Genomic DNA, 45,641 nt, shown 5'->3' with positions numbered 1-45,641 from the left:
AGCTGAGGTCCATGTCTTCGGTGAGCGTGTCGTGCTGCCAGCCGCCGGCGTCGTCGATGCAGGCCTTCCGCCAGACGCCGGCCGTGCCGTTGAAGTGCATCCACGCGCCGCTGCGGTTGCGGGCGGTGTGCTCGATGACGAAGTGGCCGTCGAGGAAGATGGCCTGCGACTTGGTCAGCATCGACGCGTCGCGATTGAGGTGATCCCAGCGGACCTGCACCATGCCGATCTTGTCGTCGCTGAAATGGTCGACGACGTTGCGGAGCAGATCGGGCTTGGGGACGAAGTCGGCATCGAAGATCGCGATGAACTCGCCGGTGGCGGTCTTCATGCCCTCGGCGAGCGCGCCGGCTTTGTAGCCAGTCCGGTCGGTGCGATGCAGGAGACTGATGTCAACGCCCTGGGCTTTCCAACGGTCCACGGCGGCCTGGCTGATCTGTTCGGAACCGTCGGTGCTGTCGTCGAGCACCTGGACCTCGAGTAACTCACGCGGGTAGTCGAGGTTGCACGCGGCGTCGATGACCCGCTCGCTGACCAGCCCCTCATTGAACATCGGCAGTTGCACGGTCATCCGCGGCAACTGCGTAAACGGCTCGGCCGGGGTGTGGCGAACGTCGCGGTGCTTCCAGTAGAGCCAGGTCAGCGCGTACCGGTGTGCCCCATAAGCGGCAATGACGCACAAGGTGACGACGTAAATCGCCAACAGCAGCGCGCTGCCGACGGTGAGATCATTGGTGAGTTCGTACCAGAGAACAGACATGGGGTTCGCTCAACTATTGCGCGGCGTGAGCAGCTGGGAAGCAAGGTTTACGCCAACAGTGACGCGGAGGCAATTATTATCCGACCAACAGGTCGGCTGCATGTGCTATTAGCGGTAGGTCTCGCTGGCCCCGAAGTTGCACAACTCGCTCAGAGATTAAACGCAGCATAGCACGTAAATCCGGCTCAAACATTGAAAAACGGCGATGAAGCCCGCTTCCGGGCCTCATCGCCGCTCACTTTTGGGGGCTATGTCGCCGGACTTACGCCTCTTCGGTTGCGGCTTCTTCTTCGGCGGCTTCCGGCCCGGCGGGCACGGTCTGGCGTTGCGGGGCTTTGCCGCCGCGGGTCTTGGCGAACTGGAAGCGACGCTCGTTGCGGGCCTTGCGATGGCCCGCGGACTTCCTGACGGTGCCGGTCGGCTTCTCGGTGCCGCCCAGCTCGTCGTCGACCAGCGAGATCATCACCCAGTCGCCGGCATCGCCGATGCGGTAGGTTCCCAAGCGGACGATGCGGGTGTAACCGCCGTTGCGGTCGGAAAACTTCGGAGCAACGTCGTTGAACAGCTTCTGCACGACGGTCTGGCCGGTGAATTCCTGGTTCTCGTCGACGAGCCGACGATCCTGCATGAGCGAGATCACCCGGCGGCGACTGTGCAGATCACCCTTCTTGGCCAGGGAAATGAGCTTATCGACGAAGCCTCGCAGTTCCTTGGCCTTGGGGAGCGTGGTCTTGATGCTGCCGTGCTCGAACAGGGACTGGGCCTGGTTACGACGCATTGCGACGCGGTGCTCGGTGTCGCGGCTGAGTTGACGGCCTTTGCGGTTGTGGCGCATGGTGCTTTCCTAACTGAATCTGTCGGGCCCACACAGTAGGCACCGAAATCGTTACTCGGTCGCGTCCTCGGACATCTCGGCCGATGCTTCGGCCGAGTCGTTGTCATCGTCGGGCATGACGAAAGAGTCCATCACCGCCGGGGCTTCGCCGACCTTCGGCAGGTTGTTCAGGTCCATGCCCAAGGACAGACCCATGTCGGCCAGCTTCTTCTTCACTTCCTTGAGGCTGGTTTTGCCGAAGGAGCGGACCTTGAGCAAGTCCGACTCGTTCTGCTGGACCATCTCGCGGACGGTGCTGATGCGGGCGGACTCGAGGCAGTTGTTGGCACGGACCGAGAGGTCGAGTTCCTGCACGGTCATGTTCAGCTTCTGCTCGAGCTCGGGATCGACGTTCGGCGTGGCGGACTCGGCCATGCCGCTCACCGCCTCGGCGCTGGCGACTTCCTCGCCCAGCTCGAAGTAGCTCACGAACGGGTTGAGGTGCTTACGCAGGATCTTCGCGGCTTCGACCACGGCCATCTCCGGCGAGACGGTGCCGTCGGTCCAGACTTCAAGGATGAGCTTGTCGTAGTCGGTCCGCTGACCGACGCGGGCGTTCTCGGTGTTGTAGCGGACGCGGGTGACCGGGGAGAAGATCGAGTCGACGGCAATGATGCCCAGTTCGACCTCTTCGCCGCTGTCACGATTCTCGTTGGCACTGCGGAAGCCGCGGCCCCTGCTGACGGTCAGCGTCAACTCGAAATCGACATCCTCGGACAGCGTCGCGATGACGTGATCGGGATCGACGATCTGCACGTCGGGGTGAAGCTCGAACTCGCCGGCGGTCACAACGCCCGCGGTGTTACGGCTCACGGTGATCTCGCGCGGCTCGTCGCCTTCGAGGCTCACGATCAGCGACTTGATGTTCAGGATGATGTCGGTGACATCCTCGAGCACGCCGGGCAGCGACGTGAACTCGTGATCCGCCCCCTTGATCCGCATCTGCGTCACGGCCGCCCCTTCGAGCGACGACAACAGAATGCGGCGGAGCGAGTTGCCGACCGTGGTGCCAAAGCCACGCTCGAACGGCTCGGCGGCGAAGCGGCCGAACGTTTCACTGGACACGTTTTCGTCGAGTTCGACTCGGGCCGGCAGTTCCAGGCCACGCCATTGCATACGCATGTGTTTGCTCCGTTGAGGGGTTGCGGGTTAACCGAAAATGCCGGGCAGATTGCGGGGCGTTACCGCTCTCAACGTCGAGAGCCATCTATGCCCTGCCTCGCTGCGTCAGCGGGAGACGGGAAGGTCGGCGATGTTGTCAGCGACCTTCGTCATCCTCTGTGATTCGTGATCCCAGTGCCAAACGGCGGGATCGTAGTGTGATTCGTCCAACGGTAGAAGAAACAGGAAATCTCCACACCCATTTTCAGCGATCTTCAACAAACCCGCCGGCAACTCACATCCGAGGTCATATTCTTGCTGTGTTAAGCACTCAATGTCGTAACCATCTGTGAGCTTCTTGGTTTCCGGGGTGGTCGTATTGAGGATGCAGAACACTGGCCAACTTCCCCCTGAGACTTCGATCGTGCAAAAATTCCTAGGCTTGAGCTTCGCGATAAGCCCCGAGGGTAACTTTCGACCGAGGCGCCGCTCGGCCGCAGCCACCATCTCGTCTGGCAGGGGGAACCCCATAGCTCAAACGCGGCGCTTCTTCGGTGGGCGGCAGCCGTTGTGCGGCATCGGGGTCGTGTCCTCGATGCTGATCACACGGAGGCCGGCGTTCTGCAAGTTCAGGATCGCCTGCTCACGGCCGGCACCTGGGCCCTTGACCTTGACCTCGACCTCGATCATGCCGTGACGCTTGGCTTCCTGGCCGGCACGCTCGGCGGCGCGACCCGCAGCAAACGGGGTGTTCTTGCGGCTGCCCTTGAAACCAACGGCACCGGCGCTGCTCGCGCTGATGGTCTCGCCGGCGGGATCGGTGATGGTGACGATCGTGTTGTTGAACGTCGACTTGATGAACGCGACGCCGCGGGCTACGCCGCGACGGGCCTTCTTCTTGGTTTTTCCTTCTTTTTTGGCCATGGGGTGTTTCTCGGTTCAGCGGGTGACAGCGTGGTCGCCCTCGCCGGGGGGATGTTTATGTTGATGACAGTCGCCGCACATGGGCGGCCGCGCCGCTCCCGTTGCGCAGGAAGGACAAGAAAAGCTTTAGCCCTTGACGCCCTTCTTGCCCGCGACGGTCTTCTTCTTGCCTTTGCGGGTGCGGGCGTTGGATTGGGTGGACTGGCCGCGGACGGGCAGGCCGCGCCGGTGACGACCGCCGCGATAGCACTGGATCTCACGCAGCCGGGTGATGTCGTTGGCGACCTTGCGACGCAGGGCACCTTCGGTCAGGTAGCTGTTGTCGAGCACGGTCGAGATACGGCCCAACTCGTCCTCGGTAAGGTCGCTGGCCTTTTTCTCGGGCTCGATGTTCGCTTCCTTGAGCACGTCGTCGGCGAACTTGGGGCCGATGCCGTAGAGGTAGCGCAGCGAGATGCTGATCTTCTTGTTATTCGGGATGTCGACGCCGGCGAGACGGGGCATGGCTTTGTCCTAAATCGGGTGAATGCGCGATGCGAGCTTCTTAGCCCTGACGCTGCTTGTGCTTCGGGTTGATGCAGATCACGCGCACGACGCCCTTGCGGCGAACAATCTTGCAGTTTTCGCAAATGCGTTTGACGCTGGAACGGACTTTCATCGGTCGTGTCCTTATCAAGGCCGACGGGATCGTCCGTCGACAGGTCGTGCAGAAAAGAAACATGCCGCAATTCGCGGCGGTTCGGAGTATTGGCACGGTGTCAGTCACGGTCAACCGAAACCGGGCGTGGGCGGCATTTCCTCAGATCCCCCAAGCTTCTCGGCCGTCGGTGAGAACATCGACGCCATCGGCGGTGACCGCGACGGTGTGCTCGAAGTGACAGGCTTTGCCGCCGTTCTTGGCCACGATGGTCCACTCGTCATCGAGTTGTTCGACATACCGCGGACCAACGATGAGCATCGGCTCGACCGCAACGGTCAGCCCGGGACGGAGGGTAAAATCGCTCTTGAGCTGTTCGGGCGTCACGAAGTTGGGAACCTTGGGGTCCTCATGCATGGATTTGCCGATGCCGTGGCCGACGAACTCCTGCACGACGCCGTAGCCGGCCTCCTCGGCGTGGTGCTGCATCAGACGGGCGATGTCGCTCCACTTCCGCCCCGGCTCCATCGTTTCGAGCGCGAGCCGCAGGGTCGACTTGCCGTGCTCGATCAGCCGGGCGGACTCCTCGTCGACATCACCGATGCCCACCGTCCACGCGTGATCGGCGCAGTGATTCTGGAACTTCATGCCCAAGTCGAACGTGACCACATCGCCATTCTCGAGCTTCCGTTTGGACGGGATGCCGTGGACGACTTCGTCGTTGACGGAGATGCAGATGGTCGCCGGGTAGCCCTCGCCGGGCTTGTAGGTCGGGTACCAACGGTTCATCGAGATCGCGCCGTGCTCGTCGAGCACCTGAGCCCCGAGCCGATCGAGCTCATCGGTGGTCATGCCCGGCTCGGCCGCGTCGCAGAGGGTCTTGATGACCGTGTGTGCGATGAAGCCGGACTTCCGCATGAGCTCCATCTCACGCCTAGATTTGAGAATGATCTTCATTTCCGGGACAAGGTCGTCCCGAAAAAGGGGTCAGGGTCCTTTTTCGAGCGGTACGGCTTGATGGGTCGAGTACGCATGCGGCGAAAAAGGACCCTGACCCCTTTTTCTTTCCCCTTTTTCTTTCCCGCATGCGCTTCACTAGTGATTGCGTCCCTTGATCCGCTTGCCCTTGGCGCCGGGGGAGTCGGCGAGGAAGCCGGAGTAGTTCCGCATGACCAGGTTCGCTTCGATCCGCTGGACCATGTCCAGCGCGACCGAGACGACGATCAGCAAGCCGGTACCACCGAGGAAGGCCGAAACCTCCCACGGAATGCCCATGTACGCCGCGACGACCATGGGGATGATCGCGATGATCGAAAGGAACGCCGCACCGACGAACGTGATCCGCATCATCACACGCTCGAGGTAGTCGGCCGTCCGCTTGCCCGGACGCAGCCCGGGAATGAACGAGCCGTAGTCACGCAACTGGTTGGCCATCTCCTTCGGTTGGAACTGGACGGTGGTCCAGAAGTACGCGAAGAAGTAGATCAGGATGACCTCGGTGATGATGTAGATGAAGCCGGTCTGCGCGAACTGGATGTTGAGCCAGGCAAAGGTGTTGCCGAAGAAGCCGTCCCAGTTGTTGGCTTGTCCGATACCGTCGAGGTAGCCCAGGAGCATGCCCGGGAAGAGCATGAGCGACTGCGCGAAGATGATCGGCATGACGCCACCATGGTTGACCCGCAGCGGAAGGAACTGCTTCTGGCCTCCGTAGACCTTGCGACCGCGGGTGTGCTTGGCCTGTTGAATCGGAATACGTCGCTGGGCCTGCGTGATCAGGATCGAGCCCATGACCACGAAGATGAACGACGCGATCAGGAAGATGATCTGACCAACGCCAATACCCGTGCCCGACGCATCGGCATCGAACCCGGTGATCAACTGCCCGATCGCCGCAGGCATGCGGGCGACGATGCCCGCGAGGATGATCAGCGAAACACCGTTGCCAAGCCCGTACTCGTCGACCTGTTCACCGAGCCACATCAGGAAGATACATCCGGTGGTGAGCGCGAGCGTGCCAAGGATCCAGAAGGTCATGGTGCCTTCCAGCGCGGTCTGAACCAACCCCTGATTGGTCATGTACGACAGCAAGAAGATCGACTGCAGCGCCGCGATCGGCACCGTCGCATAACGCGTCCATTCCTGAATCTTTCGCTGGCCGGTCTGGCCTTCCTTCTTGAGCTTCTCCAGCGCCGGGATCGTGGTGCCGAGCAACTGGAAGATAATCGACGCCGAGATGTACGGCATCACGCCCAAACCGAAGATCGTCGACTGGCTCAGATCGCCTCCGGAAAACAGCGACACATACGCCGCGAGTCGGGAGGCGGCATCGCCCTGCTCGAGAGCGCTGAACGCATCCTGGTCAATGCCGGGCAGCGGGATGTGATAGCCAACCCGGTAGATCATCAGCATGAACAGGGTGAATAGCACCTTGTTCCGCAACTCCGGGACACGAAATATGTTGGCGAAGGATTTGAGCATAACAAGCACCGACGCGGGTTGCGTGGGTCGGATGATAGTCGGGCTAGCACGCCCGAACCGATGTCGCCCCGAATGAAGCGAGGGACTCGGCTTCGAACACCAATCGGCCCAAAAGCCGGCGGGTTGTCGTGGCCAAGTCCCTCACTGCGTTGGGGGATGACGGGTGTTACTCGGAAGCCGGTGTCTCGTCGGTGGACGTTTCCGCCGCGGGCGCTTCTTCGACCGCGGCGGCGTATGCCTCGCCGGCCGGATTTTGGCAGGTGCCGCCGGCGGCTTCGATCTTCTTCTGGGCGCTGCCGCTGAACTTGTGGGCGAGGATCGTGAGCGCCTTGGTCAACTCGCCGTTGCCGAGAATCTTCACGCCGAGCTTGCCGTCCGGAACAAGACCGGCTTCCTGCAACGCGGCGGCGTCGACGATCTTGCCGGCGTCGAACTTCTTCTCGAGCGACGAGAGGTTGACGATGTGGTAGCGGGTTTCGAACTTGAAGTTCGAGAACCCGCGCTGACCAAAGCGCTTCGCGTGCTCGGTCTGACCACCCTCGTGGCCGACGCGGATGTGGGAACCGGTGCGGGAGCGGGCACCCTTGTGGCCGCGACCGCTGGTCTTGCCCTTGGAACCTTCGCCGCGTCCGAGACGCTGGCGACGTTTGTGCTTGAGTCCCTTAGTGATTTCGTGTCCGACGGACATGGTGTTTCGCCTTTCTTTGACTAGTCGGCCCGGCGAAGGGCCTCGCGTTGATGAGTGATTTAGCTGGCCACGGTCAGCGTGCCGGCCGAGTCGGGCAGATCGACACCGCGCATCTGCTTGACCTGGTCGGCGCTGCGGAGTTGACGCAGGGCGTCGATGGTGGCCTTGAGCAGGTTCTTCGGGCTGGTCGAGCCGTAGGCCTTGGTGAGAACGTCGGTGACGCCGGCGAGCTCGAGGAGCGGGCGGACAGTCTTGCCGGCGGTGACGCCGGTGCCGGGGTTGGCCGGGATGAGCTGCACGCGGCTGGTGCCGGAAGCGCCCAGTGCCGGGTGCGGAATGGTGGTGCCGACCATGGGGATTTTCTTCATGGTGCGGCGGGCCTCCTTGGTGGCCTTCTCGACGGCTGATGGAACCTCGTTGGCCTTGCCGTAACCGATGCCGACGGAACCGGCGCGATCACCGGCAACGACGAGTGCGGCGAAGCTGAACGTGCGGCCGCCCTTGACCACCTTCGAGCAGCGGTAGATACGGATGACGTTCGATTCGATGCCGTCGTCAGCGCCTTCATCACGACCGCGACCACGACCACGGCCGCGACCACGATCGCCGCCACGCTGACCGCCTTGCTGGCCACCACGCGGGGGACGTCCGCCGACGCGGGCCTCGGGAGCCTTGCCTTCGCCGCCACCGGTGAAGGTGCCGCCGGCAGCCGCGGGCGAAGGTGCCGCGTCGGTCTTGGCCGTCTCGGCGGGTGCCTCGGCGGCGGGACCGTCGGCCTGCGGCGAGATCTGGGCCGGCTCGGTCGGCGTGACTTCCGGGGCGTTGTCTGTCGTTTTCGTCTCGTCTGACATGCTGATTTTCCGCTTTAGAACTCGAGTCCGCCCTCACGGGCCGCGTCGGCCAACGCCTTCACGCGGCCATGGTAGCGTCGACCGTTTCGGTCGAACACGATCTTGGTGATGCCGGCCGACTTGGCCTTTTCGGCAATGGCGACGCCGACCTTCTTGGCCGACTCCAGGTCCCCACCGTGCTTGGCTTCGCCAAGAATGGCGGCCTGCTTGCTGCTTGCCGCGGCGAGGGTCTTGCCTTCGATGTCGTCGATGATCTGGGCTTCGATGTGCTTGTTGGAGCGGAACACCGAGAGGCGCGGCCGTTGGGGCGAGCCGGAGACACTGTTGCGGATGCTGAACTTCCGCCGGGTGTGCCGCTTGTTTTTGGCGATGACTTTGTTGCTCATGATGCGTTCCCTTCGTGCGACGGTGCCAACCGTCACCGGTGTGTGGGTGAATCCTTACTTCGCGCCGAAGCCCTTGCCCTGCTTGATGGTGACTTGCTCGTCGGCGTAGCGGATGCCCTTGCCCTTGTAAGGCTCGGGCTTGCGGACGTCGCGGACCTTGGCGGCGAACTGGCCGACCTTCTGCTTTTCGGGGCCGCTGACGGTGACGATACCGGGCGTGCCGGCTTCGCTCTTGACTTCGACACCGTCGGGGATGTCGACGGAGATTGTGTTGGCGTAACCGACGGTGAGGGCGAGCTTCTTGCCGCGAAGCTCGGCCTTGTAGCCGACGCCGTGGACTTCGAGCTTCTTTTCGTAGCCCTTGCTCACGCCCTCGATCATGTTGGCGATGATCGCGCGGGTGGTGCCGTGCAACGCTTTGGCCGGGCCCTGATCGTTGTCGCGGGTGACGACGACCTGATTCTCTTCCTGGGCGACGGAGATACGCGGATGGACGTCGAACTCGAGGGTGCCCTTGGGGCCCTTGGTCATGACGTGCTGGCCGCTGATCTTGACTTCGACGCCGGAGGTGATGTCGACGGGTTTCTTGCCGAGGCGGGACATGGGAATGTTTCCTTAGATGGTTTCAGGAAGCGGGGATTACGACACGGTGCAGAGCAGCTCGCCGCCGATGTTGGACTCGCGGGCGATGCGGTCAGAGACGACGCCGCGGCTGGTGGAGACCACGGCGATTCCGAGGCCGTTGAGCACGCGGGGCATGTCGGCGACGCCCTTGTAGACGCGACGGCCGGGCTTGGAGACGCGGTCGATGGTGTGGATCGCCTTCTCGCCGGCGAGGTTGTACTTGAGCTTGATGCGGATCAGGCCCTGACCGGACTTGTCGTCGACGGTCTCGAAGTCTTCGATGAAGCCCTCGTCCTTGAGAACGTTGGCGATGCCGGTGCAGATCTTGCTGCGCTTGACCTGCACATTGCGACGGCCAACACGGTTGGCGTTGCGGATGCGGGTCAGCATATCGGCGATGGGGTCTTGCATGCTCATGGGGGAATTCCAGATTGCAGATGTGAGATGGCCGAAGCCGATTACCAGCTGGCCTTTTTCATGCCGGGGATTTGGCCTTTGAGCGACAGCTCGCGGAGCATGATGCGAGAGATCTTGAACTTCCGCAGGTAGCCGCGGCTACGCCCGGTGATCTGGCAGCGGTTCTTGCTGCGGGTCGGGCTGGAGTCACGCGGGAGCTTTGCGAGAGCGGCGTAATCGCCTTCCTTCTTGAGCTGCTGACGCTTCTCGTAGAGGCGGTCGATGAGCTCTTGGCGACGCTTCTGTTTGCTGATCCAAGCTTTGGTGGCCATGGTTCTTGTCCTTCTTGCTGAAGCGGCTTAAGCGGCTTTGGCGTCTTTCTCGGGCTTGCGGAACGGGAAGTCGAAACCGTCAAGCAGGGCGCGACCTTCTTCAACGTTGCTGCCGGTGTTGACCAGGGTGATGTGCATGCCCTGGGTGAACTGGATGGCGGCCGAATCGATCTCAGGGAACACCGTCTGCTCGGTCAGGCCGAACGTGTAGTTGCCCTGCTTGTCGAAGCCCTTGGTGGGCAGGCCGCGGAAGTCCTTCACCCGCGGGATGGCCAGGTTGATTAGGCGGTCGAGGAACTCGTACATGCGGGCACCGCGGAGGGTGACTTTCAGGTGCGTTTCCTGACCTTCGCGGATCTTGAAGGCGGCGACCGATTTCTTGGCCTTGATGCGGACGCACTTCTGTCCGGCGATGCGGGTCAGTTCCTTCTCGGCCTGGTCGAGCTTGGCTTTCTCGCCGGCGCTGACGGCCTTGCCCAAGCCCATGCTGATGACGATCTTGTCGAGCTTGGGCACGGCGTAGGCGTTGGTGATCGAGAACTTCTCTTTGAGCATCGGTACGACTTTCTCGTCGTAGTGCTGCTTGAGTCGGGGTTGGGTGGCCATCGGATATGCCTTTCGATGACGCCGGGAACAACCGGTGTCGGGTGGCGTGGTGGTTCGTTACTTGCTGGCGGACTTCTTGACGGGACCCAGACTCGCGCCGGACTTCACGGCAACGCGATGCTTGACGCCGTCGCGCTCCTCGAAGCGAACGCGGGTCGGCTTGTCGGTCTCGGGGCAAACGGGCATCACGTTGGACGCATGGATCGGGGCGGAGATGGTGACCTTGCCGCCCTGCTGGTTCTGCTGGCTCGGTTTGACCATTTTGGTCTTGCGGTTCATGCCCTCGACGACGACCTTTTCGAGCGTGCCGTTGGCGTCGAACATGACTTTCTGGACACGGCCGGTCTTGCCCTTGTCCTTGCCGGTGATGATGGCGACGTTGTCGCCGGTCTTGATGCGCTGTGCCATGACTAGATGACCTCCGAAGCGAGGGACACGATCTTCATGTAGTTCTTTTCACGCAGCTCACGTGCAACGGCACCGAAGATGCGGGTGCCTTTGGGATTGCCCTTCTCGTCGATGATGACGGCGGCGTTCTTGTCGAAGCGGACGCGGGACCCGTCGCGGCGGCGGGTGACGTAGCGGGTCCGAACGATCACGCAACGGACAACATCGCCGGACTTGGTGTCGGAGCCGGGCAGAGCCTTCTTGACCGAGCAGATAATGACGTCACCAATGCCGGCGGTCTTGCGGGTCAGGGCACCCTTGCCGCGGGAGGTGGAACCGCCCAGCACGCGGATGCACATCACCTGCTTGGCGCCGGTGTTGTCGGCCACGTCGAGATAGGATTCTTGTTGGATCATGGGGTGGTCCTTTACGAAGCGGGTCGGAACCCGCATGACTCAACGATTGTCCGGGGCCTTATCAAGCACTTCGAGCAAACGGTGGTGCTTGGTCTTGGAATAAGGACGACACTCGGCGATCTTGACCACGTCACCCTCGCCGGCGAGACCCTGCTCGTCGTGGCACTGGAGCACGGTACGGCGGTTGATGTACTTGCCGTACTTGGGGTGCTTGGTCTGGTAGGTGATCTGCACCTTGATCGTCTTGTTCGCCTTGGCGGAGGTGACGACACCCTCGCGGGTGCGAAGCTCGTTACGCTCGGCGGTGTTGGTTTCGGAGGCCATGGACAATGCTTTCTAGTCGGGCTTTCGTGTTCAGGAGGCCGAGTTGCTGAGCTTGCGCTCGTGCAGGAGGGTCTTGATGCGGGCGATCTGGCGCTTGCCCTTCTTGAACTGGCTGGTGTCCTCGACCTTCTCGGTCACGGACTGCTGACGCAGGTCGAAGAGCTTGCGTTGGGTTTCGACCAGCAACTGATTCAACGCCTGATCATCTTTCTCGCGGAGGTCTTTGTTCTTCATGGTCAAACTCCTCAGGCGACGGCGGTGCGACGGTGGATGAACCGGGTGCGGACCGGCATCTTGTGGGCCACGCGGGCTAGGGCTTGCTTGGCGAGGGTCTCGCTGACGCCGGCGATTTCGTAGAGCACGGTGCCCGGCTTCACGACGGCACACCAGTAGTCGATGTCGCCCTTGCCTTTACCCATCCGGGTTTCCAGGGGCTTGCCGGAAACGGACTTGTTCGGGAACACGCGGATGTACAGCTTGCCTTCACGGCGTAGAAAGTGACTGACCGCGATACGACCGGCTTCCAGTTGGCGGGCGGTGACCCAACCGGGGTCGGTCGACTGGAGGCCGTACTCGCCGAAGCTCACGACGTTGCCGCGGGTCGCATTGCCGCGGATCTTGCCGCGCATGCTTTTGCGGTACTTCACTCGACGGGGCATCATTTGCATGGTGTGTCTCCTGACTTTCGTGAGCTAACTGATCAACCGCGGCGACCGCGACGGAACGGACCACCCGGACGCACGTCCGTGTCCTGCACTTCTTCACCGAAGCGGCCCTTGTAGATCCAAATCTTCACGCCGATGACGCCGGCGGCGGTCTTGCTGATCGCGTAGCCGTAGTCGACGTTCGCCTGCAACGTGGTTAGCGGAACGCTGCCCATGGTTTGCTTCTGGCTGCGAGCGATCTCGGCACCGTTCAATCGGCCGCCGACCTGAATGCGAATGCCCTTGGCCCCGGCGTTGATCGTGCCTTCCATGCGCATCTTCAGCACGCGGCGGAAGCTGGCGCGGCGCTTGAGCTGTTCGGCGATGCCCTCGGCGACCAACTGGGCGTTGAGGTCGGGGTTCTTGATCTCGATGACCTTGATCGGGGCGACCTTGCGGTGAATCAGGTCTTCGATCGCCTCGCGGAGCTTGTCGACCTCGGCACCCTTGGGGCCGATGACCAGGCCGGGGCGCGCGGTCTTGATCTCGATCTCCACTTCCTCACGCGTCCGCTTGATCAGCACATCAGCGACGGCTGCGAACGGCGGGCGGCGGTTGAGCCGCTCGTCGAGGAGTTGGCGGATCTTGTAGTCCTCGACGAGGAACTCGCCGAAGGCTTTCTTCGGTGCGTACCACTTGGATTTGTGATCCTCGGTGATACCGACGCGGAAGCCGAGGGGGTGAACTTTCTGGCCCATGGTGTTTGTTCCTTGGAGTGGTCTGGGTTCTCGGCTTAATCGTCGTCGCCGTCGGACACGCTCACGACGACATGGCTGGTGCGCTTCATGATCGGATGGGCCTTGCCGCGGTCCTTGGGTTGGAACCGCTTGATGGTCGGCCCTTCGTCGGCGCGGGCTTCACTGATGATCAGCGTGTCCTGCCCCGGGGTGGTCTGCTGGTCGTAGTAGTTCGCGACGGCGGACTTCACGGCCCGCTCGACAAAGACGCTGCCTCGCTGCTTGCTGAAGCGCAGAATGTTGAGGGCGTCGTCGACTTCGCGGCCCCGGACCATGTCCAGAACGAGCCGAATCTTCCGAGGGCTGATACGTGCGAAGCGGTGAGTTGCGGTGTATTCGGGCATGGGGATTACCTCACTTCTTCTTGTTCCCGCCGTGGCCGCGGAAGGTGCGGGTCGGGGCGAACTCGCCGAGCTTGTGCCCGACCATGTCTTCGGTGACGAACACCTTGATGTGCTTGCGACCGTCGTGAACTTCGAAGGTGTGTCCGACGAACTCGGGAACGATCGTGCAGGCGCGCTTCCACGTCTTGATCGCCCGCTTGGAACCGCTCTCGTTGAGCGCGTCCACCTTGAGGTAGAGCTTTTCGTCGACGTAGGGGCCTTTTTTGCTGCTGCGTGACATAATTCAACCTCAGTTGTTGACGGTAACCTTGCGCTGTTGGAACTTGCCCATCTTGCGGCGACGGAGGATGAGTTTTTCGGAGTGCTTCTTGCGATCGCGGGTGACGCCGCCCTTGGCGGGGACGCCGGTGCGGCTGACCGGGTGACGGCCGCCGTTGGAGCGACCTTCGCCACCGCCGAGCGGGTGGTCGATCGGGTTCTTGGCTTTCGCACGGGTGAGGGGACGGATACCGCGGTGACGGGTCCGGCCGGCCTTGCCCAGATCGACGTTCTGCCAATCGGAATTACCGACGCTGCCGATGGTCGCCCGGCATGCACTGAGCACACGACGCTGTTCACCGGAGGGAAGCGTGATGACGCAGTAGCGCCCTTCCTTCGCGGCCAACCGAGCCCGGTTGCCGGCGGAGCGGACGAGCTTGCCGCCCTGCCCGGGATTGAGCTCGATGTTGTGAATTTCCAGGCCCGGCGGGATGTCGCCGAGGGCCATGCAGTTGCCGACTTCGGGAGCCGCGCCCGGACCGGTGACGACGGTCATGCCGACGCCCAGACCTTCAGGAGCGAGGATGTAGGCCTTTTCACCGTCCTCGTACTGAATCAGGGCGATGAAGCAAGTGCGGTTCGGGTCGTACTCGATCGCGAGGACGGTCGCGTTGACGCCGTCCTTGCTGTTGCGGCGGAAGTCGATCTTGCGATAGAGCTGCTTGTTGCCGCCACCGCGACCGTGGGCGGTGATCTTGCCGTGGTGATTACGACCACCGGTTTTGACCTTGCGCTCGCAGAGCGACTTTTCCGGCTTGGTCTTGGTGACGGTCGCCTTGTAGTCGATGACCGATGCGTTGCGACGGCCCGGCGTGGTCGGCTTGTACTTTTTGACTGGCATGGTGGATGTCCTCCGGGTCGTTAGAACAGGTCGATACGGTCATCGCCGGCAAGAACGACGATGGCGCGTTTAACGTCGGGCTTCTTGGCGACACCAAACCGGTTCCGCTTGACCTTGCCCTTGCGGATGGCCATGCGAACGTCGGCGACGGTGACCTTGTACAGCTCTTCGATCGCCTTCTTGACCGTGTGCTTGTTTGCCGAGGGGTGGACGTGGAAGGAGTAGGCGTTGTGACGCCCGGCCTGCCAGGTGGACTTCTCGGTGACGATCGGCTTGAGGATGAGGCTGGTGGCTTCCATTAGTTGTCACCTTCCACGAACTGAGTCAGGCCGGCCTTGCTGATGAGCAGGTAGCGGTTGTTGAGCAGATCGCCGGCATTGAGCTGGCGAACGGTCGTGAGCCGGGCGTCGGCGAGGTTGCGGGTCGCGCGGCTGAAGTTGGGGTCCTTGAACTCGTCCTCGGTCCGGGCGACGAGCGTCCGGCGATTCAGTTCGAGGGCCTTGAACGCACCGGCCATGACCTTGGTCTTGGGCTCGCTGATCGAAACGTCGGCGACGACTTTCACGTCACCGGCTTCGAGCTTGGCGAGCAGCGCGTTGCGGCTGGCCAGGCGACGCTGCTTCTTGGGCATGTCGTGGCTGAAGTCGCGCGGCTTCTTGTTCATCGCGTGACCACCGCCGCGGCGGATCGGGTTGCGCTTGGGGCCCATACGGGCGTTGCCGGTGCCCTTCTGGCGGAAGAGCTTCTTTGTCGAGCCGGAGACCTGGCCGCGAGCCTTGGTCTGGACGGTGCCCTGCCGCTTGTTGGCGTGGTACATGACCAACGCCTGCTTGAGCAGGGGCTTATTGACCTCGCTGCCGAGCTTGGCCGGGTCGATGTCGATTTTCTCGACTTCCTCACCGGTGGTGAGATTGTAGACGGGTACGGAGATCATGGTTTATGCCTCCTCCTTCACGCGGGCGGTCTTGGACTTCTTGACGAAGAGCACGGCGTTCTTGCCGCCTGGCAGTGGGCCCTTGATGTAGAGCAGGTTGTGCTCGGCATTCACGCCGACCAGCGGGTGGTTGCGGGTGGTGACCCGCTCGTTGCCCATGCGGCCTGCCATGCGGATGCCCTTTTTCGGCTTACCCGTGCCCAGGTTCGACGAACGACCGCCGACCGAGCCGGGCGAGCGGTGCTTGCGTTCGGTACCGTGCGAGGCGGGCTGACCACCGAAGTTGTGCCGCTTCATGACGCCGGCGGTGCCTTTGCCCTTGGAGGTGCCGGTCACGTCGACGTACTGGATGCCCTCGAAGAGCGAGACGTCGATGACCTCGCCAACCTCTTTGTCGGTGGCCTCGGCGAGGCGGACTTCACGGTAGAACCGCTTGGGGGTCGTGCCGGCCTTGGCCGCGTGGCCGATCATCGGGAAGTTCGAGTGTTTAGCCTTCTGCTCCTCGAAACCGAGCTGGACGGCGTGGTAGCCGTCGGCGGTTTCGTCAGACTTGACCTGGGTAACGACGCAGGGGCCGGCCTCGACGACGGTCACGGGGATGTTCTTCCCGTCGGCGTCGAAGATGCGGGTCATGCCCACTTTGCGTCCAAGTAGTGCCGGAATCATTCGCGTTTCGGTCCAGAGCAACGCGGTCTCGCGCTGGTGGCCGCTCCTTGGGTGTAACTGCGACGAAAAACAAACTCGCCGCGGCGAGGCTTTCCCTTTCGGCAGGGAACGCAGGGGGTCTTGGCTGACCCTCTCGACCGGGCTTCATGCTTATGTGCCGGCGATCCCAATGACCGCTGGCGGATCCATCCACGAAAAAGGCCTCGCCACTTTCGGGACGAGGCCGGTCTTGAACTATGCGTTGGCCTTAATCTTCACGAACACACCGGCCGGGACCACGAGGCGATTGAGCGCTTCGATGGTGCGCGCGGTCGGCTCGGAGATGTCGATCATGCGCTTGTGCGTGCGCATCTCGAACTGCTCGCGAGACTTCTTGTCCACGTGTGGACCACGCAGGACGGTGTAGCGCTCGACGCGGGTCGGCAACGGCACGGGGCCGCAGACCTTCGCGTTGGTGCGCTTGGCCTGATCGACGATCTCCTTCGCGCTCGTGTCGAGGGCGCGGTGGTCGTAAGCTTCCATGCGGATGCGGATATGGTCGCTGCTCATCGGTCAGATTCCCGCGAGAACGATGCCGATCGTCGGCGTCGTTCCTGCCTGCAAGTTCAAATCAAGTTCCAAAAACAAGCCGCCCAACTTCCGCCGGGCGGCGTCCTTCACGCTACCAACCTGCCCGAAACCTTCAAAGTTTCGCTTAGGCGGTCGAGCACTGTAGGAACCACCCACAGGGGGTCAAACCGCTGCGACGATTTTTCAGCACTGTCGCGGCAGGCATTTGGGCTATCGGACCGACTCATCCTCCGCCCCGCCTTGCCCCCCGAACACGAACCGCCGGTAAAAGGCGAAGTATCCCAAAAACGCCAGCGCCGAAACAACGAACTGGGCCACGAAGTACGGCAGCTCGAAACCCTTGTGCAGAATCAGGAACAGCCCGTATTCGAGCAACCGGAAAGCGACGGTCGTCCCGGCAAAATGTGCTGCCTGACGATACCACCGGCGATCCTTGCCGCCGAAGACCACGTGCCGCGCCAGCAGAAAGTTCACGCACCACGTCACCACGTACGCAATCGCCACCGCCCAGGTTGTTCGAACGTCAAACCCCTCGTGCAACAACACCGCCGTCCCGATGTTGGTCGAGAAGCCGATCGCACTGCTTCCGCACCACTTGGCGAATTGCCAAACACCCCGCTTCACCCGGCATCCCGCAACCGCGTCAGCGCCATCACCGCGTACGCGGTTCCGTAAGGTTTGTGGTAGTCCCACATCGCGTAGTCCCAGAAACTGCCGTCCGCTTCCTGGTACGGGAGGACCATCTCGGCGACGGCTTCGGTGTGCTTGCCGTCGAGTTGCTCGACGAGCAGGCCGGCGTGGTACATGGCGTAGTAGTAGTAATAACCGCTGGTCTGGTACCACGCTTCGTGGGGAAACGGGCGCTTGCGGCCCATGTTCAGCCAGGCGTGTTCCTTCTGGAGCATCGTCAACGCCTGGTCGGCGTCGGCCGGGTCGCCGTGTTCATGGTCGTAGAGGCCCAGGGCCCAGACACAGGCCTGGGTTCGACCGACGGCGCCGCGCTCACGGTTGGCCCCCATCTGGGGCCGGTACTTCAGGCTGCCGCTGTAGAGGTAGGTGCCCAGCGGCGTGCGCATTTCGGCAAGGCGGCGGACGGCACGGTCGACCAACTCCCGCGGAACGTCGAGGCCGGCGGCCTTGGCTTCGTGGAGCGCGCCCAGCGCGGACGCGGTGCCGAAGGACGTCGGGGCCATGCTCGGCTGTTGCGTGCCGGCCTCGAAGTCGTAGTAGTTCCAGCCGCCGACATAGACTTCGTAAGACTTGAGTTTCTCGAGTTGCCAGTTGGCCGCGGCACGCATCTCTGCGTCGTCGGGCGTGCGTTGTAGCTCCCGGCTGAGTGCCTGTAACGCATAGGTGTGCGCCCAGGTGTTGTACATGATTCGGCTGTTGTCGCGTCGGGCATCGCCCTCTTCGACCAGGTAACGCACGGCCTTTCGGTACGCATCAGTGTCGCGGTGGCCGGCTTCGTCGAGGGCCATGGTGGCCAGCGCGGTGGTGGCGACGCGGAAGGCGTCGTGGCTGCCGGGAACCATGGAGTAGATCTCGGTACCGCGCGTCTCGGTGCCGGTGCCCCAGGAGCCGTCGTCGTTCTGATCCGCGATGAGGAATGCGACGGCGTCGCTAATCGCCTCGTCGATCGAATCTCGTCGGCGGACGGGTTGGAGGTACGGGTCATCGGCATCGGCGGGCCGGGTGGCCGGCTCCGCCGCCGGGTCAAAAGGGCGCGTGGCCGGACCGCCTTTCGTTTGGGCGGCGATCAGTTCCGCGGCCGCTGGCGGGCAGCAGTTGAGCTGACCCGCTGCTGAAGCCGTGGCCTTCGTGAGAGACACCGTGACGTTGGCGGTGCTGGCGGGGGCGATGTTGCTCGGGGCATCGACTTCGATGACGACCTTGAAGAAACGCTTTTGCCCCTTCTGCATCGGGGTCGGCGCGATGGAGACGATCGTTCCGACGACGGACTCGTCGATGGACGGGGTGGTGACTTCGACGCTGGTGCCGGGCTCGACATCGAAGCGGTTGGCTTCGGGCACGGACGCCTCGACCTGCATACTGCCGGGTCGGAGGAGCGTCATCAACACGCCCTGCGGTTTGAACTGGGTGCCGGTGTCGAACCGCGTCGGGTCACCGGCTGCCCACTGCTCGCCCTGCATCTGCCCGTACAAGAGCACGCCGTCAGCCGGTGCCTTGACCTCCAACAGCGCGGCATCGGCTTCAAGTTCCCCAAGGGCCTCGCGAGCCTTGTCGTCGGCGATCCGCTTGGTCTCGAGATTGGTCGCACGCTGCACCTGCGCAAGCTCCTGGGCAATGCGCGTCCGTTGCAGATTCTGCTCGGCCCTGGCGATGCGGTCGGCGATCGCGTCGCGCTGGACTTTGTAGTCGTACTCGAGGGTTTTCTTGCTACGAGCTTCGACCACGGCTTGGCGAGCCTTGATGCGTTCGAGTTGGCGGATGGCACGCTTGACGACGATGTCGGCCGTCGCGTTGGTCAGCTCCTCGCTCTTGTACATCTTGCGGAGTTGTTCGAGTTCCTCCTCGTTGTCGGCGATCGAGTCGAGGTTGCTCTGGATGGCGAGCTCGGCCCCGTATTGCAGGTTCTTCCCGTCGGCCTCATCGAACCAACGCAACGCCTCATGAGACTCGGCGACTTTCCGCTCGGCGGTCGCGAGTTCAAAAGTCTCGATCTCGGCGTCGAGCTTGGCCTGTGCCTGGGCGTTGCGGAGTTGGGCTTCGGCAAGAGTCAGGGCGCGTCGGGCGGCGTCACGTTGCTCGGCGAGATCGTCGGCCTTGAGCTCGAGAATCGTCTGGCCTTTGGTGACGGTCGCGCCGTGCGTCACGGCTTCGATGACTTCGACACTCCCGCCATAGGCCGCGAGATCGAGCTGGATCGCAACCGCATCCGCCGGGATGAACACCCCGGCGAAAGTCAGTTGCTCGGCCGCTTCTTCGGCCGGCGGCGCCTCGGCCGGCCCGGTGGCAGGCGTGACACCTTTGGGCGTAGGCGGCGGCGGGTCGGCAAGAACGATCGACGCGGCGATCAGCAACACAACAGCGGCGAGGCTTTGCTTCATACGAGGGTTGTAACACCTGCGCGGCCCACAGCGAAGTCCTTATCCAGACTATCAAGACAATCGTCACGCTGGACCCAAGTGACGGAAGGATTCCTTGACTGGCCGGCAGCCGCCCAGTTAGGTTCGAGCCCGCAGACCGACCAAACGAGGGGTCGATCTGTGTCTTTCGTACCCAGGAAACGAGGAAATGAGAATGAACCTAGTGCCCCGCCCGTCCAAGACGGGCATTGCTGTTGCGTTGGCGTCGATCGCCACGCTTTCGACCGTTCCGGCACTCGCCCAAACAACTAACTGGACACAGGCGACCTTAGGTGACATGTGGCAAAATCCGGGTAACTGGTCGGCCGGTGTGCCGACTGCCGACACGACCGCCGAGTTCGATAACGACGCGAATCCGATCATCAATCGAGTGACGGTATCCGCGGACGCGTTCGCTTCCCGACTGGTGTTCCTGGATGACGTTGCCGGGATTACGAACGATCTCAACGTCAGTTTTCAGGACACCAGCGGCGGCATCGCCACGCTCAACACCCAACTGCTTGAGTTCAGACCCGGTGTTGCCGGTTTCGGTGTGGTCGAGATGCAAGTCAACTTCTTCGACATGAACGTCGTGAGCGACGACGGGTTCCAGTTCGGGCCCAACAACACCGCGACCGTGCTCGGCGACACATTCGTATTCGTCAACCGTTCGACCATCCGCTCCAACGACGACAACAGCACAGCAATCAACGGGTTCAACGCAACGTTCGAACTGGTCAACGGCTCACACGTCGTTAATGACGGCACACGCGCGATCGCCTTCCGAGGCGATGGCGAGTTGGTCGTCAGTGGCGGAAGCGACTTCGGCTGGAACTTCAACACCACCGCGAACAACCAAGTCTTCATCGGCAGCGGCGGCGGGCGGCTCAGCAAAAGCGCGAACCTTGACGGGTCGGTCAACATGGCCTCCGGCGGTCCGTTGACCTTCGGCAGGAACGGCGACACGACGTTCCGCAGTGCTGTCTTGAACGGCGTCGTCGCTGGGCCCAGCGGGATCACCATCGACGGCGACAACTACGACGTGCAGCTCAACGCTTCGAACACGTTTACCGGCGACATCCTACTGGCCGGTGGCCGGCTGCTGGTCAACGGCGGGCCCAACCTCGGCGCATTAGGTAAAGACATCGTCTTCAACGGCGGCACCTACGCGCCCGGTGGCAGCTTCGCAACGGCGATTGAAACGCGCTTCGACGGCGACGGCACCATCGACACGAGCCGCACCGGGGGACTTCACGCGCTTGCCGCTGCAACCAAGGGCACCGGCACGCTCACCAAGACCGGTGCCGGCGAACTCCGCCTGGACCGCTCGGGTGCCAACTTCACCGGCAACTACGTCATCGACGAGGGGATGCTCCGCGTTAACCAATCGAACGCTGTCAACGAGCGCAACAGCGTCACGATCCACGCCGACGGCCGATTCCAAATCAGCCAGACGGCGACCGTCAAGGACGTCCGCGGCAGCGGCATTCTCGCCGTTGAAGTTGGCACCATCCTCCGCATGGGCCAGCTCAGCCCGGCCGGCCCGACGCCCGACGGCAGCATCTTCGGTACCGGTACGATTCTTAAGCAAGGCGGATCGTTCCAACGTTTCTCGGGCGACAACAGCGGCTTCGCCGGCAACTGGGACGTTGATGCGAGAAGGCTTACCCTCGCGGGTCCCGACGCCGCCTTTGCCGATGCGGCCGTCGCAGCCGGCGCCACACTGCGGCTAGAGCAGTTCGCCGACACAACCGTGTCCTACGACGGCAGGATCAGCGGGACAGGCACCGTGGAAGTCATCGGCCGCTACAACATCACGGGCAACAGCGGCGGCTACACCGGTGACACTTTCGTCGACGGCTTCCTGGGCGTCGACGGCCTGCTCGGCGGCAACGTCTTCGTCGGCAACGACAGCATCCTCGGCGGCGACGGCACGCTCGGTGATGTGACGCTCAACGGCACTGGACGCATCGCTCCAGGCACCGACCCCCTGCTACCTGCCGGATCGGTCATCGGAAGCCTGGAGACGTTCAGCCTGACCATGGGCGACGACAGCTCGATGGAGATGCAGATTCTCGGTTCCGCCGGCGGCGAGGGTGATCTCATCACCGCCAACGTCGTACAACTGGACGGCGATCTGGTCGTGCGGCTCGATGCAGCTCCCGTCTTCACGTTCGAGCCATCGGTCGGCGACAGCTTCCTGATCGTCGCGAGCAGCAATATCACCGGCAGCTTCGACAATGTCGCCTTCGGTGAACGCATCGAGGTCACAGGCAGTGGCGTCGGCAGCTTCACCGTGCTCAACATCGACGGCGGGATTTTGCTTGCCGATTACCAGATTCCCGAGCCGAGCGTGCTGGGGTTGCTCGGTGCGGGCGTGCTGTTGATGCGTCGGCGTTGAGATTGCTCGGTAACCAACGCGAATGACCCGCGCCGTTGCTGGCGCGGGTCATCTGCTTCGTGGTGTAGTGCGGGGATTAGCCGACTTCTTCGAGGATCGCCTTGGCGACGTTGCCGGGGACCGGGGCGTACTTGAGCGGCTCCATGGCGCTGGCGGCACGGCCCTGGCTCATGCTGCGCAGATCGGTCGTGTAGCCGAACATCTCCGCGAGCGGGACCTCGGCCTCGATGATCTGCGTGTTACCCTGCTGACGCGTGTCGGCGATGATGCCGCGGCGACGGTTGAGGTCGCCGGTGACGTTACCGACGAAGTCCTCGGGCGTGGTGACGGTGACCTTCATGATCGGCTCGAGCAGTTGCATGCCGGCCTTCTTGCAGGCGTCCTTGAACGCCAAGCCACCGGCCAGTTCGAAGGCGACCTGGTTCGAGTCGACGTCGTGATACTTGCCGTCGGTAAGCGTGACCTTCACGTCGATCATCGGGTAGCTGGCCAAGACGCCGGTGCGGGCGGTCTGGCGGCAACCCTTCTCGATCGACGGGATATACTCACGCGGAACCGAGCCGCCGACGATCTTGTTCTCGAACGCCATCTGGTCGCCGAACTTCAACTCGTCGGCCTCGGCCTGCTCGGCGGTGTAGGGCTCGATCTTGATGTAGCACTCGCCGAACATGCCCGAACCACCGGTCTGCTTCTTGAGCTGACCATGACCCTCGGCCGGACCCATGATCGACTCGCGGTAACTGACCTTCGGCTTACCGACGTTGATGTCGACCTTCAGGTCACGGGTGAGTCGGTTACGGATGATCTCCAGGTGGAGCTCACCCATGCCGCCGATGATGGTCTCGCCGGTCTCGTCGTTGTAGTTTGCGTGGAAGGTCGGATCGATGCGGCGCATCTGCACCAGCGCGTCGCCGAGCTTCTGTTTATCGCCGGCCGACTTGGGCTCGATGCTCATGCTGATCACCGGCTCGGGGAACGTCGGACGCTCCAGCACGATCGGGTGATCCGGGTCACAGATGGTGTCACCCGTGAGCACGTCCTTGAGGCCGATGCACGCGATGATGTCGCCCGCCTCGCCCTGCTCGAGCGCGATGCGGTCGTCGGCCTGCATCTGGAAGATTCGGCTCAGGTTTTCCTTACGGTCACGGTTGGCGTTGAGCACGCGGGTCCCCTTGGGCACGGTGCCGGAGTAGACGCGGACAAAGGTGAGTTCGCCAAACTTGTCGGCGACGATCTTGAACGCGAGGCCACAGAACGGCTCGTCCGGATCGCAGTGACGCTCGATCTTCTTCTCTTCGTCCTTCGGGTCCGTGCCGACGACGGCCGGAAGGTCCAGCGGGCTGGGCAGGTACTCGATGACGCCGTCGATGAGCTTCTGGACGCCGACGTACTTGAGGGCCGAGCCGCAGAAGACCGGGTGGAGCTTGAAGTCGATGGTGCCACGGCGGATGGCGGCCTTGAGTTCGTCGCGGCCGATCTCCTCGCCCTCGAGGAACTTCTCGGCGATCGCGTCATCGACATCGGCGACGGCCTCGATCAGCTTCTCACGCCACTCGTCGTACTTGGCCTTGTGGTCCTCGCTCAGCGGCTTCTCGACGACCTCGGTACCTTGGTTCTCGCCCTTGAAGTGGTACTCGACGCCCATGATGAGGTCGATCATGCCTTCGAAGGTGTTGCCTTGGCCGATCGGATACTGCACGGCAACTGCGGGCGCGCCGAGGCGCTCGTGGATGCTGTTGAACGAGAAATCGAAGTCGGCGCCGAGCTTGTCCATCTTGTTGATGAAGCAGACGCGCGGCACGTTGTACTTGGTGGCCTGACGCCAGACGGTTTCGGACTGGGCCTCGACGCCTTCCTTACCGTCGAACACGGCGATGGCACCGTCGAGACAGCGCAAGGACCGCTCGACCTCGGCCGTGAAATCCACGTGGCCGGGGGTGTCGATGATGTTGATGCTGTGCATCACACCCTTACGCATGATCTTCTGACCACCGCGGTTGTCCTCGTGCTCGCCCATCTTCTCGGCGGTCTTGTCGCCGTAGAGGAAGTTAGCGTCATGCTCGTAGAGCCACGGGGCACTGACGGCGGCGGAATAGATCGTGATGCCGCGCTGCTGCTCTTCCTCGTCGAAGTCGGTCGTGGCAGTGCCTTCGTGCACTTCGCCCATTTTGTGAATCTGACCGGTGTAGAAGAGAATGCGCTCGGAGCAGGTGGTCTTGCCGGCGTCGATGTGGGCGGCAATGCCGATGTTGCGGAGGATGGTGTTATCGCGGGCCATGGAGACGGGGTCCTACGTGGTAAGTCTGTTTGGTAATCGGGTGTCGATCGGCGACGTTGAGCCGGCGAACGGGTCGAAACAAGGTTCAAAAATGACGGGCACCGCCGCGGGTGCGGGGGTGTCGGGGCGTGGGAGGTTGCTCACTGGCTCGCCATAGGTGTGCCGACCGGTGATGCGAATCGCCCCTCACAGCATCCCAACGGGGAAGCGAGGCGCAGACGATTGGCGTACACGCTCGATCGGCGGCCCGACATTATGGGCCTCGCCGGTCGGGTCAAGCCGCTCGCCAACACCAAAAACGGGGTCAAACGCAAACGCACGACATGCCGATGCCTAGACGGAAGGAGAAAGGGAAGAACTGCGCTTCCCGGGCGTCGCTCATGCGTGCTGCATTGTCCATCCAGAGTGTCCGTCGCTTCCTCGAGCAGCCGCGCCTGCTGTCGGGATTCGCGATCACGTCGATCGTGGCGGTGGTCGCCGGGAGCATCGCGGCGGTCAGCATCAAGCCGACGGCCGACCTCACGGCAATCGCCGCCGTTGAGCCATCGACCGACATCGTCGGCACCGAGGGTTTCTGGCGGATCGCCCGCGACACCGACGGTGTGCAGTGGTTTCTCTCGCCGGACGGGCAGCGCGAGTTCCTCAACACCGTCACCACCGTCCAGCCGATCCAACTCGGCCGCAAAGCGACCGGCCCGCATTTCGTCAGCCGCGACTGGTCCGGCGATGCCGACATGGACGGCGACCTCGACGCATGGGCCTCGGCGACGCTGGGCCGCGTGACCAGTGCCGGCTTCAAAGGGCTCGGCGCGTGGAGCCATCCGGTCTTCCATGATTACGACGTACCGATCACGCGGGACCTGAACATCTGGACCTGGATGTCCGGCCCGGCCAAGCGGTTGTACCACCCCGAGTTTGCCATGATTGCCGAGAAGGCCGTCCGGCAGCAGGTCACACCGCTACGCGACAATCGCAACCTCGTCGGCTATTACACGGACAACGAGCTGGACTGGAGCGACAAATCCTCCGGCCCGGCCGCGTATTTCGATTGGCTGGACCCGAGCACGCCGAGTCGGCAGGCGGTCATGCGATCGGTCCGGCGTGTCTGGGCCGATGTCGAAGCCTTCAACGCCGACTGGGACACGGACCTCGCATCGTTCGACGAGCTCGACGGCTGGACGTATCTGCCCCGCGATAACAACGCCGCGTACAACAAGCTGCTCGTCGACTTCCGCGGCCAACTCGCCGCGGACTACTTCGAGATCACCAGCAACCTCGTTCGCAAGTACGACCCCAACCACCTGATCCTCGGCGTCCGGTACAAGGGCTGGGCGCCGCCGGAGGTCGTGCGTGCCCAGGCCGGTCGCACCGATGCGGTGTCGATCAACTACTACGTCGCCGACGCTCGCCTCGACCGCACGCTCTTCGAGATGCTCCACGATGAGTCCGGGGGGCAGCCGGTCATCATCACCGAGTACAGCTTCCACGCCCTCGACGGCCGCAGCGGCAACCGCAACACCTTCGGCTTTTCCGCCCAGGTTCCCGACCAGACCGCCCGTGCCGACGGCTATCGTGAGATGACCGAGGGGCTCGCATCGGTGCCGTTCGTGATCGGGGCCGACTGGTTCCAATGGAACGACGAGCCGCCCAGCGGACGTCGCGGCGACGGCGAAGATGTGAACTTCGGCATCGTCGACGTCGACGACATCGCCTATGACCACCTGATCGACGCCGTCCGGGAGACGACGCCACGACTGAACGACATCCACGCCGCATCGAGCATGAACACGCCGGTGTGGCGGCGATCGTTCGACAAGCGACCGACATGGACGATGCCCCGGCTTAGGCGGGTTCCACGGATCGACGGAAACCTCGTCGACTGGTCCGAGGAACACCGGCTGCCGGACGTAAGCCGCGGCGAGACCGTCGGCCTCGAACGTTCGCCCCACCCCGAGCCCGAGACCTACCTCGGCTGGACCGACGATGGCCTGTACGTCGGCATGGTCGTCCACGACGCCGACATCCACGGCGCACCGATCACCGGCAACTGGTGGACGCGCGACTGCGTCGAGTTATTCATCCGCACCGCCCCGACCGACGACGCGACCGATAGCTACTCGGCCCACGATCACCAGTTCTTCTTCGTGCCGATCGCCTTCCCCGGCCCCGACGGCGCGGCCGGCTACACCGGACAGTGGAACCGCCCCGGCGACGCCATCGACGCCACCCTCTCACCCCACCCGGCCGTCATCGACGCCGCCCGCGTCCTGCCCGGCAGGTACGTCGTCGAGCTATTCATCCCCGCCAACGCCCTGCACGGCTTTGACCCGTTGGGCGACGACATGGGCGACACGGAGCTCGGCTTCAACCTGCACGTCACCAACTTCCAGAACGCCACCAGCTACTTCTGGTCCGCCCCCAAGGAAGCCCGAACACAACACCGCCCCAACACTTGGGGCACGATCAAGCTGGGCAAGTGACACTTGCGCAACCTCAACCCAACGCTGCGCAGAACGTGATATAGTTCGCCTATGGAAAATGCCCTGCGAAAGTCGTTTTGCGTGTCGGCCGTCTTCGTATTGGGCCTGGCCACGACCGCCGATGCGGCCGATCTGGTGTTGGACTACACCCACGACTCGTTCTTCAGCAACAACGCCGTGGCCAACGCCGCCCTTCAACAGGCGGCCGCCGACGTGAGCGCGGCGCTGACCACGTCGCTGGGCGCGGTGAGCGATAGCAGTACGGGCGTCGATGGAAGCTCGAGCCTGACGTTCAACTTCGAGCGCGGCTACACCAATCCGACCACCGGAGCGCCGGAAACCCTTAGTAACGCAAGCGCTTCAGCCAATGAGATCCGTTTGTTCGTCGGCCATCGGAACCTCACTGGCAACACGCTCGCGCAAGCAGGCCCGGGTGGGCTCGGCTTCAGCGCTAACGGCACCGTCGGTCCCACGTTCGCAACCGCGGCCGCCAATGCCAATGCGGCGGCCAACGCCAACGTCGGACGCGGCGGTGGCCCCACCATCGGCCGGCTCTCCGGATTCATCGGTGGCCAGCCCTATAACATTGGTTACGGCTCAACGATCGGCAACGTCTGGTTCGATTCCGACTTCAACAACGACGGCAACGCTGACGGCGTTAACGGCACGATCCTCGATGGCAGCCGATGGCACTTCGACCACACCACCGCTGTCCCCGGCGACAAGATCGACCTCTATTCCGTCGCCGTTCATGAGATGCTCCACACTGTCGGGTTCGGCACCGCTGCCAGCTGGGACGACTTGGTCTCGGGTCAGGACTGGCTCGGAGATTCGGTCGCCGCGCTCATCGGCGACGAAACGCAGGTCGACGCTCTGGCGGGCACCGACTCGGGCGGTCAAGCCCACGCCAGCGGTGCGTTCATGACGTCCGTTCTGGGTGATCCTTCGACAATGCAGACCTCGATCATGACCCAGACGATCAGCTTCGGCGAACGCAAGTTCATCACCGAACTCGATCTCGCGTTCCTCACCGACATCGGCTGGGACGTCACGCCGATCCCCGAACCGATGTCGGTCATCGCCGGCCTGCTGGGCATCGGGGGCCTGATGCTCCGCCGGCAAGCCGCGGCTTAGTCGCGCAGCCACGGTGTCGTTTTGGTCACGTTGCGGATGCGGGCTCGCACGGATGCCGCATCGTTGTGCCCCGCGACCTCGAGCCGATCCGCCACATCGGGGCGAAATCGCTCGTGCGTGGTGGCAAGCAGCGCCAAAGCGTTGAACGACCACGCCCGGACGAAGTTCTGCGGATGAGCCGCGAGTTCGGCGAGCCGGGCGTGCCAAGCGTCGGCCGTGGCACGCGTGACCTTGACTGCGGGAAACGCCTGCACCAAGTGCAACGTCATTTGCCAATCCTTCTCGTCATCGAGCAGGCCGAGCAACGTTTTCGACTGCGCCGCCGTGAGCCGGTACCCGCGCCCGGCCAAGTCCTTGAGCAGCCATGACGCCCCGACCGCACGGTTCACATCGGCATCCCCACCGAGCTTCAGCAGCAACCTCACATCGGCCGCCGTCGGCTCCCAACGCAGCGCGGCAGATTCAAGAACATCGGTGTGAACACCATCGAACTTCTCGATCTCCGCCGCGAGATTCATCCAGCCACCTCGCAGAGAATTCGGCAACCCTCGCGGAGCTTCTCATCCGGAGCGGCGAAGCTCACGCGGAAGTGTGTATCCCGACCGCTGAAGACATTGCCCGGAATGGTCAAAACGTTCTTCTCGATCGCGGCGGTGCAGAAGTCCGTCGCGGTCAGGCCGGCGGGTGCTTGCGGGAAGGCGTAGAACGCTCCGTCGGGCCGCGCGAGTTCGAACGTGCCCGAGAGCGCCTCGACGACGATGTCACGCTTTCGGCGATAAGCGGTGATGTGGCCCGACATGTCCGCGTCCAACGCGGCCAACGCCCCTTTCTGGAACGGACTCGGGGCACAAACGTAGCTGTACTGCTGGAGCTTGATCATCTGCTCGACGATCTCGCTGGGCCCGGCGACGTAGGCAACACGCCAGCCGGTCATGCCATGCGTCTTGGAAAAGCCACGGAGGATGAGCGTGCGGTCGTAGAGCATCGCCGGGCTGTAGAGGCCGTCGGTGTCATCGAAACGGAACGCGTCGTAGATCTCGTCGGTCAGCAGGATGATGTCGTGCTTGCGGGCCAGCTCGGCGGCGGCGCGGACCTCGTCGGGCGACATCGTCACGCCCGTAGGGTTGCTCGGCGAGTTGACGATCAGCAGCTTGGTCCGGGGCGTGATGGCGGCTTCGATCTTCGCGGCGTCGAACCGGAAGTCCGGGTAGCTGTCGACCGGCACACTCACCCCGCCGGCCATCGTGACCAGGTGGCGATACATGACGAAGTACGGGTCAAGGAACACCACCTCATCACCCGGATCGACCAACGCCATGATCGCGAGCATCAGCGCCCCGCTGACGCCCGAGGCAATGAAGACATCACCGACGTCGCGGCCCATCTCGGCGTCGAGGTCGGCTTTGAGCCGCTCGCGCAGTTCGGGGATGCCCTGGGTCGGCGTGTAGCGATTGAACCCGGCGTCGATCGCATCTTTCGCCACGGTCTTGGCGATTTCCGGTACGTCGAAGTCCGGCAGGCCGATGCTCAGGTTGATCGGGTTTTCCAACTTCGCCGCGAGATCGAACACCTTCCGGATACCCGAGGCGTCGACGGCTTTGGCACGGGCTGAGATCGGATCGGACATGCAAGAAGGGTAACAGCGCAAAACACGAACGACAGAGCGGGCAGCTCCGTCGTTCGATGATCAACCCGTGTGGGATGGAAGTGCTTACGCGGCTGCCGCTAACGATGGCGTCCGCAGCGCGGCGTTACTTCTTTTTCTCGTCGTCGTCTTTCTTCTTGACGGTCTTCTTGCCGACGCTGGGTTTACGGTTGCCGACTTTGGGCAGGCCGTAGACGCCGTCGGCCTCGGTCCGCTTACCGGATTCGAGCAGCTTCTCGAGCCGCTCGGCGCGGGTCAGGACGTTGCGATGGCGTTTGAGCGAGTTGCCGCTGCGGAGCGAGGAGTCGAGGGACATGGGTCTGCCTGTTCTGAGATACGGAATCGGATATCAGCGCACGGCGTTGGCCATGTGCTTCGGGACGCACAGGGTAGGCCCGGTGCCGGTGGGTGTTCCACCGCAATCGGCCAAACCAACGGCTACTGCCCCGCCGGGGCCTCGTCGCCGGTCTCCTCGGCCGGAATCGCCAGCACGCCTGCGGCATACGCGGCGATTTCTGGATCGGGATCATCGGTCAACGACGCCGCGATGGACGCCTGCTCCGGCTTGTTAAGCGACAACGTCGCCATCAATCCGCCCAAACGCACGGTCGGATCATCGTCGGACACCATGGCGTCAATGAGCGTCACCCGTTCCTCCTCGGCCGCGAGTTGAACCATCGCCAGTCCCGCCCAGGAGCGAACGGCCGGGTCGATCTCGACGTCGCGGGCACGACGGATACGCCGAGCGATCGCGTTGATCTCCGCCTGCTCGATTTGTGGGCCCTCGCCCGCTTCGGCGACGGCCTGATTCTGCAGCTCGAACAACTGCACGTACCGCGTGAGCGTCTGGATCGCCCGGATCTTCTCGCCACCGGCGCCACGCACGATCTGCGTAAAGAGTTGATCCTGCACCTCGGCGTTCCCAAGAGCCTTGGCACCGCGCTCGATCGGCTGGCGCATCTGCGTGCGGAAGCCTCCCGGCCCGGGGCCAACGCGCTCACCCTGCAACTGCACCGGGTTGGTGATCGCGCTGACGAAGATGGTGATCGGACGCGAAGGGTCGGTGGCCAGCGCCTGGTTGAGCACGCCGAGGTCGATCCGGTAGTCGCGCGTGGTTTCTTCGTTGCGATCAAGCCGGACTTGGCCGCCGATTTGGCCGATGGCGACCGCCGGGATCGCGCCCTGATTGCCGACCGAAGCGTCGAACTGCAACTCACTGCGAATCACGCCGCCGGGGCCGAGCGTCAGCGGATACTCGCCGGTGTTCGCGATGGTGACGCGGACGTACATCGGTGACCCGTACTCATGGGCGATCCGCAACGGCCGCATGCGCACGTCGTAGAAGTTGCGCTGCTCGGCCGGGTCGAGCAGGTCCAGCAGTTGGCTGGGGAACACCGCCAACGCGTTGCGAATGGCGGGCAGATTCTCGGGCGGCAGAACCCGCACGTTGAACTGCCGAAGCTGGTCGAACACGAACGCGCCGGTGATGCCGAACGGCCGGTCATTGAGCACGTCGCTGGCGCGGGCGCGAATCTCGTCCGCCGGTGCGTCCGCCGCGTCGAGCAACACCAAACCCATCGCCGCGAACGGGTGCTGATCCTTGACCGCGTCGAACTTCACACGGGCGGCATCGGGCGTGCCTTCACGCAACGCCTGAAGGCCGGCGTACGACACGATGAGCGGGTCCTTTTCGCCGACGAGTTCGGTCAGTGCCGCGAGCAGGTCGGGGTTGGTCGGCTTCTCCGCAATCAGCAGGTCGCCGCGAACCACCGCGTCGATCTGGCCGATGAGCACGTCCGCACGGAACGGGTCGGCGGCGAGCAGCGTCTCAAAAAGCTCAACGACGACCGCGGTCGGCTCACGCCCCGCCATGTCAAACTCCGCCTCACCCGCAAGGTCGGTGACAAGCTGGTCGAACCGGGCCGACATCTGATCCATCACGCCCTCGGCCATGATCTCCTGCTGCTTTTCCGAGAGCAGCGCGATCTGTTCACCGACGACGAAGTTCTCGGCGTCCTGCTGCAGGGTCAGCCCGATGACGCGGGCCTCCTGGGGCTGGCTGTTGATCAGCAGCAACGCGCCTTGGTCCACGTAATCGGCCGGTACGCCGCGGAGCTGCATTTCGAGGGCGAGTTCGTTGCCGCGCTCGTACCAGTCGAGCGCCTCCTCGAGCATGTTCAAACGGGCCAGCTCCGAGCCGAGCGAGGTCATGACCGCCGGCTGGGCCACGTTGCTCCGCAGCAGTTCGCACAGCGCGGTGATGCGATCGAGGGCGTCGCCGGTGCGAAGGGTCTTCTCGAACGACCGCTGCCGGGCGGCCGGGTTGACGTCGTTGAGTTCAAGCGCCTTCGCCAGTGCCGCGTCAGCTTTGGCCTGCTGTCCGCGTTCAACGTGCAAATCGTGCAGCTTCACGGCCGCATGGCTCCGCAGGCCGTCGCTCAATCGCTCGTTGTCGACGATCCGGTTCTGAAGAAATGCCACCTTGTTCTGGGCATTCTGCATGCCGGCGGTGACAAGGTCGACGTACTGGATCCGGGCGACTTCGTCGTCCGGGCGGAGCTTGCCGTAGTTGTTCAGGGCCGTCAGCGCAGCTTCCCGGTCACCGCGAAGCATGTGGACCGCCGCGAGCAGCCGGGGATGCCGGGGCTGCATCGGATCGAGCTGCGCGGCAGCTCCGAGCAGGGCCGCAGCACGGGTGAGGTGGTGATCCTCCAACGGCACGACATCGAGTTCGAGTTGTGCGATGAGGTGGTACTGCTCGGCGAGCGCGGCGTTGGCCGAGTCATCCTGCGCATGAGCAGCGGGCGCAAAACCGATCATCGAGCCGAATACGGCCACGATCAGCAGAAACTTACGGGAAAGCGATGCGGGCGACATGGGGTCAGTAGCATGCCACGTCAACGCTGCGGGACAAGTGCAGACTGCGCAAGATGGGTAAGCAAGTCGAAGTTTTTCTCGCCGCATGCCACCGACAAGCGCCCGACACCCCGGAGTTACGACCAAACTTATGCCAGTGCCAGGGCTAACGCCCCCACACCCGCGAGTGTCCCGACCAACATGGATGTCAACGCGATGCTCTTGTCGATCGGCGAGACGGGGTACACCCGGCTCGTCACGCCCCATGCCAAGAGGAGATGGGCCAACGCCAGGGACGACATCGCGGCCAGTCGCACCGTCCACGCGTCGATCGGCGTGGGCTTGGTGACCGCTTCGACGGCGAGCCAGACCGAAAACGCGACCAAACCAACGGCCACCGCGAAGCAAATCGCCGTCCCGAACCGCCAGCCAATACGTTGAGAAATATCCTGGGTCATCCGTTCGACTCTTTCGTTCTTATCTGACGATCCCCCGAAGCGGCAACTCTGCGACATTAGCCCCCGGAACCGACGTGGGACTATTTCAAAATGTCGCGAAGTAGGGGCCGCCCGTCAACCAGCGCCGCCGCTGATTCCAGTAGTGTGGCGCGCTCCGATAAGGCTCGCCCGAGATCACCCCGGCCGAGTTTCAGTTGGGCCAAGGCGATCAACGCACACCCCCGCCCCGCCTCCGGACCGGGCCGCAAGTCCAGCAGATTCAACTTGGCCGGGACGTTGTGGTCCATCGCCGCCCACAGCCCGAGCCGGCTCTGATAATCGAGTTGCAGCACGAGCAACGCGGCGAAGTGATCGGTGCTCAGCGGCTTGGACCGCAGGGCGACGATCAGCCGGTGGGCGGTGTGAAGGTCATCGGCTTCGAGCGCGGCCTCGGCCACGAGCAACTCGGTGCCGGACTGCATCGACGAACGCCCGCGAGTTTGCCCGAGGAACGCCGCCCCGGCGTCGACTGCCTCGGACCATCGCCCCTGGGCGTGACGGAGCACGGCGAGTTGGTGAAGCGTGGCCATCTTCAACGGCCGGACCACGCCGAACCGCTTGACGGCCTCCTGCATGCGATCTTCCGCCTCATCGTGTCGGCCGGCGGCGATGAGCTGGGCGGTCTCGCCGGTGATTCGACCCGCCCGCAGCGACCAGACCGTGAGCGCGAAGTACGCCGTCACCAGCCCGAACGCCGCGAACCGCGACCACGCCGCCCCGCCGAGCAGCGAGTACACGAACAGCCCCGCAACCACCGCCAGCAACAGCTTGTGGACCAAACGCCCCACCGTCAGGTCGCGCAGGAGCGTGGAGATCGCCGTCGATGTGTTCATGACCCCTCCTTCGCGGACTGGATCAGCGGCTCGACTTCGGGGTAGCGGCGTTGAAGCTCGGCCGCGTCGATCAGCAACGTCGCTTTCCGCCAAGCGTCGACCCAGCCCGGATCATCCGTCCTGTGCAACGCGACCGCCGCCAACGCATGCACATCGGCCACCCGGACGCCCAGCCCATTGCGGAAGAGGTCCAGATGATCGCCATACACGCCGAGGACCTCGTCGAGGTGGTTGGTCTGCACGTCGCGGAACATCTCGGCCAGCATCAGGGTGGCCTGCGCCTCGTCGGGGATTTCCTCATAGCCCGAGAGGTCGGCCCGCAGGTTTCGCAGCACCACGTCGGCATCGACCAGCCGGTCGCACCGCAGTAGCGCCATGGCCTGCCCGGCCAGTAGTGTCGCCGTCGCGGGGCCCTGGATCCGTTCCAACAACGCCCCCTGCACCGCGGCGGCCTGGTCGTGCATCCCGTCGCGGCCCAGAAGCACCGACCACAGCGTCAGCACTTGCACCTTGGCCTGAGGATTGACGAAGTCCTTAGCGAGCAACTTCGCGGTCAGCCGGCGGGCCGAGTCCCAGTTGCGCAGGCGGATCATGTCGTAGAGCGTCTCGGCCCAAACTTGCTCCTGGCGAAACTGCCCGGCCGACCCGCGCACGCTCCAGAACGCGGCGATCGCCGCACTGCCGAGCAGCATCACGCCCGCCAACCGGGCCGGAAGCATGAACCCGCCCGCCCCGGTCGCCAAAAGCAGTGCCGCGATGCCCGAGGCCGCCCCGATCATGAGGAGGTATTGCGGCGGAAAACGTCGCCGGGGCTGCAACGCCTGGGCAACGAGCATCTCGGGTTCGAGCAACACCCCCGAGCTTAGCGCCGCGCCAACCCCGGTTCCGGGATGGGGTTTCGCCCGGCCGACCCGGACACGAGGTCGGTTGCGATATTGCCTATTTGCACGACAGGCTTACAAACCCGTTCGGTTTCCCTTACCATTGCTCAGCGACCGCGCCGCGAAGGGTCGAACCGCCCTTCCGCACAACCCACTACAAACACGCAGGAGATTGCGTCATGCACATGATCGAAGCGGTGATCAACACCGACAAGCTCGACGCCGTTAAATCATCACTCGCCCAAATGAATGTCCTCGGGCTCACCGTGATCGACGCCAAGGGCTACGGCCGACAGCTCGGACACAAAGAAACCTACCGCGGCGCCACCGTCGAAAGTTCGTTCAACACGAAGGTGCTGATCAAGGTCTGCGTCAAGGCCGAGGATTCCGACAACGCCGTCAGCGCCATCGCCACCGCCGCCCGCACGGGCAACGTCGGCGACGGCAAGATCTTCATCTACCCCGTCGCCAAGGTCGTCCGCATCCGTACCGGCGAGACCGACACCGACGCGCTGTAACGAAGTTTGAGATGTGAACGCGGAAAGGTGAAGTTGGCAGAGGGAACGGTCCTTCCGCAAACTTCACCCTTCCGTGTTTACACGTCCCACTTCTCAGTACGAATCGACGAGCAACTGCTCGCTGGGAATGACGCGGAAGACTTCTTCCGTGGTCGTTTGGCCGTGCGCGACCTTGAGCAAGGCGGCCTCGCGGAACTCGAGCATGCCGTCCTGGCTGGCCTGCTTTCGGATCTGGCTGGCCGGCGCACCGTCGGCGATGAGGTTGCGAATCTCCTGGGTGACTTCGAGCACCTCGAAGACGCCGGTCCGGCCGTTGTAGCCGGTCATCTGGTTCTCGGGCGTGGGGCCGGGCATGTAGAGCTTGGTGCCCTCGCCTTCCTTGAGCAGATGCTTGATGTCGTCGAACGTGTGGGTGGCGTCGGAGATGTCGATCTCCTGCCGGCTCGCCGGGTCGAGCGTGCGGGTGAGCCGTTGACTCACGACGCCACGCAGGCTCGTCGAGAGGAAATGCGGCGGGATGTCGTAAGCCCGCATGGACTGAATCGCCGCGGCGGCGTTGGGAGCATGGAGCGTGGCGAGCACGAGCATGCCGCTGTTGGCGGCCCGGACCGCCGTCTTGGCCGTCTCCGCGTCACGCACCTCGCCAATCATCACCACGTCCGGCGACTGGCGTAGCACCGACCGAAGCAACTCGGCGAACCCGACGCCGATGTTCGTGTTCGTCTGCGACTGTCGAAGCCCGTCGACGGCGTACTCGATCGGGTCCTCGATCGTGTTGATCTTGCGTTGACCATTGTTCAGTTCAAGCAGGGACGCATACAGCGTGGAGGTCTTCCCCGATCCGGTCGGCCCGGTGATCAGGATCAATCCCGACGGGTTGGCGATCATCTGCTGAAACCCGGTGAGCTGCCGCCCGGTCATGCCCAAGTCAGGCAGCTTCATCAGCGTGTCCGAGCGAACCAACAACCGGATCGCCGCGTCTTCGCCGTAGAGCGTCGGGATGATGCTGATACGCAGGTCGACGCTCGAGACGTTCTCGACGTCGTCATCCTCAGGCACATAGATCCAACGCCCCTCGGTCGGCTCACGCTCGTTGACCTCCATGCCCGCGTTGTTCTTCAGGAACGCCAGCACCCGCTTGCCCTGCTCCTCGGAGAGGATCGCGATGGGCCGGATCAAGCCGTGGTGACGAACGGACGCGCCGTAATCGCCGTCGTTGGCGGCGATGAACAGATCGCTGGCGTTGATCTTCACGGCATGGGCGATCAACGCGGCGGTGGCGTCCTCGGCAGACTTGGTCGCCACGTCGATCATCAAGGCGGGCGGCTGACTAACGGGATCGGTAGCGTTGGCGGTGGTCATGGCGGTCCGTTGGAAAGTGAGGCGTGGTTTCGGGATTCGCTCAGAGTTCGTCGGTCTGCGTCAGCTCGATGGCCGCGGACTCGTCATCGACGATGGGCACGACCCGGCCGACCTTGAGCAGGTCGAGCACCTGCTTCACCCCCGGCTGCACGCCGTAGAGAATCAGCATGCCGCCGGCGGTCTTGAGCTCCTTGCTGGTGCCGATCAGCCACCCGATGGCCGAGGAGTCGATGTAGCTGGTGCCCTCCATATTCATCAGCACCTTCATGGTCGACCAGGTCGGCCCGAGCGTGGTTTGGAGGGGGTTGGGCCCGGCCGAGTTGATCTCGGCAGCGGTGATGTTGCCCTGCGTGGCGACTTTGACGACGCCGTTCTTCTCGATACCAAGGAGTGTGATCTGCATGATGTGAACCGGTGCGAAAGCCGGAAGCGGCTGGCGCGAATGTAACAGATGGACGGGAAAGCGGAAGTGGTGCAATCAAGAGCGTCACGACGCGAATCAAGACACCCGGTCATACCCCGGGTCATACCCATTGCCGTGACATCGCCGGACGTCTGTACGCTTGGACCCACTCATGTCCCTCTTCCCGATCATCACGCTGCTCATCGTGCTGGCCTTCAGCCTGCTCACCGTGCGGGTGGCGACCGTCGCGCTCACGCTCACGGGGATCTCCCGGTCGCTGGCGCGCTTTCAAGCTAGATCGGCGTTTACCGGGTGCGGCTTCACCACCGCAGAATCGGAAAAACTCGTCAACCACCCCGTCCGACGCCGCATCATCCTCTCGCTCATGTTCCTCGGCAACGCCGGCATCATCACGACCGCCGGCGCGGTCGTCGCCGGGTTCGCCCAGTCCGGGTCGGCGTTCCCGTGGTACGTGCGCTACGGAATCCTCGCTGGCGGCCTGGGGCTGCTCGCCGCACTCACCCTCTCCGACGTCGTCGACCGAATTCTCCAGCGCTGGATCACCGTCGCGCTCAAGCGCTACACCAGCCTCGATGTGCGAGACTATGCCAACGTCCTGCACATCGCGGGCGAATACGGACTCGGCGAGTTGTACGTTGAAGAAGGCGATTGGCTCGCCGACCAAACCCTGGCCGATCTATGCCTCACCGCCGAGGGGGTGCTCGTGCTCGGCGTCGAACGCGGCGGCAGCTACACCGGCACGCCCGGCGGCGACTTCGTCATCCATGCTGGCGACCAACTCATCCTCTACGCAACGAGCCGATCCCTCGAAGATCTCGACAGACGCAAGGCCGGTATCGGTGGCGCACTCGCCCAAGCCGACGCCATCGCCGAGAAACGCGACCGCGAAGCACAGGAAAACCAAGCCGCCGAGAATGAGCAACGCCGACGCGAAGCCCGAACGCCCGACGGCATCGACGAGCCGGCAAGTCAATCCGATGCCGCCGCAGGAGCCGACCGGCGGTCGTAGCTGAACATCAGTTTGTCACTGCCGGCACCGCAGGAGATAACGCTGCGCATGACGTCCTCGACCTTCTCGTCGAGAATCGCCACGCACTCGCCGGGGACGTGAAAAATCTGCCCGCTCGTCGGGTTCGGGCCTGTCGGGACAAAGACCGTGAACCAGCCATTGCTGTGACGCTCGGTGACGAACGCGGTGACCATCGTCGGCGTGTCGTTGCCGAAGATGCGAACGAAGGCCACGGTCTTGAACGGGCTGGGCTTATCGCCGAAGAACTGCAGCACCGTCTCTTTCACCAGGTTGTACCCCGGCGCGAGTTTGAGCACGTACTCCTCGATGCGATTGTGGAACCAGCGGCCGAGCGCGGTCTTGAGCAACACGCCCGTGAGGAAGCAGATCGCCACCATCACGCTCAGCACGATGAGAAAAGCAGCGAAATCGACAGCCCAGGAATAAATCGACGTCGGCAGCGACTCACGAATCTGCCTGGCGACCTGATCCGTCACCGGTTTGAGCAAATCCCGTAGCGACCCGTACACCCAGTTGAACACGATCAACAACACGCCGACCGGCAGCAACACCACCAACCCACCCAGCACCGACGTCCGAACGAACCTGCGCACGCGTGACATGCTTCACCTTATGGCCGATGCGCCTCGCCACACGCCGGGGTGAGAAGTTTCGTAATCCGACCGGGCTTGATTACGTTGCCATGAATGTCTCAGCCGCAACCCGTGCCGTACGCCACGCCGAGCGTTGAACCCAAGTCAAGCGGGATCGCGCTGGCGTCCATGATCGTGGGGATCTGCTCGATCCCGGTCGGGTGCGTCATCCCTCTCATCACGGCCATCGCCGCCATCGTGCTGAGCATCATCGGGTTCAAGCAAACCAGCGAGGGCAAACGACCCGGCCGCGGCTTCGCGGTCGCCGGCCTCTTCACTGGCATCTTCGGGCTCATCGTCCCCACACTGCTGCTGGCATCGATCATGCTCCCCTCGCTTTACAGGGCGAGAGAAACCGCCAACCGCGTGAGATGTGCTTCCAACATGCGCCAGATCGGCCTGGCGGCCATCCTTTACGCCAACGAGGACCCCGACGGCGCTTTCCCGCCCGACCTCGAGACGATCCTTCTCACCCAAGTCATCGCCTCGCAGGTGTTCGTCAGCCCGTCGGGCACCGCCGTCGCCTCGACCGCCCCGGCCGGCACGCCGCTCACCCTCGGCGTCGACGTTAGCTACGTCTGGGTCGGTGACGGCCAAACGTGGAACGCACCCCCATCCCGGCCCATTCTCTTCGCACTCCCGGCCAACCACGGCGACGAAGGCGGCAACATCCTCTACGCCGACGGACACGTCAGCTTCGAACCCCTTCCCGCCTTCGCCGCCGAAGTGAACGAGCTGCTCAACAACGGCGAGATCACTCAGGAACAAGCGAACCAGATTCTGGGGAAGTGAAGAGCATGCAACATGCGATTCGCGCAAGAGTGCCAACCACATGACGCTCGACTACGCCAGACCTCTACGCCGCAGACCAATGGGGAAGATGCCGCGGCTAGTGTGGGTGACGATCGTCGGTGTGGTGCTGGTCGGCTGCTTGGGTATTTTGCTGATGCCCGCACTGAGTACGGGCCCCGAGCCACGTCGTCAGGTTCGCTGTGCAGCCAACCTCCGCATGATCGGCCTCGGCCTCATGCTGTACGCAAATGACAACGACGGCCAGTTTCCGCCCGTCCTCGCGACCGTCCTCGCGACGCAGGACCTTCGCCCCAACGACTTCACCTGCCCCGGGCCCAACGCCAGAACCACCCCTCCCACCGGGCCAGCCATGCTCCAACTCGGCATCACCCTCGACTATGCGTATCTCGGCGCCGGACTGACCAACACCGGCGATCCCACCGTTCCGATGGCGTTCGAGATCACACCCCACACGTTCGGCGGCGAATCGCGGCACAACATCCTTTAAGCCGATGGCCACGTCGACGCCGTCCCCCCGGCCGACCTCGCGCCGCTATTGGACCGACTCGTCGCCAACGGCATCCTCGCCCGACAGGACGCCGACCACATCCTCGGGAAGTGAGGAGTCCTCATGGCCGACCCGATCGACTACGAAACGCCGAGGGATCGCATCTTCAAAAACCGTTGGCCGCAACGCTGGCGGCCCGTGGCAGTGACACTGGGTATCGCATCGATGCCAAGTTGCTTGTGGGCCGCAGCGGCTACTGATGGTTGGACTTGGGCGGTGCTCGCGCTCCTGACCGCACCGATCGCCATCGTGCTTGGCGTATTCGACTTGCTGACGATACATCCTCGGCGCCGACTCGTAGATCGCGGGTATCGCTGGCCGATTATCTTGGGGAGCATCGGGTTGGCCAGCTTGGCAATGTTCGTTGTCCTAGCACCAAGCATGGGCAAGGCCCGCCCGTCGGCCCAGCGCGTGAAGTGCGCTTCCAATCTCCGCCAACTCGCGGTTGAAGCCATCCTCTACGCCGAAGACCACGGCCAGCTCCCGCCCGACCTCCAGACGATCTTCGATCGGCGGGTGCTTAACGGATACGTTTTCACTTGCCCTCATGACCACGGCGACAACCTCGATCCTTCCGTGGGCGAACCGCTGTTGTTCGGTGTGAACACGAACTACGTGTATCTCGGCCGCGGACTCACAAACAAAGAATCAGCCGGCCTGCTGCTCGCCACCGAACCGATCTCCAACCACAGCGGCAAGGGAGCCAATGTGCTGATGAACGACGGGACGGTGGAGTTCCTCGAACTCAAGAAACTAAAGGCAGTCCTCGACGACGCCGTCGACCAAGGTCGGCTCATGCCGGAACTGCGGGACATCCTGCTTGCCGACGATTGAAGGACGTCCCGCAGTCGACACACCCGACCCCATTGTGGTGGCGCTCGATGGTTGCACCATGCTCTGCGGACGTTTCTGGTGGCCCGTCACACGGATTTGTCTACCATGTTCTGCAAGGCGGGGCACCTGCTAACACCGCCTGACGCGTCCCAGCCGCTTCGGAGCTTTCCATGTCCGCCACCTCTTCACTCGCCAAGCGCTGCATTTCCTGTGGCAAGTCCGTCGAAGGTGCCAAGCGGATGAAGGACCGCAAGGGCAACTACTGGTGCTACGACTGCGGCATCGAGGACGAGCGCAAGAAGCGCGCCGCCAAGGGGGCCGCTCCGCACCCCGAGGACAACAAGGGCCACCTCAGCCAGTGTCCTAAGTGTCGTGAGTTCTTCCCGCCGGTCGACATGGTCAAGTCGACCAAGGGCAAGGGCTACATCTGCATCCGATGCCACCACGAGCCGGACAAAAAGAAAGGCAAGAAGGGTGGCGGTGGCGGCGGATTCCTCGCCGACATGGAACCGGAGAAGAGGAAGAAGGTCATCCTCGCGATGATCTTTGCACCGGTCCTGATCGCGCTCGCTATTTGGCTGAACTGGCCGAGTTGATCCCGTTGTTCTCACGATCGTGTGGTACTCCCGCGCTGCATTTGTTCTGGCCTTGGCCATCGTGATTGGCTGGGTCGTGGTGCAATTTCTGGCCGCCCGCCAACCGCTGCCACGATCGGTCGGCGTGCCGTCCACGGACGAGATGTGGACTATCGACCTTACCCTCGGCAAGCGGGACGATGTCTCATTGTCCGACGGCACACTCACGCTCTCCGAAGCATCGGCGACCGGTTATCCGCGGAGAGGTCGGTGGGTCAGCGAGAGGATGCCGATCGGGCATTTCTTCGAGCTGCTCCCGAGTTGGAACGCGAGCTGTCCCCCGAACACCGGGATACGCGTTTATGCACGCACCTGGGATGATTACACCAAACGTGTGTCGCCATGGCTCGACTACGGCTACTGGGGTCGAGTGCCATTGCCCGAGCACGGCGAACGGTTCGAGCACGGGGCGGTGGCGGTTGACATCCTCGAACTGGACCGACCCGCGATCGCGGCTCAGGTCCGCGTCGATTTCTTCGGCTTCGACGTCGAAGGACCGGGGCCGACGCTCGAGACACTGCACTTCGCCTCACGCGGTCCGGCCGACCGGAACGAGCCGCCGGACCGGCCAACCAGCCCCATCAATCTCGATGTCCCGTTCATCGCCCAGCGGACGGCCGGCGATCGCATCGGCGGCGAGATCTGCTCACCGACCAGCGTCACGATGGTCGCCGCTTTCCACGGCATCGAGCCGACACTCGTCGAGAATGCGCTGGCCATTTACGACGTGGAACACAACCTCTTCGGCAACTGGAACCGTGCCGTTCAACGGGCCGCCGAACTTGGGCTGGCCGGGCACCTCGAACGTTTTTCGCAATGGGCGCAGGTCGAGCCGCACCTTCACGCCGGCCGACCCATCGTCGCGTCGATCAACTTCGAACCGGGCCAATGCCAAAGCTTTGTCATGGACGAAACCGACGGACACCTCATCGTCGTTCGCGGCATCACCGAGGGTGGCAACATCATCGTCAACGACGGGGCGAGCGCCGATGACGGTGCCGGAGCGATCTACAACGCCGACGAACTACGCACCGCATGGTTCGAAAACGCCGGCGGCGTCGGATACGTGATCTACCCGCGCGACGCGCTACCGTGAGCCGATGACCCCGCGCGAGCTTGGCTTTTCCTTCCCCGCCGAATGGGCACCGCACGCCGCGACGTGGATGAGCTACCCGCGCCCCGGCGGCATCAGCTTCCCCGACCGATACCAAAGCTGCCTGGAAAACTGGGCGCGTATCGCCCGTTCCGTCGCGGAGTTCGAACCGCTGCGGGTGAACGTCGGGCCGGATGACATGACGGAGGCCGGGCGTCACATCGGCGACTTCGCGGAGTTGTTCCCGATCGCGACCGACGAGCCGTGGTGTCGCGACCACGGGCCGGCCTTCGTCGTGAACGACACCGAGATCGCCGTGGTGGACTGGAAGTTCAACGCCTGGGGCGGAAAGTACGCCCCGTGGGACCGCGACGCCGGCGTGCCGAAGCAAATCGCCGAGACGCTCGGCCTGCGACGCTTTGAAGCACCGATCGTCATGGAAGGCGGCGCGGTCGACTTCGACGGGGCCGGCTCGATCCTGACCACCACCGACTGCCTGCTCAACCCCAACCGCAACGGCGACATGCCGCGCGCGAAAGTCGAACAACACCTGCTCGATTACTACGGCCAGCAGCACGTTCACTGGCTCACCGGCGGCATCGAGGGCGACGACACCGACGGCCACGTCGACGATCTGGCCCGCTACATCGCCGAGGACACCATCGTCATCGGTGTCGAGCAGGACACTGCTGATCCCAACCATGCCGCCACCGCTTCCGCCGTCGAACAAGCCCGAGCTTTTTGCGGCAACGTCGTCGAGTTTCCCATGCCCGACCACCTGGAGATCGAGGGCCAACGCGTCCCGGCGACGCACGTCAACTTCTACTTCGTCAACGGAGGGCTGCTCGTGCCCACCTTCGGCGGACCAAGCGACGACCGTTGCCTTGGCATTCTGCGCGAGTTGATGCCCGATCGGAACGTTGTCGGCGTCGACTGCCGCGAGATCATCTGGGGGCTCGGCGCCATCCACTGCCTGACCCAACAGCAGCCCGTCGGCCCCCGCCCCACCGGGACTATCGTGCCGTGATGAGCGAGTGGACCGCGGAGCAATCGAGCGCGTTGTACGGCGTGAACCAATGGGGCAAGGGCTACTTTTCGGTGTCCGACGACGGACATCTGTGTGCCCATCCGACGCAACAGCCAAGCGCGTCGATCGACATGCGTGCCTTGGTCGACGAACTCACGCAACGGGGCATCGCGACGCCGGTGCTCGTGCGATTCCCCGACCTGCTCGAACACCGCATCGGCCATCTCACCGACGTCTTCGCCAAGGCCCGCGCGGACTTCAACTACCAAGGCGAGTATCGCTGCGTCTTCCCGATCAAGGTCAACCAATCCAGGCAGATCGTCGAGGAGGTGTACGCGTTCGGCAAACCGCACGGCTTCGGCCTGGAAGCCGGCAGCAAGCCGGAACTGCTCGCCGTGCTCTCGCTCGTCGAGGACAACGACACGCCGATCATCTGCAACGGGTTCAAGGACGACGAGTTCATCGAGGCGGTCGTGCTGGCCCGCAAAATCGGCCGCAAGATCATCCCCGTCGTCGAAAAGTTCAGCGAGCTCGAAGCCCTGATCCACTCGGCCAAGCGCCACGGCGTTATGCCCGACATCGGGCTACGCGTGAAGCTCAGCAGCAAGGGTGCCGGCCGGTGGGAACAGTCCGGCGGCGTCCGTAGCAAGTTCGGTCTGTTCGTCTCGGAACTTCTCGACGCCCTCGCCCTGCTCCGCGAACATGACATGGGCGACGCGCTGGCGATGCTGCATGTCCACGTCGGCAGCCAGATTCACGAGATCAACGCCGTCCGCGACGCGATCACCGAGTTGGCGCGCACCTACGTCGAGTTGCACAAGCTCGGGGCGAAGCTGCGCTACATCGACATCGGCGGCGGGCTCGGTGTCGACTACGACGGAGCCGCCAGCCCGCACGTCGGCAGCATCAACTACGACTTGCAGGAGTATGCCAACGACGTCGTCTTCGGCATCCGCCAGATCTGCGACGACGCCGACGTGCCCCACCCGCACATCATCTCCGAGTCGGGACGGGCGGTCGTTGCGTATGGCGCGACGCTCGTCTTCGACGCGATCGGCTGGTCCGGCTTCGACAAGTTCGACGTCCCCCGCCAACCCAACAACGGACAACGCAAGGACATCCCCACACCCGTGCGCAACCTCTTCGACGCGTTGGCCGAGCTCGATACCCGGCCGTTCGCCGAGTGCTGGCACGACGCCCTGCTCGCGCGGTCGCAAATGGAAGACCTGTACCGGCTCGGCTACTGCTCGTTGGAGCTACGTGCAACGGGCGAAAAACTCTTCTTCGCCGTCGCGACCCGCGTGTTGGCCGAGGTGCGGAAACTTGATCACGTTCCCGACGAGTTCGCCGACCTGGAGTCGATGCTCAGCACGACGTACTTCTGCAACCTGAGCATCTTCCAGTCGATGCCCGACAGTTGGGCGATCGATCAGGTGTTCCCGATCCTGCCGATCCATCGCCTCGACGAGCGTCCGACCGGCCACGGGATCCTGGCCGACATCACCTGCGACTCCGACGGGAAGATCGACCAGTTCATCCGCCCCCGCGGCGGCGGCTCCGGACCCAAGCGCACGCTCGAACTTCACCCGCTGCGCCCAGACGAACCCTATTACCTCGCCGCGTGCATGGTCGGTGCGTACCAGGAGATTCTCGGCGACCTGCACAACCTCTTTGGCGACACCAACGTCGTCCACGTCAAGCTCACCGACACCTCCCCCGCTGGCTACGAGATCGACG

General features: G+C 63.5%; 54 protein-coding genes (1 of these 54 running past the window's edge). 12 read left to right on the top strand and 42 right to left on the bottom strand.

The window, feature by feature from the left end; genetic code table 11:
• The 31 genes from AAGD32_02545 to AAGD32_02395 form a co-directional block, all read right to left on the bottom strand.
• The coding region (locus AAGD32_02545; GenBank protein MEM8873115.1) for a glycosyltransferase at positions 1–760 on the bottom strand (760 nt) is incomplete at its 3' end.
• Between the two features lie 262 nt (positions 761–1,022).
• Positions 1,023–1,595 (bottom strand): 50S ribosomal protein L17, encoded by a 573-nt coding sequence (gene rplQ, locus AAGD32_02540; GenBank protein MEM8873114.1) that lies wholly within the window; start codon positions 1,593–1,595, stop codon positions 1,023–1,025.
• Between the two features lie 51 nt (positions 1,596–1,646).
• Entirely contained in the window at positions 1,647–2,756 is a 1,110-nt protein-coding gene (locus AAGD32_02535) for a DNA-directed RNA polymerase subunit alpha (protein ID MEM8873113.1), read from the bottom strand.
• A gap of 105 nt (positions 2,757–2,861) precedes the next feature.
• Complete coding sequence (locus AAGD32_02530) at positions 2,862–3,266, bottom strand: SMI1/KNR4 family protein (protein ID MEM8873112.1); 405 nt, start codon at positions 3,264–3,266, stop codon at positions 2,862–2,864.
• A 3-nt stretch (positions 3,267–3,269) separates the two neighbouring features.
• Positions 3,270–3,659 (bottom strand): 30S ribosomal protein S11, encoded by a 390-nt coding sequence (gene rpsK, locus AAGD32_02525; protein ID MEM8873111.1) that lies wholly within the window; start codon positions 3,657–3,659, stop codon positions 3,270–3,272.
• 126 nt (positions 3,660–3,785) lie between these two features.
• Positions 3,786–4,163: a 30S ribosomal protein S13 gene (gene rpsM / locus AAGD32_02520; protein MEM8873110.1), complete on the bottom strand. Its 378-nt coding sequence runs from the start codon at positions 4,161–4,163 to the stop codon at positions 3,786–3,788.
• Positions 4,164–4,203: 40 nt separating this feature from the next.
• Positions 4,204–4,317, bottom strand: a complete 114-nt coding sequence (rpmJ, locus tag AAGD32_02515) for a 50S ribosomal protein L36 (GenBank protein MEM8873109.1) — start codon at positions 4,315–4,317, stop codon at positions 4,204–4,206.
• Positions 4,318–4,458: 141 nt separating this feature from the next.
• Positions 4,459–5,253, bottom strand: a complete 795-nt coding sequence (gene map / locus AAGD32_02510; GenBank protein ID MEM8873108.1) for a type I methionyl aminopeptidase — start codon at positions 5,251–5,253, stop codon at positions 4,459–4,461.
• Positions 5,254–5,391: 138 nt separating this feature from the next.
• The gene (gene secY, locus AAGD32_02505; protein MEM8873107.1) at positions 5,392–6,774 is read right to left on the bottom strand and encodes a preprotein translocase subunit SecY; all 1,383 of its coding nucleotides are present in this window, start codon (positions 6,772–6,774) and stop codon (positions 5,392–5,394) included.
• A 166-nt stretch (positions 6,775–6,940) separates the two neighbouring features.
• On the bottom strand, positions 6,941–7,462 hold the full coding sequence (gene rplO / locus AAGD32_02500) for a 50S ribosomal protein L15 (GenBank protein MEM8873106.1): 522 nt from the start codon (positions 7,460–7,462) through the stop codon (positions 6,941–6,943).
• A gap of 59 nt (positions 7,463–7,521) precedes the next feature.
• The gene (gene rpsE, locus AAGD32_02495) at positions 7,522–8,313 is read right to left on the bottom strand and encodes a 30S ribosomal protein S5 (protein ID MEM8873105.1); all 792 of its coding nucleotides are present in this window, start codon (positions 8,311–8,313) and stop codon (positions 7,522–7,524) included.
• 14 nt (positions 8,314–8,327) lie between these two features.
• Positions 8,328–8,699, bottom strand: a complete 372-nt coding sequence (rplR, locus tag AAGD32_02490; GenBank protein ID MEM8873104.1) for a 50S ribosomal protein L18 — start codon at positions 8,697–8,699, stop codon at positions 8,328–8,330.
• A gap of 54 nt (positions 8,700–8,753) precedes the next feature.
• Positions 8,754–9,302 carry a 50S ribosomal protein L6 gene (gene rplF, locus AAGD32_02485; GenBank protein MEM8873103.1) on the bottom strand — a complete coding sequence of 183 codons (549 nt, stop codon included), beginning with the start codon at positions 9,300–9,302 and terminating at the stop codon, positions 8,754–8,756.
• 36 nt (positions 9,303–9,338) lie between these two features.
• A complete protein-coding gene (rpsH, locus tag AAGD32_02480; protein MEM8873102.1) occupies positions 9,339–9,740 on the bottom strand; it encodes a 30S ribosomal protein S8 in 402 nt (133 codons plus the stop codon).
• A gap of 41 nt (positions 9,741–9,781) precedes the next feature.
• Positions 9,782–10,051 (bottom strand): 30S ribosomal protein S14, encoded by a 270-nt coding sequence (gene rpsN / locus AAGD32_02475; protein ID MEM8873101.1) that lies wholly within the window; start codon positions 10,049–10,051, stop codon positions 9,782–9,784.
• 27 nt (positions 10,052–10,078) lie between these two features.
• Positions 10,079–10,657, bottom strand: coding sequence for a 50S ribosomal protein L5 (gene rplE / locus AAGD32_02470; GenBank protein ID MEM8873100.1), 579 nt, complete (start codon positions 10,655–10,657; stop codon positions 10,079–10,081).
• 57 nt (positions 10,658–10,714) lie between these two features.
• Positions 10,715–11,065, bottom strand: a complete 351-nt coding sequence (rplX, locus tag AAGD32_02465) for a 50S ribosomal protein L24 (protein MEM8873099.1) — start codon at positions 11,063–11,065, stop codon at positions 10,715–10,717.
• A gap of 2 nt (positions 11,066–11,067) precedes the next feature.
• Positions 11,068–11,460, bottom strand: coding sequence for a 50S ribosomal protein L14 (gene rplN, locus AAGD32_02460; GenBank protein ID MEM8873098.1), 393 nt, complete (start codon positions 11,458–11,460; stop codon positions 11,068–11,070).
• Between the two features lie 39 nt (positions 11,461–11,499).
• Positions 11,500–11,784, bottom strand: coding sequence for a 30S ribosomal protein S17 (rpsQ, locus tag AAGD32_02455; protein MEM8873097.1), 285 nt, complete (start codon positions 11,782–11,784; stop codon positions 11,500–11,502).
• A gap of 30 nt (positions 11,785–11,814) precedes the next feature.
• Positions 11,815–12,018 (bottom strand): 50S ribosomal protein L29, encoded by a 204-nt coding sequence (gene rpmC / locus AAGD32_02450; GenBank protein ID MEM8873096.1) that lies wholly within the window; start codon positions 12,016–12,018, stop codon positions 11,815–11,817.
• An 11-nt stretch (positions 12,019–12,029) separates the two neighbouring features.
• A complete protein-coding gene (rplP, locus tag AAGD32_02445; GenBank protein ID MEM8873095.1) occupies positions 12,030–12,452 on the bottom strand; it encodes a 50S ribosomal protein L16 in 423 nt (140 codons plus the stop codon).
• A 32-nt stretch (positions 12,453–12,484) separates the two neighbouring features.
• Positions 12,485–13,186, bottom strand: coding sequence for a 30S ribosomal protein S3 (rpsC, locus tag AAGD32_02440; protein MEM8873094.1), 702 nt, complete (start codon positions 13,184–13,186; stop codon positions 12,485–12,487).
• A 35-nt stretch (positions 13,187–13,221) separates the two neighbouring features.
• A complete protein-coding gene (gene rplV, locus AAGD32_02435; GenBank protein ID MEM8873093.1) occupies positions 13,222–13,569 on the bottom strand; it encodes a 50S ribosomal protein L22 in 348 nt (115 codons plus the stop codon).
• Positions 13,570–13,579: 10 nt separating this feature from the next.
• On the bottom strand, positions 13,580–13,849 hold the full coding sequence (gene rpsS, locus AAGD32_02430; protein ID MEM8873092.1) for a 30S ribosomal protein S19: 270 nt from the start codon (positions 13,847–13,849) through the stop codon (positions 13,580–13,582).
• Between the two features lie 9 nt (positions 13,850–13,858).
• Positions 13,859–14,728, bottom strand: a complete 870-nt coding sequence (gene rplB / locus AAGD32_02425) for a 50S ribosomal protein L2 (protein MEM8873091.1) — start codon at positions 14,726–14,728, stop codon at positions 13,859–13,861.
• 20 nt (positions 14,729–14,748) lie between these two features.
• The gene (gene rplW / locus AAGD32_02420) at positions 14,749–15,027 is read right to left on the bottom strand and encodes a 50S ribosomal protein L23 (GenBank protein ID MEM8873090.1); all 279 of its coding nucleotides are present in this window, start codon (positions 15,025–15,027) and stop codon (positions 14,749–14,751) included.
• On the bottom strand, positions 15,027–15,662 hold the full coding sequence (rplD, locus tag AAGD32_02415; protein MEM8873089.1) for a 50S ribosomal protein L4: 636 nt from the start codon (positions 15,660–15,662) through the stop codon (positions 15,027–15,029). The genes rplW and rplD overlap by 1 nt, the downstream gene beginning before the upstream one ends.
• Positions 15,663–15,665: 3 nt before the next feature.
• On the bottom strand, positions 15,666–16,328 hold the full coding sequence (gene rplC / locus AAGD32_02410) for a 50S ribosomal protein L3 (GenBank protein ID MEM8873088.1): 663 nt from the start codon (positions 16,326–16,328) through the stop codon (positions 15,666–15,668).
• A 234-nt stretch (positions 16,329–16,562) separates the two neighbouring features.
• Positions 16,563–16,877: a 30S ribosomal protein S10 gene (gene rpsJ / locus AAGD32_02405; protein ID MEM8873087.1), complete on the bottom strand. Its 315-nt coding sequence runs from the start codon at positions 16,875–16,877 to the stop codon at positions 16,563–16,565.
• Between the two features lie 231 nt (positions 16,878–17,108).
• Complete coding sequence (locus AAGD32_02400) at positions 17,109–17,522, bottom strand: GtrA family protein (protein MEM8873086.1); 414 nt, start codon at positions 17,520–17,522, stop codon at positions 17,109–17,111.
• A complete protein-coding gene (locus tag AAGD32_02395) occupies positions 17,519–19,966 on the bottom strand; it encodes an HlyD family efflux transporter periplasmic adaptor subunit (protein ID MEM8873085.1) in 2,448 nt (815 codons plus the stop codon). The genes AAGD32_02400 and AAGD32_02395 overlap by 4 nt, the downstream gene beginning before the upstream one ends.
• A 193-nt stretch (positions 19,967–20,159) precedes the next feature.
• On the opposite strand from AAGD32_02395, the gene AAGD32_02390 reads away from it, so the two are divergent.
• Positions 20,160–22,385 (top strand): autotransporter-associated beta strand repeat-containing protein, encoded by a 2,226-nt coding sequence (locus tag AAGD32_02390; GenBank protein ID MEM8873084.1) that lies wholly within the window; start codon positions 20,160–20,162, stop codon positions 22,383–22,385.
• A 76-nt stretch (positions 22,386–22,461) separates the two neighbouring features.
• On the opposite strand, the gene fusA is transcribed toward AAGD32_02390, so the two are convergent.
• A complete protein-coding gene (gene fusA / locus AAGD32_02385) occupies positions 22,462–24,663 on the bottom strand; it encodes an elongation factor G (protein MEM8873083.1) in 2,202 nt (733 codons plus the stop codon).
• A 380-nt stretch (positions 24,664–25,043) separates the two neighbouring features.
• Between fusA and AAGD32_02380 the strand changes: the two genes are divergently transcribed.
• Together AAGD32_02380 and AAGD32_02375 are read left to right on the top strand one after the other, a co-directional pair.
• Positions 25,044–27,143 carry a hypothetical protein gene (locus tag AAGD32_02380; protein MEM8873082.1) on the top strand — a complete coding sequence of 700 codons (2,100 nt, stop codon included), beginning with the start codon at positions 25,044–25,046 and terminating at the stop codon, positions 27,141–27,143.
• 51 nt (positions 27,144–27,194) lie between these two features.
• Entirely contained in the window at positions 27,195–28,277 is a 1,083-nt protein-coding gene (locus AAGD32_02375; GenBank protein MEM8873081.1) for a hypothetical protein, read from the top strand.
• Here the strand turns inward: AAGD32_02375 and AAGD32_02370 are convergent.
• From AAGD32_02370 to AAGD32_02340, 7 genes are all read right to left on the bottom strand, one after another.
• A complete protein-coding gene (locus AAGD32_02370) occupies positions 28,274–28,795 on the bottom strand; it encodes a hypothetical protein (GenBank protein ID MEM8873080.1) in 522 nt (173 codons plus the stop codon). The two genes, AAGD32_02375 and AAGD32_02370, sit on opposite strands and share 4 nt — an antisense overlap.
• A complete protein-coding gene (locus AAGD32_02365; protein ID MEM8873079.1) occupies positions 28,792–29,904 on the bottom strand; it encodes an aminotransferase class I/II-fold pyridoxal phosphate-dependent enzyme in 1,113 nt (370 codons plus the stop codon). Before AAGD32_02365 ends, AAGD32_02370 begins: the two co-directional genes overlap by 4 nt.
• A gap of 124 nt (positions 29,905–30,028) precedes the next feature.
• Positions 30,029–30,238, bottom strand: a complete 210-nt coding sequence (locus tag AAGD32_02360; protein MEM8873078.1) for a small basic protein — start codon at positions 30,236–30,238, stop codon at positions 30,029–30,031.
• A 122-nt stretch (positions 30,239–30,360) separates the two neighbouring features.
• On the bottom strand, positions 30,361–32,799 hold the full coding sequence (locus AAGD32_02355) for a hypothetical protein (protein ID MEM8873077.1): 2,439 nt from the start codon (positions 32,797–32,799) through the stop codon (positions 30,361–30,363).
• Positions 32,800–32,927: 128 nt separating this feature from the next.
• Positions 32,928–33,236, bottom strand: coding sequence for a hypothetical protein (locus tag AAGD32_02350; protein MEM8873076.1), 309 nt, complete (start codon positions 33,234–33,236; stop codon positions 32,928–32,930).
• Positions 33,237–33,316: 80 nt separating this feature from the next.
• Complete coding sequence (locus tag AAGD32_02345) at positions 33,317–34,108, bottom strand: hypothetical protein (GenBank protein MEM8873075.1); 792 nt, start codon at positions 34,106–34,108, stop codon at positions 33,317–33,319.
• Positions 34,105–34,962 (bottom strand): hypothetical protein, encoded by an 858-nt coding sequence (locus AAGD32_02340; protein ID MEM8873074.1) that lies wholly within the window; start codon positions 34,960–34,962, stop codon positions 34,105–34,107. The genes AAGD32_02345 and AAGD32_02340 overlap by 4 nt, the downstream gene beginning before the upstream one ends.
• A gap of 206 nt (positions 34,963–35,168) precedes the next feature.
• Between AAGD32_02340 and AAGD32_02335 the strand changes: the two genes are divergently transcribed.
• Positions 35,169–35,507 carry a P-II family nitrogen regulator gene (locus AAGD32_02335; GenBank protein MEM8873073.1) on the top strand — a complete coding sequence of 113 codons (339 nt, stop codon included), beginning with the start codon at positions 35,169–35,171 and terminating at the stop codon, positions 35,505–35,507.
• A gap of 93 nt (positions 35,508–35,600) precedes the next feature.
• Here the strand turns inward: AAGD32_02335 and AAGD32_02330 are convergent, their stop codons facing one another.
• A complete protein-coding gene (locus tag AAGD32_02330) occupies positions 35,601–36,869 on the bottom strand; it encodes a GspE/PulE family protein (protein ID MEM8873072.1) in 1,269 nt (422 codons plus the stop codon).
• Between the two features lie 40 nt (positions 36,870–36,909).
• Positions 36,910–37,272 (bottom strand): STAS domain-containing protein, encoded by a 363-nt coding sequence (locus AAGD32_02325; protein ID MEM8873071.1) that lies wholly within the window; start codon positions 37,270–37,272, stop codon positions 36,910–36,912.
• A gap of 172 nt (positions 37,273–37,444) precedes the next feature.
• On the opposite strand from AAGD32_02325, the gene AAGD32_02320 reads away from it, so the two are divergent.
• Entirely contained in the window at positions 37,445–38,302 is an 858-nt protein-coding gene (locus tag AAGD32_02320) for a TrkA C-terminal domain-containing protein (protein MEM8873070.1), read from the top strand.
• Here AAGD32_02320 and AAGD32_02315 read toward each other — a convergent pair.
• The gene (locus AAGD32_02315; protein MEM8873069.1) at positions 38,263–38,925 is read right to left on the bottom strand and encodes a DUF502 domain-containing protein; all 663 of its coding nucleotides are present in this window, start codon (positions 38,923–38,925) and stop codon (positions 38,263–38,265) included. The two genes, AAGD32_02320 and AAGD32_02315, sit on opposite strands and share 40 nt — an antisense overlap.
• 84 nt (positions 38,926–39,009) lie before the next feature.
• Here AAGD32_02315 and AAGD32_02310 point away from each other — a divergent pair, with 84 nt between their 5' ends.
• The 7 genes from AAGD32_02310 to speA form a co-directional block, all read left to right on the top strand.
• Positions 39,010–39,747 (top strand): DUF4190 domain-containing protein, encoded by a 738-nt coding sequence (locus tag AAGD32_02310; GenBank protein MEM8873068.1) that lies wholly within the window; start codon positions 39,010–39,012, stop codon positions 39,745–39,747.
• Positions 39,748–39,835: 88 nt separating this feature from the next.
• Positions 39,836–40,255, top strand: a complete 420-nt coding sequence (locus AAGD32_02305; GenBank protein ID MEM8873067.1) for a hypothetical protein — start codon at positions 39,836–39,838, stop codon at positions 40,253–40,255.
• Positions 40,256–40,696: 441 nt separating this feature from the next.
• Positions 40,697–41,149 (top strand): hypothetical protein, encoded by a 453-nt coding sequence (locus AAGD32_02300; protein MEM8873066.1) that lies wholly within the window; start codon positions 40,697–40,699, stop codon positions 41,147–41,149.
• A gap of 170 nt (positions 41,150–41,319) precedes the next feature.
• On the top strand, positions 41,320–41,745 hold the full coding sequence (locus AAGD32_02295; GenBank protein ID MEM8873065.1) for a hypothetical protein: 426 nt from the start codon (positions 41,320–41,322) through the stop codon (positions 41,743–41,745).
• Between the two features lie 124 nt (positions 41,746–41,869).
• Positions 41,870–42,880, top strand: coding sequence for a C39 family peptidase (locus tag AAGD32_02290; protein MEM8873064.1), 1,011 nt, complete (start codon positions 41,870–41,872; stop codon positions 42,878–42,880).
• Between the two features lie 4 nt (positions 42,881–42,884).
• Entirely contained in the window at positions 42,885–43,904 is a 1,020-nt protein-coding gene (locus tag AAGD32_02285) for an agmatine deiminase family protein (protein MEM8873063.1), read from the top strand.
• A protein-coding gene (gene speA, locus AAGD32_02280; GenBank protein MEM8873062.1) for a biosynthetic arginine decarboxylase crosses the window boundary here: on the top strand, positions 43,904–45,641 show its 5' portion. 188 nt of this gene lie beyond the right edge of the window; only the first 1,738 of its 1,926 coding nucleotides appear in the window; it begins with the start codon at positions 43,904–43,906; its stop codon lies off the right edge, out of view. Before AAGD32_02285 ends, speA begins: the two co-directional genes overlap by 1 nt.

The organism is Planctomycetota bacterium (genome assembly GCA_039182125.1).
GTDB lineage: Bacteria > Planctomycetota > Phycisphaerae > Tepidisphaerales > Tepidisphaeraceae > JBCDCH01.
This window is presented reverse-complemented; position numbering and strand designations above follow the sequence as displayed.

What these genes read in the sequence shown, in the direction of transcription:
- rplQ (MEM8873114.1), bottom strand. Translation starts at nt 1,595, where the DNA reads ATGCGCCACAACCGCAAAGGCCGTCAACTCAGCCGCGACACCGAGCAC.
- AAGD32_02535 (MEM8873113.1), bottom strand. Translation starts at nt 2,756, where the DNA reads ATGCGTATGCAATGGCGTGGCCTGGAACTGCCGGCCCGAGTCGAACTC.
- AAGD32_02530 (MEM8873112.1), bottom strand. Translation starts at nt 3,266, where the DNA reads ATGGGGTTCCCCCTGCCAGACGAGATGGTGGCTGCGGCCGAGCGGCGC.
- rpsK (MEM8873111.1), bottom strand. Translation starts at nt 3,659, where the DNA reads ATGGCCAAAAAAGAAGGAAAAACCAAGAAGAAGGCCCGTCGCGGCGTA.
- rpsM (MEM8873110.1), bottom strand. Translation starts at nt 4,163, where the DNA reads ATGCCCCGTCTCGCCGGCGTCGACATCCCGAATAACAAGAAGATCAGC.
- rpmJ (MEM8873109.1), bottom strand. Translation starts at nt 4,317, where the DNA reads ATGAAAGTCCGTTCCAGCGTCAAACGCATTTGCGAAAACTGCAAGATT.
- map (MEM8873108.1), bottom strand. Translation starts at nt 5,253, where the DNA reads ATGAAGATCATTCTCAAATCTAGGCGTGAGATGGAGCTCATGCGGAAG.
- secY (MEM8873107.1), bottom strand. Translation starts at nt 6,774, where the DNA reads ATGCTCAAATCCTTCGCCAACATATTTCGTGTCCCGGAGTTGCGGAAC.
- rplO (MEM8873106.1), bottom strand. Translation starts at nt 7,462, where the DNA reads ATGTCCGTCGGACACGAAATCACTAAGGGACTCAAGCACAAACGTCGC.
- rpsE (MEM8873105.1), bottom strand. Translation starts at nt 8,313, where the DNA reads ATGTCAGACGAGACGAAAACGACAGACAACGCCCCGGAAGTCACGCCG.
- rplR (MEM8873104.1), bottom strand. Translation starts at nt 8,699, where the DNA reads ATGAGCAACAAAGTCATCGCCAAAAACAAGCGGCACACCCGGCGGAAG.
- rplF (MEM8873103.1), bottom strand. Translation starts at nt 9,302, where the DNA reads ATGTCCCGCCTCGGCAAGAAACCCGTCGACATCACCTCCGGCGTCGAA.
- rpsH (MEM8873102.1), bottom strand. Translation starts at nt 9,740, where the DNA reads ATGAGCATGCAAGACCCCATCGCCGATATGCTGACCCGCATCCGCAAC.
- rpsN (MEM8873101.1), bottom strand. Translation starts at nt 10,051, where the DNA reads ATGGCCACCAAAGCTTGGATCAGCAAACAGAAGCGTCGCCAAGAGCTC.
- rplE (MEM8873100.1), bottom strand. Translation starts at nt 10,657, where the DNA reads ATGGCCACCCAACCCCGACTCAAGCAGCACTACGACGAGAAAGTCGTA.
- rplX (MEM8873099.1), bottom strand. Translation starts at nt 11,065, where the DNA reads ATGGCACAGCGCATCAAGACCGGCGACAACGTCGCCATCATCACCGGC.
- rplN (MEM8873098.1), bottom strand. Translation starts at nt 11,460, where the DNA reads ATGATCCAACAAGAATCCTATCTCGACGTGGCCGACAACACCGGCGCC.
- rpsQ (MEM8873097.1), bottom strand. Translation starts at nt 11,784, where the DNA reads ATGGCCTCCGAAACCAACACCGCCGAGCGTAACGAGCTTCGCACCCGC.
- rpmC (MEM8873096.1), bottom strand. Translation starts at nt 12,018, where the DNA reads ATGAAGAACAAAGACCTCCGCGAGAAAGATGATCAGGCGTTGAATCAG.
- rplP (MEM8873095.1), bottom strand. Translation starts at nt 12,452, where the DNA reads ATGCAAATGATGCCCCGTCGAGTGAAGTACCGCAAAAGCATGCGCGGC.
- rpsC (MEM8873094.1), bottom strand. Translation starts at nt 13,186, where the DNA reads ATGGGCCAGAAAGTTCACCCCCTCGGCTTCCGCGTCGGTATCACCGAG.
- rplV (MEM8873093.1), bottom strand. Translation starts at nt 13,569, where the DNA reads ATGCCCGAATACACCGCAACTCACCGCTTCGCACGTATCAGCCCTCGG.
- rpsS (MEM8873092.1), bottom strand. Translation starts at nt 13,849, where the DNA reads ATGTCACGCAGCAGCAAAAAAGGCCCCTACGTCGACGAAAAGCTCTAC.
- rplB (MEM8873091.1), bottom strand. Translation starts at nt 14,728, where the DNA reads ATGCCAGTCAAAAAGTACAAGCCGACCACGCCGGGCCGTCGCAACGCA.
- rplW (MEM8873090.1), bottom strand. Translation starts at nt 15,027, where the DNA reads ATGGAAGCCACCAGCCTCATCCTCAAGCCGATCGTCACCGAGAAGTCC.
- rplD (MEM8873089.1), bottom strand. Translation starts at nt 15,662, where the DNA reads ATGATCTCCGTACCCGTCTACAATCTCACCACCGGTGAGGAAGTCGAG.
- rplC (MEM8873088.1), bottom strand. Translation starts at nt 16,328, where the DNA reads ATGATTCCGGCACTACTTGGACGCAAAGTGGGCATGACCCGCATCTTC.
- rpsJ (MEM8873087.1), bottom strand. Translation starts at nt 16,877, where the DNA reads ATGAGCAGCGACCATATCCGCATCCGCATGGAAGCTTACGACCACCGC.
- AAGD32_02395 (MEM8873085.1), bottom strand. Translation starts at nt 19,966, where the DNA reads ATGAAGCAAAGCCTCGCCGCTGTTGTGTTGCTGATCGCCGCGTCGATC.
- AAGD32_02390 (MEM8873084.1), top strand. Translation starts at nt 20,160, where the DNA reads ATGAACCTAGTGCCCCGCCCGTCCAAGACGGGCATTGCTGTTGCGTTG.
- fusA (MEM8873083.1), bottom strand. Translation starts at nt 24,663, where the DNA reads ATGGCCCGCGATAACACCATCCTCCGCAACATCGGCATTGCCGCCCAC.
- AAGD32_02380 (MEM8873082.1), top strand. Translation starts at nt 25,044, where the DNA reads ATGCGTGCTGCATTGTCCATCCAGAGTGTCCGTCGCTTCCTCGAGCAG.
- AAGD32_02375 (MEM8873081.1), top strand. Translation starts at nt 27,195, where the DNA reads ATGGAAAATGCCCTGCGAAAGTCGTTTTGCGTGTCGGCCGTCTTCGTA.
- AAGD32_02370 (MEM8873080.1), bottom strand. Translation starts at nt 28,795, where the DNA reads ATGAATCTCGCGGCGGAGATCGAGAAGTTCGATGGTGTTCACACCGAT.
- AAGD32_02365 (MEM8873079.1), bottom strand. Translation starts at nt 29,904, where the DNA reads ATGTCCGATCCGATCTCAGCCCGTGCCAAAGCCGTCGACGCCTCGGGT.
- AAGD32_02360 (MEM8873078.1), bottom strand. Translation starts at nt 30,238, where the DNA reads ATGTCCCTCGACTCCTCGCTCCGCAGCGGCAACTCGCTCAAACGCCAT.
- AAGD32_02355 (MEM8873077.1), bottom strand. Translation starts at nt 32,799, where the DNA reads ATGTCGCCCGCATCGCTTTCCCGTAAGTTTCTGCTGATCGTGGCCGTA.
- AAGD32_02350 (MEM8873076.1), bottom strand. Translation starts at nt 33,236, where the DNA reads ATGACCCAGGATATTTCTCAACGTATTGGCTGGCGGTTCGGGACGGCG.
- AAGD32_02345 (MEM8873075.1), bottom strand. Translation starts at nt 34,108, where the DNA reads ATGAACACATCGACGGCGATCTCCACGCTCCTGCGCGACCTGACGGTG.
- AAGD32_02335 (MEM8873073.1), top strand. Translation starts at nt 35,169, where the DNA reads ATGCACATGATCGAAGCGGTGATCAACACCGACAAGCTCGACGCCGTT.
- AAGD32_02330 (MEM8873072.1), bottom strand. Translation starts at nt 36,869, where the DNA reads ATGACCACCGCCAACGCTACCGATCCCGTTAGTCAGCCGCCCGCCTTG.
- AAGD32_02325 (MEM8873071.1), bottom strand. Translation starts at nt 37,272, where the DNA reads ATGCAGATCACACTCCTTGGTATCGAGAAGAACGGCGTCGTCAAAGTC.
- AAGD32_02320 (MEM8873070.1), top strand. Translation starts at nt 37,445, where the DNA reads ATGTCCCTCTTCCCGATCATCACGCTGCTCATCGTGCTGGCCTTCAGC.
- AAGD32_02315 (MEM8873069.1), bottom strand. Translation starts at nt 38,925, where the DNA reads ATGTCACGCGTGCGCAGGTTCGTTCGGACGTCGGTGCTGGGTGGGTTG.
- AAGD32_02310 (MEM8873068.1), top strand. Translation starts at nt 39,010, where the DNA reads ATGTCTCAGCCGCAACCCGTGCCGTACGCCACGCCGAGCGTTGAACCC.
- AAGD32_02305 (MEM8873067.1), top strand. Translation starts at nt 39,836, where the DNA reads ATGCCGCGGCTAGTGTGGGTGACGATCGTCGGTGTGGTGCTGGTCGGC.
- AAGD32_02300 (MEM8873066.1), top strand. Translation starts at nt 40,697, where the DNA reads ATGGGCAAGGCCCGCCCGTCGGCCCAGCGCGTGAAGTGCGCTTCCAAT.
- AAGD32_02295 (MEM8873065.1), top strand. Translation starts at nt 41,320, where the DNA reads ATGTCCGCCACCTCTTCACTCGCCAAGCGCTGCATTTCCTGTGGCAAG.
- AAGD32_02285 (MEM8873063.1), top strand. Translation starts at nt 42,885, where the DNA reads ATGACCCCGCGCGAGCTTGGCTTTTCCTTCCCCGCCGAATGGGCACCG.